Below are 54,504 nucleotides of genomic sequence, written 5' to 3' on the forward strand. Positions count from 1 at the left end.
ATCATTACCTAATGATTCTTCTAAACCTAAAAAGAAAAAATCCATAACTACTAAAAATATAAATATCTACGATATCTATATTTTACAAAAGTTCATAAGTTTAATGAAAGATTAAATCAACAGTCTTAATATTTGTCTAATATTATTAGCTATAGAGTTTCACTACAAAAGGCCTAATTTATCGAAGCCTATATTACTCAATGCTCCATACAAAATTACTGCCACAGAATTTGATAAGTTCAAACTACGACTGTTTTCATGCATTGGAATCTTGAGCTGAGTTTGTTCAAGCATTCTTAAAACTTCGGCTGGTAAACCTCTTGTTTCTGGACCAAAAAGTAAAATATCATCACTATCAAAATCTACTTGATGATAGTACTGCTTCGCTTTTGTTGTGCACGCCCAAATCTTATTTTCTTTATTTTTCTGATAAAACTCATCAAAATTTTTATAAATCTTAAGATCTGCAAATTCATGATAGTCAAGACCAGCTCTTCTAAGTTGCTTATCTTCTAACTTAAACCCTAATGGCTCAATCAGGTGTAATTTAGCACCTACATTTGCACATAATCTAATTATATTGCCAGTGTTGGGTGGAATTTCAGGTTCATATAATGCAATATTTATCATTTTTATATATCTATATCATTGTTTAAAAAATTATTGAATTCTTCTTGCTTAGCTTTTTTTGCTGCTTTTTTATTTAAATGATATTTTTCTGCTCGTGCTATAAAATCCTTGTTCATGATTTTTTTCAGATACTCAGGATCAAGCAAGAATGGTTTATTAGGTGTTTTTTGTCTTTTCATAGCTTCTGGAATTCTAACAGAATATAAGACCAAGATGTCATCATCATTTTCTATAACTACTAAATTAGCTTCAAGGTTATACTGTTGATTAACTAAATGATACTCCTTATGGTTATCAATATCTATCTGCTTCACAGGCCTAACTTCATAGTTTATCTTCACAGCTTTTTTAATAGATTTTTTATTTGTTTCCTTCATATACTTTAAAAGCTTTTGCTTATACTTTAAGATCTTATTCTCAGCGGTTATCATCTTAGGTAGCACATTATCAAGGAAGTATTTTGTTTCATCTTCATCTAATGCAAAGCATGTTCCAGACTCTTCAGATTTGTAGAAACAGCCTTTAGTATCAACAAACATATATAAATTTTGAGTTTTATCATAGTATATATGATATTCACTTAAAGACTTCGGATGACCTAAATAAACGAACTCGTCACTGGACATCGTTGAACACGAGTACAAAGCTAGACCCAGAATTACTATAAAAATCAAACTAATCTTTTTTTTCATTATCAAATAGATCCAGAAAAGACTTATAAATTAAATTTTATAGAATTTTTTAAAATATTTATAGTACTAAAAATAAGTTATTGAATTAAGTGAAGCCTATTAGGAATAGCTACTATTACTTTTTACCCTTATTAGGATTATGTCTATATAACACCAGGATATTCCCTATAATTTGCACAATCTCAGATTTTGTAGCTTTAACAATCTCCGCTGCAATTTCTTGCTTTTCTTCTTTCGGTAAACGTCCTGCCTTTACTTTAATTAACTCATGTGATGCTAGAGCCAAATCTATTTCTAACATTACATTCTCAGTAAGCCCCTTTTCCCCCATTAGGACAACGGGCTTTAATGAGTGTGCTTGAGCTTTTAATTTTTGTTGTTGTTTAACATCCATTTTATTTCACCTATTTTATAATTTCTAATATTAAATTTTCTATAACCAATTCTTTATCAACATTCTTGAAGTTTGCAAAATAACCTTTTGCTTCCAATGATTTATAATAAAGCTTATATATATAATCATCTGTAAACTTAGCTGAGAGGTATTTTATAACTGCCAATTTATCGTAATTAGCAATACTAGCTTGCTCATCGAGATTATAATTATAAGCATCAATTATTACACTCGTTAACCAATATAAAACATCTCTAAAATGTGGATTAACCTCTTTCAAAAACACATTAAGGTTTGTTTGCTTAACCAAAACCTTCATTAGATTATTTCTAAGAGTCCAAAAATGTTGTTCAAGCTTGATTTTAGCTACAATATTCACATCATCACGAGCCATCAACAATGATTTCTCAACTGCTTCTTGAGACATATCAAATGTATACTTTAAATAGTTATATTTATCTTTTTGGCTAAATTTAATGTCATAAACTAAAGATCTACTTTTAACTGTAGGCAAAATATCAGTATAATTTTTGGTAAACATCAAAAAGAATGTGTCTATTGAAGGCTCTTCTAATGTTTTTAATAAAGCATTAGCTGCAGACTCATTTAAGAAATCAAGTTCTTCAATTATAATTATTTTACATAAATTATTATGCGCAGTTAATTCACAGTTTTTGGTTATCTTTTTTATTTCTGAAACTTTAATTTCATCATTCTCTATAGCAGCTATACTTATATAAGGAGATTCTTTATAGTCTACAACCTTCTGACCCAACAATAGCTGGCACAAGGAACTTACAAAACCATCTAGTAACACAGCATCTTTAACTCTAAAAATAAAAGCATGATGAAGCATTTTCTTAGTTTTTTGTTCAAAAAAACTATCAAGAAGTTGTTGATGAATATCTAAAGATAACACTTTCGTCCTATATTATTTTACGTGCATACAAAAAACTTGTAATAGTTTTTTTAATCATAGCAAGCTTAGATTTTATTAGTCCTTTATCCTTTTTCCTAACATAACTGACTTCATAAACAGAATAATGATTGTTTAATAACTCAATCAAATAGTCATCATAAGTTCTAATCTCATCAACTAGTCCTAAACCTAAAGCATCTTTACCAAACCAATACTCTCCAGTAGCTACTTCGTGTATATTCAAACTCGGACGATATGCCAAGATATGCTTTTTAAATAGTTCGTGAATATTTTCCAAATCTTGTTTAAATTTCTTACGCCCTTCCTCTGTATTTTCACCAACAGTTGTAAGCGTACGTTTGAACTCACCTGATGTGTGCATTTCAACATTGATACCATTTTTCTCAAGTAACTCTCTGACATTAGGAACTGTCCCAACAACACCGATTGAGCCCACTATTGCAAAAGGTGCAGCAATAATCTTATTAGCAATAGCTGACATCATATAGCCACCACTAGCAGCAACTTGATCAATACAAACTGTCAAAGTTATTCCTGCTTGTCTAATCCGCTCCAACTGAGCCGCAGCAAAACCATAGCCATTAACAACACCACCAGGGCTGTCAATTCTTACCACAACCTCATCTTCAGGTTTCGCAACTGCTAAAATTGCTGTTACTTCGTTACGTAAATTTTCAACCTGAGATGCGTGAACATCTCCCTTAAAACTGATAACAAACTTTCTTTGTTCTGGCTTTTCTTGCTTATCAACTTTCTTCTGCTCTTTAACAAACTTTTTATATTCTTTTTTATCAAGAATAGTTCCTAAAATCTGCTCTTTAGTAGATCTATACTCATCGCCTATTTTATTTATCTCAAGCTTGCCTTTAGCTAACTTTGCAGCTTCTTGCTTTGCCTTGGCAAGTAAAGAAAAAAAGCTACCTACAACAAAAACAATAGCTATTACAACCAAGATTGTACTCAAAACAAAAAATACAAAATCTATAAAACCTTGATACCACATAATTATTATATCCTATCGATGAGCTCTTAGAGTCTTTAGCAAAGACTCTCCAGCTCCACCTTTTAAATTGGCTTTTTTGACAGAATCTCTTGCAAAAACACGCTTCTTATAATTAAAAATTGACCCATACTCTTCATCAATTACAAAACCTTCTGCTTCTAAACAAATAATTAAAGCAGCTATGTAACAATCAGCAAGTGTAAAACCTGAGGATATGAAATAGTCAGAGTCCGAAAAAGCTTTTTCCATAGCTAATAAACTCTCTTTAAGATCTTTAAAAATTGCTTTCAACTTAGCTTTATTTTCTTTATTTTTTCTAATTTCATCAAGTACTGGATACCACTCATTGTCAATTTTGTCCAAAGAAAGGCGTATCTTAATACGATCATTAACAACACTTGGCAGTAGACTTGGAGCCGGAAATCTTTCATCTATGTATATTAATAATGCTTTTCTATTATTTATACTATAGTCTTTCTCCATTAAAACAGGAAAAATACCATTTGGAGAAATTTTTTTCACAACTTTTGGTTCCAAATCTCCTGCCTCAACAATATCCATTGCCATTTTCTTTTCTGATAGAGCTATTCTTGCTCTCAAAGAATATGGACAATATTTAGTAGTATATAATGTAACTTTCATCAAATATGCCTTTTTATGGATTAAAACAATTACTCTTGTTTGCTATAATTGTCAGATAATAAAAACTAGTATGAAATTTTACCATATTTGTGGATAACTACAACATAGACAAGCAAGGCTTTTTATTAGACTTTGACAGTTGGGATGTCAATTTTTGCGCTAAAATGGCTAATGATGAAAACATATCATTAACAGATGAGCATATGCTAGTCATCAACTTCTTACGTGACTTTTATCAACAAAATAAGAAATCTCCAGCTATAAGAGAACTTGTAAAGGCCCTAAAAGAAAAATATGGAGAAAAAATAGGCAATAGTTTGTACTTACAAATACTATTTCCTGTATCGCCTGCTGTACAAGCTGCAAAACTAGCAGGACTTCCAAAACCTAAAAGATGTATTTAAATATTCAAAGGAGTGAATAATGACAAAAATTTTATGCAAAAAATATAATGAAGAACTAGATGCTATCCCATTTCAACCACTACCTGGTGAACTTGGTAAAAAAATACATGCTGAGATTTCAAATAAAGCATGGCAGGCTTGGTTAGCTCATCAAACAATTTTGATCAACGAATATCGTTTAAACTTAATGGATTCAAAAGCTAAGGAATTTCTCAAAGACGAAATGCAAAAATTCTTATTTGAAAATAAAGAGGATAAACCAGAACAATTTAGCGAAATTTAAAACATTTCTCTTCAAAAGAAAATATTATTAATTGTTATAACTATTTTCTTACTTTCTTATATATATATTTTGGATTGATAGTATCCGCCAAGAGTTTGTTTTCAAAGTCAACCCTTACTAGAATACCAAGTGTAAAGCACATAATAAGTAAACTACTACCGCCGTAGCTTATAAGCGGTAAAGTAAGACCCTTTGTTGGTAACAAGCCGGTATTAACACCAATATTAACAAAAACCTGAAAACCAATCCAAAAACTTATCCCATAAGATAGAAATGCTTGATAATATCTTTTTAGCTCAAAAGCCATTTTTGCAATATTCATAGCCCTAAATACTATAAATAAATATACTATGAGTAAAATCATCAACCCTATAACACCTATCTCTTCAGCTATCACAGATGTTATAAAATCGGTATGTGCTTCAGGTAAGAAAAATTGCTTTTGAACTCCATTACCTAATCCGTCACCAAACCAACCACCTCGACCAAAGCCTATAAGAGCCTGCACAAGCTGATAACCTGAACCATTCGCGTTTTCCCACGGATGAAGAAATCCTGTAATCCTATGCATTCGATATGGCGATATAATCACAAGCATAGTCGCCATGATAAGCATCGCTCCTATAAGTAGACCATACCAACGCACCTTATTACCAGACACAAACAACATTCCCATAACACATATTGAAATAACTACAGTTGATCCAAAATCAGGCTGCATAAGCAACAAAACCGCAATACATCCTAGTAATGTAATAGGCGTAAGAATACCTTCTTTAAAATTAGTCATTTTAGGTAAATTTTCGGCTATATACCCAGAGAAAAAGATAATTGCTAAAAGCTTAGCTAACTCAGCAACTTGGATATTTATAATAATAAGAGGTATCCAACGTCTAGCCCCATTTACACTTTTACCTACACCTGGAACCAAAACAGCTACTAATACTATAAGCATTATAAAGAAAAAAGCATTATAGTTTTTCTCATAATTCTTAGTAGGTACCAACAGTGCCAATAAGAAAAGAAATATTGCAATAACTGCAAAAAATCCTTGTCTAATAGAATAAAAATATGGATTATTGTAATCATCTAACGCAACAACCATAGAAGCAGATGTAACCATTACCCAACCAAAAATTAGCAAACCTAACATTACAAAAACTATTGAAATATCTATTTCTAGCTTTGCTCTAACACGCTCTTTTTTTGTATTTTGACCACTTAATAAAAGCTTTAATCTATATAGCACTACATTTTCCCATTTTTTTATTTTAGCTTAGCAACTAATCTTTCGAATACATCACCACGCTCCGCATATCCACTAAACTCATCAAAGCTTGCACACGCTGGTGATAGAAGAATAGTATCACCATCCCGAGCTTTTTGATTAGCTGAGTCAAATGCATCTTTCATATCATTACAAATCTGATACTGGCATAGATCTTTGATATAATTCTCTATATATTCCTTGTCTTGACCATATACACAAATGTATTTAACATACTTGTCTAAAGATTTTTTCATTAGATTAAAATCACCCCCTTTAGCAACACCGCCTAATAACAATATAATATTCTTCGAATTAGTAATACTATTTAGTGCAGCTATAGTAGCTCCAACATTTGTACCTTTTGAGTCGTTGATATAAGTAATACCGTTTGTTTTTTTGACAACTTCGCAACGATGCTTAAGCCCCTTAAACTTTTTAACTGAATTTACTACCTTAAATGCATCTATACCAAATCTATCAAAAATATTGAGAACAACTATAATATTCTCTAAATTGTGTTCTCCGAAAAGATTTGTCTCATCTATATCTAACAACTTAGTCGCATTTTTATAGATAGAGCCTCTTACTATCTGATATTCACCGGCATACTTAAGACCATTGTTATGCACATCATAAACAAAAAAATCTTTACTAAATTTTGCTAAATTTAGCTTCGACTGTTTATATTCTTCATAGTTGTTATATCTATCTAAGTGATCAGGTGATACATTAATCACACACCCTAAATCGAACTCTACACTATTAAACAAATCTATTTGAAAACTCGAAACCTCAACCACACAGTAATCAAATCTCTCACCAATCTTATTGAGGGGTGGCGTACCAATATTACCAACAAGGATACTTTTATAGCCTAAGTCTCTTAAAACAAAATCAAGCATTGTGACGATAGTACTTTTCCCATTCGATCCTGTAACAGCTATCATTTTTGCCTTAGTGTTTCTAATTGATTGATAAAACAGATCAATATCACTAACTATTTTTTGTTTAAATTTAGATAAAACTCTATACGGCGACTTATTAAGTGGAATACCTGGACTTACAGTTATTAAATCATATTGTTCTAAATCACAATTTATAAAATCATTATCGTTCTGTGAGATATCAACTGAAAGATCAATAAAGTTAGCTAAAAAATCGCAAACAGACCTACCTGTAGAGCCATAACCAACCATAAGTAGTTTAGATATTTTTTTATCATCAAAATAGAAATTGAACATTACCTAACCTTAATAGCTATCAAACCGATTAAGAAAAGTATCAAAGAGAATATCCAAAAACGTATTACAACTTTTGTCTCAGGCCAGCCCATTAGTTCAAAATGGTGGTGGATAGGTGCCATTTTAAAAATTCTTTTACCATTTCTAAGCTTATATGATCCTACTTGCAACATCACAGATAATGCTTCTATAACGAATAACAAACCCATAATAAAAAATATCAATTCTTGGCGAATCATCACAGCAATCACACCCAAAACAGCGCCTAACGTCAATGAGCCTACATCACCCATGAAGACCTCTGCTGGGTGCGAATTAAACCATAAAAATGCTAAGCCCGACCCACATAAAGCCGCACAAAAAACTGCCACCTCAACAAGTCCTTTATTGTCGATGTACGGGAAAAGTAAATAGTTAGCTAATATACTATTTGTTTCAATATAAGCATAAATACCTAATCCTGCAGCAACAAGAACTACAGGAACTATCGCTAAACCATCTAATCCATCAGTTAAATTTACAGCATTACTACTTCCATTAATAATGAAAAAGGTCAATACCACAAACAGAAAGATCCCCATAGGAATATATAGGTTCTTAGAAAAAGGTATTGAAAGACTCATTTGTCCATTTTTAGACAAAAGATAAAACAAAACTATAGCCAATATAACTGAGAAAACAGATTGTAAAGCAAATTTGTGCTTAGCCCTTAGTCCCTTTGGATGCTTAAGAACTAGTTTTAAGTAGTCATCAAAAAAACCAATAGCTCCAAAGAAGATAACTACTAAAATTAAAATCCATAGATATATGCTAGACAAATTCCCCCAAAGTAAAGCCGATATAATAACAGAAGAAAGAATTAAAACTCCACCCATAGTTGGTGTATTTCTCTTAGAAAAATGACTTTGTGGTCCATCATCTCTTACAACTTGGCCAATTTGCATTTTCTGCAACCATCTAATCATTGGCCTACCGAGAAAAAGCGTTATTAACAATGAAGTTATGGAAATCATTATAATTCTTACAGATACATAACTGCTAAAAACTTCTAGACCTTTATAGTAATGACTTAACCAATTAAAAAGATAAATTAACATATAATAAAAAATTTCAGTGTATTGGCGCTATTATAATCGATATATTATGTTTTTTATAGAGAGAAAATTAGTATCTATATACTTGGTTCAAATTTCTTGTATTTAAGAGCGAAATCATCATCTTCAAACTGCTCATAATTTTTGATAAAACTCTTAATTAGAGATTTATATTGTTTCTTGTATGAAGATTGATCTTCCCATATATTTTTTAAATGCATAACTTCATCATTATCATAAATAGAAGTCAAAGCTTTAAAGTTAAAATACTTTTGTCGTTCAAACTTAAAACTGACATTTTCTGGCTCCGTCAAAAGATAGTTTACAATCATTTTTGTTTCTTCGACAGGCACTCGTCTACCAGTTTTATAATCACCATCAATCCAACCAACATTAATCATATATATTTTAGCATCACTATGCTTCAAACGTTGACGTAGGATATTGGCATAACGAGTTGGCTTAAGTAATAAAAATGGTTGCGCATAACAACAAGAAAATTCTGGCTTAGGTTCAGTAACTCCAGCCTCAATGCCTGTAGAGGTACATGTATAACCTGATAAGAAATAATAAATTGCCTGACCTTTACTTAGTTTAGCTACTCGAGGCAGAACTCCTTTGGCATCTTTTACAAGAAAAATTATTTTACTTGGATCATTTGTATTTACTATATTTTCAAAATTTTCTCTCGGGAAAGTTACGTATGTGTTACTTTGTGACTTTGATTTCTCTCCAAAAATAATATTTTGACTGTCATCAAAATTAGGATTTTCAATTAATAAGTTACCTTGAAGAGCTTTCTTTATACGTCCATCATTTTTCTTAAAACTTGCTGATTTGATAGTTAAGCCAGACTCTAAACTATATATTCCTCGCATTTCAGTCCATGCTATAGCTTCATTAGCTACTAGTTTTTTATTATTATCTAGTGCCAAAGTTGTCTTACCACTCCCTGATAATCCAAAAAACATAGAGCTATTAGCTTCGTCATCAACACCAACTGCACAATAAAAAACACCAATATTATTCAAGGACAAATAATAACTCATAACAGATAACAAAACCTTGTTAATCTCTGCCAAATACAACGTCCCAACAAGTATGCTTTCACGTTGTTTCAGATTTGTAGCGATAATTTTAGGTGAGTTTAAACCTATCTCAACATAATCACTAATCTCTGTCTCTGGAGAGTGCATAATTACCCATTGAGTCTCAAACTCATCTAATTGTTGCTGATTAGGAGCTATTGATATTAACTTAAAGAAATATGCTGCAGATGCTTGAGTTGTTATCAAACGAACAGCAATTGTATTTTTTTCATCATGGTTGTAATAACCTTCTACAACAAAAATGTCTTTCGTTGAAACATCCTCGTGAAACTTCTGTTTTATTAACTTCCAACTTTTTCTTTTTAATCTTTTATTATCAGATCCATTCTCGTTCCACCATATATTCTTTTTAGCATACTTGGTCTCAACGATATACTTATCATCAGGAAGTCTGCCCTTAACATCTCCACTGTCAACGACTAGAGTTTTGCCTTCGCAGCCAACAAAACCACTATTCTCTTTGGCATGTTGAGCTAATTCATCTAGTGATAAATTTCTGTGTACTTCCTTGATTGTATATAAGTATTTATTATCGTCTATGGTTGAAGGATCCATAATGAAAGTTCCTATGTTGCGAAGCATTTAGATTTTAACTGCAAATTATATCCAGTATATACTTTTTTTTCAAAAAAATATGTTATTGTTTTTGTAATAAAGTAAACTATTACTTAAATTTACTAAGTAAATAATTTCTTTGACAAAATGAATAATGAAACTAAAGCAAATAAAACTAATTTTATCAAAAATATAATCAAAAAAGATATTGGAACAAAGAGAGTCTCTAGTGTTCTAACACGCTTTCCTCCTGAGCCAAATGGTTATCTTCATATTGGACATGCAAAATCTATATGCTTGAACTTCGGTGTAGCTAAGGAGTTTGAAGGTAAATGTAACCTAAGATTTGATGACACTAATCCTGATAAAGAAGATATTGAATATATTAATGCAATAAGAGATGATGTAGAGTGGCTAGGTTTCAAATGGCAAAATGAGCCTCGTTTCGCTTCAGAATACTTCGATAGAATGTATGAATTAGCTGTGCTACTCATAAAAAAAGGTAAAGCATATATCTGCGACCTATCAGCAGAAGAAGTACGTGAATATCGAGGCACACTAAAAGAAGCTGGTAAAAATAGTCCATATAGAGAACGTAGTGTAGATGAGAATCTCAAGCTTTTTGAAGCAATGAAAAATGGTGAGTTTGCTGAAGGAAGTAAAACACTACGTGCTAAGATAGATATGGCTTCTGGTAATATCAATCTTAGAGACCCTGCTCTATATAGAATAAAATTCTCACACCATCCAAAAACTGGAAATAAATGGTGTATATATCCAATGTATGCGTTTGCTCACCCACTGGAAGATGCCATAGAAGGTATTACTCACTCTCTGTGTACTTTAGAGTTTCAAGATCAAAGACCTTTTTATGACTGGGTTATCGAAGAAACTGAATTTCAACAAAGGCCTCAGCAAATAGAATTTTCAAGGCTAAACTTAAACTACACTATAACAAGTAAGAGAAAACTAAAATATCTTGTAGATAGCAATCTTGTCAATGATTGGGATGATCCACGTATGCCAACAATCAAAGGTTTTAGACGCAGAGGTTATACTCCAGAATCTATCCGTAATTTTTGTGACATGATAGGGATATCTAAGCAAGATTCAATAATAGATATATCTGTTTTAGAAGAATCTATTAGAAATGACCTTAACAAAAATGCTCTAAGAAAAAATGCAGTTTTAGATCCTATAAAAGTGAGCATCCAAGACATGCCTCTTCATGAGTTAAATGTACCAAACCATCCACAAGACCCTGAGTTTGGTCGTCGAGATATAACTATATCTTCTGATATTTATATCGAAAGAGAAGACTTTGTCTTTGAACTAGAAAAAGGTATGAAAAAACTTAGTCCAAACGGTAGGGTACGACTTCTAAATGCTTATGTAATTGAATGTAAGGAAGTTGTAACTAATGATGAAGGTAAAGTTACAGAACTAGTATGTTCTTATTTACCCGAAACTTTAGGCGGTAAAAAACCTGATGATGGTGTAAAACCAAATGGTATTGTTCACTGGGTTGATGCCAACAATTGTATTGATGCTGAAGTCAGAGTATATGACAGACTATTTAATCACGAGAACCCTGCAAGCTTCGATAACGTTGAAGATGTACTAAACCCTGATTCTCTAAAGATCATTAAAAATGCTAAAGTAGAAAAATCTCTAGAAAATATAAGACCTGAGCAACACTTTCAATTTAACAGAATTGGCTACTTCATATCTGACTCAAAAGATTGTAGTCATGAAAATTTAGTATTTAACAGAACTGTTACTCTTAGAAATACTTGGGAAACTAAATAAACTTAAACTATTTCTTCTTAAACCATGCTATGTAGCGTTCCTATTAACATACTTTCTAACCAAAACAATAAACAAAGAAGTTAATACAGCAATTACAACAAAAGTATCTAATGCATCTGAAATATTTGCTTTAGCAAGAACTACATTATTCTCTGGAACATAGAAATAGCTAGATAAGAGTCCACCTAACTTACCTCCAATGCCTAATGTAATAAGCCATATCCCCATATATAAAGCAACAAAACCTTTAGGTGCAATTTTAGTCACCAATGATAAACCTATCGCAGAAATACATAACTCAGATATTCCTATGAAAAAATAGCCAATAATAAATGCAAATGGAGATACTTTATCTACTCCTGGAGTAGCATAGATAAAAATTTCTATTATAAGAAAACTTAAAATCATTATCACAAATGCCATATTAAACTTATCTATATCATTAGTCATAAGGTTTCTACGACCGAGATATATCCAGAGTTTACCCATAACAACCGCAAATAACAAAATTGTTACCGAAACCACACTTAATATCTGACTAGAATTCAATAAGTATTGTTTAACCGTATACTCAGTAAATAGTAGTAAGCTTATAAACATCTGGAAATATAAAGCCCAGTAAATAATAGATAATCCGAAGAATATCATTGCTACAAAGACCTTGGTAAAACTACTCTTACGAACAGATATAAATAAGATAATTAGAGAAACGAATAAAGATCCTAATACAGAAAAGTTTGCAACTTCAGGAAACTGAAATATAAAAAATAACAAAGTTATATATACAAATAAAATTACAGTAACTTTTAAAATAACTGTCAAATTAATTGTGACATCTAGTAAATGTTTATCTATTATTTTATAGCCTACTGATAATAAAATAAGCATTCCAAAACTTACCACTAAACTACTGTAGAATGCTGCATCATAACCAAAATGATCTTTAAGAGACATCGCTAAGACTAATCCTAAAAAACCACCCAGATTAATCCCCATATAAAACACATTAAAACCAAAATCCCTTCTAGTATGATCGTAAGATGAACGATCATAAAATCTTCCAATAAATGCCGCCATATTAGATTTTATTAAGCCGCTACTTATACATACCAAACTTAATCCTAGATATAGTGCAGTCTGACTTACTGTCGATGCTAAAAGAAAGAATCCTACTAACATAAGAAAGGAACCGAGTAACCCTGACCTATAATAACCCAACAAACTTTCTGCAATATAGCCACCAACAATAGCTGAAATATAAATCATAGCCAATGTTGTTCCCACTAGTGAGGCAGAAACCTCTTGAGAGATATTAAATTTTTCAATAAGAAAAAATATTAATAATGATTGAACCACATAATAACCATACCTTTCAGCAAACTCTGCCAAAGCGGTCAATGTTAAAACTTTTTTTTCTTCTGCAGCGTCATGAATATCGCGCTTATAAGTCCTCATGAAGTATTTGTTTTAAAATTAGCTATAATACAATGATAGCATATCGAGTATCATTAAGTTAAAATTAGAAATCAAAATATGAGTAAATTAAGACTATAAAAGCTACTCTAGCTCTAAAAGCTCTTCCCATAAAAGATACTTACCTTCAAGATCAATATTTAAAGTATCAAGTTTTTGCTGAATTTCATTTTGCTGTGTTTGTGACTTTTGATAAAAATCCAACTCTCCCATTTCCTGTTGAATCAAAGCAATATTCGCTTCTAGTTTTTCTATTTGACTTGGTAAATTACGTAACTGTTTTTTTTGCTCATAAGTTAATTTATTTTTTGACTGTAGAGCTTTGTTTGTCTCTTTGACTGGCTGCACAAGTTGCTTTCGTTGTGCTACCCAACTATCATAGCCACCAATATATTCTTGCAAATTACCATTCTCAAAAACTATAGTACTAGTTGCAACATTATTTATAAACTCTCTATCATGACTGACAATAATTACAGTTCCTTGATAGCTTATAAGCATTTCTTCAAGAATCTCTAAAGTTTCAATATCTAAATCATTGGTTGGCTCATCAAGTATAATAACATTACTAGGCTTTGATAAAATCTTAGCTAACAACAATCTATTTTTTTCGCCGCCTGATAAGTGTGTAATAGGAGAGTGTAATCTCTCTGGAGTAAACAAAAACTTTTGTAAATAGGTAATTACGTGAGTTTCCTTACCATCTATATTAATAAAATCAGAACCTTCTTTAACGTTGTCAATTATACTCAAAGACTCATCTAGCTGATCTCTTAACTGATCAAAATATGCAATTTTAATATTATCAGCTAAAGTTACTGTACCTTGCGTAGGTTTATCCAATCCGAGCAGCGAATTTAACAGGGTTGTTTTACCACAACCATTTTGACCAATAATTGCAATCTTATCACCCTTTTGAATTTCAGTGGAGAAATCTTTAAATAAAAAGTCACCTTCATACTCAAAGCCAATATTGTCAGCTTGAATAACCTTTTTGGAAGATTTATTGGCTTGAGCCACTTTGATATCAGCCTTTCCAATACTTTCTCTACGCTGTTGTCTATCACGACGCATTTGTTCTAGTGCTCTAACACGCCCTTCATTTCTGGTACGTCTTGCTTTGATACCTTGACGAATCCAAGCCTCTTCTTGAGCTAACTTTTTATCAAACTCGCTATTTGCTTTTTCTTGTGCATCTAGAATCTGCTCTTTCTTTTCAAGAAACCTCGTATAGTTACCATCAAATGAATATAAATGTCCCCTATCAAGTTCTATAATACTTTTAGCAACATTATTTAGAAACTTCCTGTCATGCGTAATAAAAAGTATCGCACCAGTAAAGCTTGCTAAGAATTCTTCAAGCCAGCTGATTGAGTCAATATCCAAATGGTTTGTTGGCTCATCTAATAAAAGTAAGTCTGGTTTTTTTATCAAAGCTCTTGCTAGAATAACTCTTCTTTTCATCCCCCCAGATAGATCTTTAAAAGAGGCTGCTGAATCAAGATTAAGTTTAGAGGCCAAAACTTCAACATCATTTAAGTATGACCATCCATGCTTTTCATCAATATAGCTATGTAAATTTTCAAGTTTAGTAGATTCAGGATCTAACACTAAAGTCTGCTGATATGCTATCAGATGCTCACCGAGCTCTCCTAAACCTTGTAATATGACTTCTGAAACACTTCCTCTGATATCACTAGGAACTTCTTGTATCATACTAGCAACAATAGCATTATTATGAACTATTATCTCACCACCATCTGGAATAACATTACCTTCAATAATTTTAAGCAGTGATGATTTGCCTGTACCATTTCGTCCAATTAAACAGATTCTTTGTCCTTTTGTAACTTCTAAATTAACCTTATCAAGGACTATTTGAGTGCCGAAGTTTAAACTTACATTTTTAAGAGAGATTAGCTGCATTTAAGAAAAATAATCAAATTTAATTAATGCTGATTATTGTACCCTTTCACGCAAGATTTTGATAGAAAAGACAAAGATAATAGCAGCAATAAAATACATAAAGCCAGCAAATGTAATAGGTGAACTTGGCGATATTGAGGATAAGTGTCCCATCATAATATCATTTAAAAACCATGCAAGACCAAAACCAGCTCCAGCTGCTCCCATTGCTTTACCTTGCTCTTTGTCAGACACAGCTGCTGAGATCATTGAAAGAAGTGCTGTATAGCATATAAGCTGAGATGCAGATAAAACTATTGTTAAAACCCACTGTGCCACTTCATTAAATATAATTGATACTAAAATAAATCCAATACCACAAATAACAGCAGCTCTCACAAAAGCTACTTGATTTGATACTTTTGCAAAAATTTTGGGCTGTATCAAAATACTCGCTAATGCTGTAGCTAACCCCATCACTGCATAAAATGCTCCTGTCATAGAAACATTATAACCATATGTTAGGTTTAAGAATAGAGCTACTCCCTGCGCATAAAACCCCCAAGCACACTGAATAAGAAGATATACAACTCCAACTAATCTCACACGTTTATCTGATAGTAGAAAAGATATAGTTTTATAGATCGTACCCAGCTGAATAACCAAACCTGGATTTTTTGGTAGATCTCTCTTCATGATAATAACTATAAATGTGATATTTACTAATGCTAAGACAGCAGCAAATACAAATGGTATTGTATGGCTTACTTCCATCACTGATACAAAACTAGTAATTACTGGACCAACAACAAAGCCTAAAGATGCCGCCATAGTTATGTAACCCAGATTTCGTGATCTATCTTCCTCCGTGGATACATCAATAACCGCAGCTTGAGCGATTTCAAAAGCTCCACCAGCTAAGCCACAAACAAATCTACTAGCTACAAATAATAAGTAATCATGTGAATATATCGCATACGCTGATAAAAGATAAGAAACACAAGTTGTTGATAAAGCCACAACTAATATTATCTTACGCCCATACTTATCAGATAGCTCACCTATTATTGGGCAACCAATCATCAGTCCTAGTGGCCAACAAGCCAAAGCTATAGAGTAATACCAATTTTGAAAATTACCACCTGGATCACCAAATGTGACACAAGATTGGCCAAAGAATAGCGAAGGCATAATTGGAAAAACAAGTCCTGCTCCCATAATATCTATAATAATTGTCGTGATAAGTATGGGAATTAAAATATTTTTAGAGTGTAAGTTCATAACTTCTATAACCTCGTAACAAGTACAAATAAAAGATTTTTTAATAAGAAAATTTAAGCGTATATACTACCGTAACAAGCTTAGTTTATCAATGTTTAGAGATTTGCAAAATATAGTTATATTCTAAAGAAAGCTTTTTCAACGCATTAAGGAACATCTTTATATAGAATATAAAACTCTCATCCTTATCGTTCAAAACTTTAACATCTTTTAATAAAGGTAAAATATGTCTTTCAAAACGCAATAACTCCTTATAACTTATGCGCTTACGTTTCTTAATATCTTCTGACACATCAGTTAATGATTTCATAATATAACTCTTAAATTCTATAAAAGCTGGCTCCTTATCAAGATCTGCAATTGTTTGAGGATCAAAAGAAAACTCTATGTATTCATACATAACGATCATATATCTGTATAGCCTACGAATATATAAACTCATCTTTTCAAACTCATGCACTTTTTTTGCAGATTTTTCATACTTCAGCTCTTTAATAAGAGTAAGGTGTTTTGCAAATTCATGAAATATACTGACTCTAAGCTTTTTATGAGAATGATTACGCTCAATAAACAGAATATCAAAAAAATCATGAATTTCTGAAATTGTTTTAATATAGCTTTCTTTAAGCCTTGTTTCTGCTCTAATTGGAAATATAAACCTATTCACAAATAATGAGATCGCTATACCCAAAGATATTTCAATAGCTCTATAGATAGCAACTTGAACACCCGGCTGTTTATTTAGAATAATAATTATAAGAGTAATTCCTGCTAATGTACCAGCATAGCTATATTTAGAAGCTCCTGCAAAGTAAACAGCTAAAAATATAAATGGTAGAATTAACACTACTTGTAAAATATGATTTTGGACTGAAGCTATAATAACCAAAGCCACTAAGGCTCCTGCAACTGTCCCCAAAAACCTCATTAGTGCCTTATCTAGAGCTCCTCCTAAGTTAGGCTGAGTAGACATCACAACTACTACTGTAATTGTCATCCATAGATACATTTGCTCTATATTAAAAAAATTTCCTAACAGAAGACCAAGTGTATAAGCAATCGCAACAGCTATTGTAGCTTTAAGAGCGTTTATCGCTGCATACTTATTACTATTTAAAAAAGCAAATTGCATTTAAATACCTTTAGTTTATAAATTAACTATTCAGCACTAGCTCTAAAAGTTAACAAATCTACCTGAAATAAATACTCCTTTGTACTGTTATCACAGGCTTCTTTGCCTTACTGCTTCATATAATGCCACACCTGTAGCAACAGAAACATTTAAGCTAGAAACTTCTCCTAACATTGGTAATTTAGCAAGAAAATCACAACTAGCCTTTGTACGCTGACGCATACCACTACCTTCTGCACCAGCAATTATTGCTACAGAATCTGCCAAATTCATCGAATATAAGCTATCATCTGCCTCGCCTGCTAAACCAATAACCCATACCCCTAATTGTTTGAGTTTTTCGATTGCTCTAGCAAGGTTAGTAACAACTACAATCTTTGTATGCTCTGCAGCACCGCAAGCAACTTTTTTGACCGTTGCATTGACTGGTGCACTATTATCTTTGGGAATAATTATAAAATCAATACCTGCCGAATGTGCACTACGTATACACGCACCAAAATTATGAGGATCTTGGACATTATCTAATATTAAAATAAAAGTATTTTTATGCTGAGGAATTAGATTTTCAATATCATTCTCAGAATATGTTTTAAAATCATTTATCTCTATGGCAAAGATATTTTGATGATTTGCATCTTTTCTGATTCGTCCAGGAAGTTGCTTAAAACTATCAATAAACGTAACTTTCAAGCCTTTTGACTCAGCTTTAGAGATAATACTTTCAATCTTTTGATTAGCATTTGACTTCTTAAATACCAATATTTCTTTTGCTTGATTAGCTTCTACTAAACTATCAACAGCATGAATACCATAAATTAAACAGCTCATTTAGTCTCCAAAAACTTAACTAACTTCTCTCTTAATCCATCAAACGAGCCATTACTCATCATCACAAGCTGGATATTCCTGTCTTGGTACTTAGTTAACAATTCACTTATACGATTAACAAAATCATCAACACTAACTATAAAATCAACATTACTACTATTTTTAAGAACTTCTTTCGCATCCCATTTTAGTAAACTATGATTATACAACAACACTCTATCAGCTTCTATAATTGACATCGGCAAATTATCTTTATTATCACCTTGACGCATTGTGTTTGAGCGAGGATCTATAAGAGCTATTAAATAAGCTTCTTTATCTTTATTACGCACAGCTTCTAAAGTTAGCTTAATAGAAGTTGGGTGATGGGCAAAATCATCATACAAAGTAACATCATTCTGACGAGATAATACTTCCAACCGTCTTTTAACTCCTCTAAAGCTTTCTAAAGCATTTTTTATCACTTCATCGGATATGTTTAGTTGTTTTGCTACAGCATAGGCACTCATAGCATTAAGAGCATTATGCTCGCCTATTAAGCTCCATGATATTTCAATATTATTTCCACTAATATCACATAATTCAAACTTTGAATAATCTGCTGTATGCTTGGTTATACTGATACCATTACTAGAATTCACTCTGACTAGCTCTGACCAGCATCCCATTGATATTATTTTTTGAACATTCTCATCTTTGTCATTATAAATAATCTTTGCTGTTGATGGCATTTTTCTGAGTAATTGATGGAATTGCCAAAATATTGCATCAATATCTTTAAAAATATCAGCGTGATCAAACTCAATATTATTAATCACAAAAATACTTGGATCATAATGAATCAATTTTGAGCGTTTATCAAAAAAAGCCGTATCATATTCATCAGCCTCGATAACAAAATATTCTGAGTCTGTATAACGTGATGAAACTCCAAAATCACTACTAACCCCTCCAACCAAAAAACTAGGATTTAAGCCAGCTTGCTCTAGTATTTTGATAGTCATTGTAGTGGTTGTAGTTTTACCATGTGTACCAGCTATTGCAATTACTTTTTTATATTTAAGAATATTTTGATATAGCCACTCTGGACCTGAGAAATAGTTTAACTTTTCTGCGAGGATTTTTTCTATTATTGGTATACCTCTTTTCATAATATTACCAATAATAATTTCATCAGGATTTGTATCTAGTTGATCACAATCAAATCCTTGTAGTATCTCTATACCTTGAGATTCAAGATAAGTACTCATTGGTGGATATACATTAAGGTCCGAACCTGTTACTTTATACCCCTTTTGTTTGGCTAATACCGCTAAAGAGCCCATAAAAGTACCGCAGATACCTAAAATATGAATATGTTTTGACATTAATTTTTTTTGAAACTAACTAGTAAAGTAGTTAAATTATATCAGCTTATTAAGTTTAAATATATTAATAGATCTTTTATCTTAAACTATAATTACTTGGTATTCCCAAAGTTATTATCTATAATTTATAACAAGTTTGAATATGTTAGGACATAATATATGTTTATAGAGTTTGCCCTTAAGAATCAGGTACTTAAATTTGGTGAATTCACCCTTAAATCAGGACGTATTAGTCCATACTTCTTCAATGCTGGATTATTTAACACAGGTGATCAACTTGCCACACTTGCTGATTATTACGCTCAATTGATTATCAAAAGCGATGTGAAGTACGATATCCTTTTTGGTCCAGCATATAAAGGAATCCCTCTAGTTGCAGCTATTTCTACTGTATTAGCGCTGAAATACAACATAGATATGCCTTACGCTTTTGATCGTAAAGAAGCAAAAGATCATGGTGAAGGTGGAGTATTTGTTGGTGCCGATATGACTAATAAAAAAGTATTACTCATAGATGATGTAATGACTGCTGGCACAGCATTTTATGAATCTTACAACAAGCTAAAAATCATCAATGCTGAAATAGCTGGTGTTGTACTATCTATAGATCGTCAAGAGAAAGCTAAAGATAGCGATATTTCAGCAACTAAGAAAATATCTCAAGATTTCAACATCCCAGTTTTAGCGGTGACAAACTTTGAAAGTATTTTTGAGTATGTCAAAGAAAACCTTGATGAAACAATAATCGAAAAATTTAAACAATACCGTCAAAAATATGGCTCATAACAAAGATATTTATCTAATTTCAGATCTTCATTTAAATGCTAACCATGCTGAGATGGCCGATCTTTTTAAAAGGTTTTTAGATAGTATTACATCTACACAAAACCAGCTTTTTATTCTTGGTGACTTTTTTGATTATTGGATCGGTGATAACCATAGAGATGACTTTTATCATAAAATCACAAATTGGCTAAAAGAAGCTTCAGATCAAGGTTTAGAAATATTTTTCATGTATGGAAATCGTGATTTCTTGATTGGCAGAAAATTTGCTAAACAAAGTGGCGTGACTCTTATTAAAGATCCGTATTATATAGATATATTTAATCAAAAAATACTCTTCTCGCACGGAGATCTATTTTGTACAGACGATAAGAGTTACCAAACTTATAGAAAATGGATTGCATATAATCCTATTCTAAGATTTATTTTTAGAAGATTACCTTTATTCATAAGAGAATATACAGCAAGAAATGTGCGAAAAGCAAGTTATGTAAAAAATCGTAAAAATCCGAATGTTGATGTAACGACCAAAGGTATCGAAAAATATCGTAACAACTGTGATATTATCATTCATGGTCATACGCACAAAATGGCTATACATATGGCGGATAACTATACTAGATATGTACTTGGCGACTGGTTCAAAGATGGTAACTATATAAAAATCTCAAATAATGGTGAAATCATTCAAGTTACTACATTAAATGGATACTAATTTAACTTCAGTGCCGAATTAAAAAAGTTACTTTTATTCAAAAGCTTTTGTGTAAACCTCACAAAGCTCATCCATAGATTTATTTATTACTACTTTATATTGTTCTTTATCTAGTAGCTTCTGTAACGCCGGAGTAGCTGGGACTTGTATGTCTAATACTGGCTCAATTACACTTTCAAACTTAGCAGGGTGAGCTGTTGCTACAATTATATAATCTTTATTTGCATCTAGCTGATTTTTAGCTACAAAGCCTGTTGCAGTATGTGGACAGACTACTTCATTATACTGACGATACACTTGCTTAATTTCTTCTATGATTTCAAAATCAGAAACACATATAGCTTTAACATTTGCTTTGAAATTCTCATAATCACCTAACAGATATAAAAGTCTTTCAAAATTACTAGGATTACCCACATCCATTGCATTTGCCAATGTCTCAACACTTGCTCTTGGGTTAAATTCTCCAGTATTTAAATAATCTATCACTGTATCATTAGCATTTAAGCTCATAGATATCTCACCGATTGGGAAGCCCATTTGTTTAGCCCAAAATGCTGCTGTGATATTACCAATATTACCAGATGGAACTATGTAGTTTGCTTTCTCTCCAGTCTGTAAATAATGCTGCCATGATGTATAAGCATAGTAAGTAGATTGCGGTAATAATCTACCAATATTAATACTATTAGATGTATTTAGTTTTGTTCTTTCTGTCCACCAAGGTGTCTTAAAAGCTTCTTTAACTAAACTTTGACAATCATCAAAAACTCCTTCAACTTCAACAGCTTGGATATTATCGCCCCAGCAAGTTATTTGTTTTTCTTGTCTTTTAGAGATTTTACCCTTAGGGAACATCACTATAACACGAATATTACCCTTACCGTGAAAAGCTGCCGCTACTGCAGAACCTGTATCGCCAGAAGTTGCTACTAAAATTGTAAATGGCTTCTCACTATCGATAGAGCTTAGACAATTTGCTAAAAATCTCGCACCAAAATCCTTAAAAGATAAAGTTGGTCCATGAAAAAGCTCTAAAACAGATGTTGTTTTATCCAAGCGCTTAACTGGCACATCAAAAGTAAAAGCATTATTACAAATCTTATCTAAAGAAGCTGCAAGCTGATCTCCTTTAAAGAACTCTCTCAAAGTATTTGCAGCAAATTCAGCATAGCTGATATCTTTGGTAAAACTCTGCCAATCAACCTTTGGAAATCTCTGAGGTACAAATAATCCTCCATCTGGAGCTAATCCAGACTGCATTGCCTCACTTAATGAAACTTTGATATTTTTATCTCTTGTACTAATAAAATTCATGTCTTACCTTTATTATTTTTTCTCTAATATATATGCACCTTTACCGCTCATAGTACTTATCCAACTATCTGACTTAAGGTTAAATTCTTTAAACTTATCTTGCATTGCTTTAGCAACAACATTCGCATCATCTTGTTTTTTTACAAGTGCAAACATTGTTGGTCCTGATCCTGATATACCACAAGCTATCGCACCTGCATCATAAGCAGCTTTCTGTACATCATAAAATCCTATGATTAATTTAGATCTTCTTGGTTCAATCAATATATCTTTTAGACTTTCACTCAACAATTCAATATCTTGTGTGTATAAAGCACTTATTGTAGCTGCTAAGCATGCACTATGTTCAACTATTGTAGATAAATCATAAGGTTCTTTCAAAAGCTCACGTGCTTTTTTTGTCTCAATTGAAAGATCTGGACAAACTATAACTACATTACAATCAACTATTGGTAAATCTATTTTTTTACATGGTTTTGAACTTTGTAATAATACCAGTCCACCAAACATACACGGAACTGCATTATCGCCGTGAAATGATCCTGATATCAAACTCTCACCATAGATAGCATAGTCAATCAAATCATCATAGCTATACGGTGTTTCAAAAAAAGCATTCATCGCGACTAGAGCAGCAACAGAAGAAGCTGCTGAACCACCCATACCAGAGCCTAGTGTTATACCTTTTTGTATATAAACATCAAAACCTATCTTGATATTTTTATCAGCCAAAAATTTTTTGATTACGGCTGTAGCGACATTTTTATTACTCTCAAAAGGTAGTTTATCTGCACCAGTAGCTCCACTAATTTGTTTGATAACCAACTCGGCATCATCTCTTTTGATAAGTTCTACAGTATCACCTACCCCATCGATAGCAAAACCTAGTAAATCATAACCAACTGTAAAATTTGCACTAGTTGCTGGAGCAAATGCCTTAGCTGATTTAATATTAGCTAATTTCATGACTACTTTTCTCTTATCACAGTTATAACATCAGCATATACACCTGCTGCTGTTACCTCAACACCAGCACCAGCACCTTGGATAACCATAGGTTGAGTATATCTATCTGTATTTATCATCACGATATTATCAGTACCTTTCACATTTGCAAAAGGACTAGATTCATCATAAGCTTGGATACCTACATTTGCAACACCATTAACGATAGATCCAACATAATGCACCCCAGCAAGAGCTTTCTTTTTGTCTGCAATCTGTTGCATTATTTGCTCATTGAATGCTGGAAGTTTTGTGAAGAACTCTTCTACACTACATTCACGCAACTCTTCCGGTACTAAATTTTCGATAACCAAGTCATTCAAGCCTATATTTAGACCTATCTCTCTAGCTAAGATCACCGTCTTTCTCGCGACATCCATACCTGATAAATCTTGTCTTGGATCAGGCTCTGTATATCCAGCATCATAAGCCATTTTAACTGCATCTGAGAAAATTACACCATTATTTAACTGAGTGAACAAATAGCTTAAAGTTCCTGAGAAAATTCCTTTTATAGTGCTAACATGATCACCGCTTTGAACCATGTTTTGTAATGTAACTATAAGAGGAAGACCAGCACAAACGTTTGTTTCATATAGAAAACTAGTGCCATTTTGCTTAGCGACTTTTCTAAGCTCTTGATAAAATTCATAGTTCCCTGAATTTGCATACTTATTAGGAGTAATCACACTGATTCCATTGTTTAAAAAATTAGCATAACTTTTCGAAACATCTTCACTTGCTGTAGCATCAATCACAATTTTTTTGGTAGCCGAAGCATGTGACATAAATTCAGCCAACTTCTCTAGATTAACTTGCTCTGTATTCTCATTAAGTAGATTATCTATATTTTCAAATAATAAATTTTCATAAGAGACACGCATTTGCTTTGAGTTAGTAGCTCCTACCAATACTAAGTTAATACCTCTTGAATACCATTTTTCATAAGTTTGTTTAATTTGCTTAATAAAAGCCTTACCAATATTACCAGCACCAATTACAGCAATTGCAATATCATCACTTACAGAATTATAGTGACGATGCATAGCTTGAACACCTCTAGCTTCATCCTCAGCTTTTACTGCAAATGTAACACTTCTCTCTGAGGATCCTTGAGCAATAGCATGTATATTAATATTTGCTAACTTAAGTGAGTTTACCAACTTTGCTAACGATCCAGTTTTAGACTTCATACCTTCACCAACTGCCGTAATCAAAGCATGATGCTTATGAACAGCAATCTCTTCAATAAGATTATTCTTTATCTCATTAGTAAACTCATGTTTTAAAGTTTCGGTTGCCCTATCAGCATTGACACTATCTATAGCGAAACATATAGAGTATTCAGAGCTCGCTTGAGATATCATCATTACAGATACACCAGCTTTCTCTAGTGCTCCAAAAACTTTGAACGATATACCAGAAACACCTATCATACCAGCACCTTGCACTCGTACTATCGCCACATCTGAGACACTTGTTAGGCCTTTAATAAGACCTTGGTCTTCATCCTTGTCAGCACTAATCTTAGTACCAACCTCATCTGGGGAATAACTACTTTTTATATAAATAGGTGTTCTCTCTAGAGCCATTGGAGCTATAGTTAAAGGATGTACAACAGATGCACCAAAATAAGCAAGCTCAAGAGCTTCTTTATACGTTAATTGTGTTAGAGGTTTTGCCTCTGGAACTACTTGTGGATTAGCACTGTATACACCAGCCACATCTGTCCAAATATATAGCTTATCCGCTTGTAATAGTTTTGCAAAAATAGCTGCTGAATAGTCGCTACAGTTCAAGCCTAATATTGTTCTCTTACCAAGCTTATTTTGAGCAATAAAACCTGTGATAACATATACATCAGCAGGATTTTCAGATTTTATAGCCTTGATTGACTCCAGACTTTGTTGCCAATTAACTGTAACAGGATAATTACTATCATTGACAATCAAACATTCTGAAGCATCTATAAAATACGCATTCTTATCTCTTGATTGCAAATATAACGTAAGAATTTTAGCTGACCATATTTCCCCAAAGCCCAAAATAAAGAATCTCAAACTATCAGCGCAGAACCCTGTAATTACTATAGTACTGAGAATATGCTTAATATCTCTTAAATCTTTAAGAATCGTTTCTCTTAGGGTATTCTCAGCGGGAACTAAATCATGAAGTATAGAACTATGATGCTCAAAAATAAAATTAAGTGTTTCGCTATAATCTTGAGACTCAATTGCTTGATCTATAGCTTTTTGTAAATTACTAGTAGTTTTTGCTGATGCAGAAACTACCACAGCCTCATCGATACAACTAATTATATTCGAAACATTTTTTATCTTCTCTGATGTAGCTAAACTACTGCCTCCAAACTTATGTACTATCATATTCTATACTCTTACTCTTAACAAATATCAAATCGATTACTTTTGTATTATACTTAACCAATAAATTTTATCACTAATAATTATAGGGGTTTTATGCTTAAAGTTGGTTTTATTGGTTGGCGTGGTATGGTTGGCTCAGTTTTGATGTCTCGCATGGTTGAATCAAATGATTTTGATGATATATTACCAACATTTTTTTCAACATCTCAAGCAGGACAACAGCCTTCAGGTTTTATGGAGAAATATGGCATACTGCAAGATGCTTACAATATCGAAGAATTAGCTAAAATGGATATACTTCTAAGCTGTCAAGGTGGTGAATATACCAAAGAAATTCACTCTAAGTTAAGAGCATATGGTTGGCAAGGTTTTTGGATAGATGCCGCATCTACATTACGTCTAGAGAATGAAAGTACCCTAGTGCTAGATCCGTTAAATCATAAGCAAATAATCAACGCTATTGATAGTGGTAAAAAAGACTTTATTGGTAGTAATTGCACTGTTAGTTTAATGTCTCTAGCAATCGCTGGACTACTTAAGGAAGACCTTGTTGAATGGGTTAACTCTAGTACTTACCAAGCGATATCAGGCTCAGGTGCTGCAGCAATGCAAGAACTTCTCCAACAAGCTGACCTTTTGAGTAAAGCTGATGATATAAATGCAGATATCCTAACAAGAGAAAAAACTCTAAGAGAACTATCTAAAGATTCTTCAAAAATCCCTCAACAAAAAACTGTAGAAACTTTGGCTTATAATCTATTGCCTTGGATAGACGTTGGTATGCCAAGTGGACAAACAAAAGAAGAGTATAAAGCCGCTACAGAACTAAACAAGATTCTAGATACCAAGAAAACAATTCCAGTTGATGGCGTATGTGTTAGAGTTCCTAGCCTAAGATCACACTCACAAGCTTTGACAATCAAACTTAGACAGAAATTAACAATTGAAGAAATTAAGCAAAAAATATCTCAAGGTAATGAGTGGGTTAAAGTTGTAGGTAATAACAAAGAAGATACTCTTAAGCATCTAACACCTCAAGCAACTTCAGGAACTCTTGATATCGCTATAGGTCGTATCAAATCATCTCTATTAGCTGATGATATATTTCATTGCTTCACGGTAGGAGATCAGCTACTATGGGGAGCTGCAGAACCACTAAGAAGAGTTTTAAATATTATTAAAAATAAAATCTAAGATAAAATATTAGAAAGTTTAGAAGATAATTATCAATCCTTTTGGACTATTCCCAAACATAACCTTTTGGCAAATCACAAGATACACCTTTTTGACTTAGCATCATAGTTTTCATATTTGTAATAGGACAACTACAATTCGCATACTCTTTTGAACCTTTTTCATATTTGCATGGTTGAGTCATACAACCTGCTACATCAATATTTTGACATTTAACTCCTTCACCTGGTTTTGCGATATCATAGTCCTTATTCATGTCAAAACCATAAGTTGAAATTAAATCAGCACCTGGGATAAAAGAGACATTATCATCTTGAGTATTTTGATTAGCTATATACTTACACACTGGAGCTTCTACTCCTTTACAATCACCACTACCATCCGGTAGACAAGTAGAAAGGTTTTTACACTTTGAACCATCTTTACCACAAACTGCTACTGTCTTATAATAAACACCTAAGTTCATAATTCCATCAATATTGACATAATTAGGACCTGTGAAAACCTTGCATCTACAATTAGCTGTTTTTCCATCTTCGCTTACTTTACATGGCATAGCTTGATTGTTTGGATTTATACCTGTTGCTTTTGGAGAACCTGAGTAGTGACAATTTGCATAAGTAGCTTTTGCACAATATAGTTGTTTAGTTGCACTAGTTGCTCCACCACCAGACCAAGCTGAGCCATATTCAGTAGGCTTACATAAGGTCGGATAAAAAGGCATATTACTACAGTTATCGCCACAAAATGGTCTTACAGAATCACAAAGTGCATTTGACCCCATTAGTGGATACTTTATGATATCTTTACCAAAAGATACACTTACAAGTAATACAAAAACTAATATGACAAAAAATCTTTTCATAATGTCCCTTATAAGTTTTCCTTAACAAATTTGACAACTTCTTCCATCTTAAAGCTTCTAGCTCCTTTGACAGTAAATTTAGTATTTTGAGATTTATACCCATCAAGTACTTTTAATAGATCATTATTTAACTGTTGTTTATCATCATAATATTTAACATTTGAACCTTTATACTCTTCTAAAACAAACTTTATTAAATTTTTTTCGCCAAATAAAAATATATTATCCAAGCCAGCCTTATTGAGCCATTGTCCCATTTTACGATGATAATTCTCGCCCTCATCACCTAATTCTCTCATTGAAGTAATTGCTATAACTTTTTTACCATCAAATTCAGCTAAATCTGCTATAGCAGCTTGGACAGCACCAGCACTAGCATTATATGTATCGTCTACAAGAGTTAACTTATCATTTAGTTTTTCGGTTGAGAATCTGCCTTTATAGTTTTTGATATTTTGCGTATTTTGTAAGAAATCATTAGGTTCTAGTCCTGCAGCAACCACACTAGCTATCGCAAGCATACTATTAGACAAATTATGTTTACCTATGTTTGGTAACTGATAGCTATATTCTTTGTCAAAGATTCTAATCCTAACATCGTATAACTCTGGTGTAACCTGATAATCTAAAATGATGATATCTGCACCTTGATTACTCATTGAGCAAGTAATTTTGTTACAGTCTAATTTATCTGCATAAGCTGGTATTCTTTCATCATCAAGATTTACAATACAAAAGCCGTCTTTGGGTAGAGCTTTAAGAAGCTCACCTTTTTCAATCATTACACCATCTAGAGTTTTAAGATTCTCTAAATGACTAGCGCCAACATTTGTAATCATCGCAACATTAGGCTGGATAATTTCAGCAGCAGCTTTTATCTCACCCGCAACGCTTGTACCAGTTTCAATCACAGCAAAATCGACATCTTGTGGAGTTTCTAAAACTGTCATAGGCACACCAAGATAGTTGTTGAAATTACCTTGTGTAAAATGTACTTTTTTACCACCAAGTAGAGTTACAATCATTTCTTTAACCGTTGTTTTACCACAACTACCTGTTAAGGAGATAATAGGCATTTTTAAACTTTTACGATACTCCTTTGCTAACGCTCGAAGACCCTTAATAGTATTACCACAAACTACTTGTGGAATATTTATATCTTGTTTTTTTGATACTAACAAAGCTTTTGCGCCATTGCTAATAGCACTTGGAATAAAATCATGCCCATCACGATTAGCTACAATCGCGACAAATAAAGCATCTTGTTTAATTTCATTAGAGTTAATGCTAACTGTTTGAATTGATACATCTTTGCCGATATATTCTAAGCCAGCTTGTGTTGCTAATTGTTTTAGTGATTTGATCATTTTTTCTCCATAAGACTCATATCAAATTTCTCTTCCGGTCACTGAGCGAAGTCGAAGTGTGAAGGGGAAATAGCTTTAAATAAACTATCATAGTGAGAGATCATTAATCTGTCACTAGAAATATTTGCTTAAACAAGCCACCCTTTCTCTACAGCTAAATCAATCTGCTCTTTTACATATTGCCATAGCTCTGGAGCAATGTCTTTTAATCCTGAGTTTCTACTGATAACTTTTTCTTTAGGTACTTTGCCATAAGCTACCCAACTACCACCATTATTCTGCATATTTTGTAAAACTGGAACTGCTCGCTCGATAGCTTTTGAATATTTTGCTTCTGCTGTTTGATTATCTTCAAACTCAATCCATAAAGCTTTATACTCATTAGCTTCATCTTCTGGTAACAATGAAAATATTTTCTCTAAAGCTTCTAGTTCTTTGGCGTTCTGTTCCTCAAGTACTGCATGATTATCAAAAGCATAAGTATCACCTGCATATATCTCAACAATATCATGAATCAATAGCATCTTAAGCACTTTTAGCATATCAAACTCTTCACTTGCATATTCTTCCAATATAACGCCCATAAGAGTTACATGCCAACTATGTTCTGCTGTATTCTCTCTACGATTATTATCACATTTTATCAATGCTCTACGATATACGCCTTTTAGCTTATCTATCTCTTGGATAAAACTTATTTTCTTTTCTAAATTTGTCATTTTGCTCCACAAATATCATAAATTTCTCTTCAGAATATTGAAGGGGTGGCAACCTTTAGGTTGACGGAGTAGTGTTTTTATACTTAGCAATAACCTCTCGCTCATCAAAATACTCTTTAATACCATTTTTATCAAGATAGCACTCATGTCCTTTACCTGCTAATAAAATAACATCATTAGCTTTTGAGTTTTCGATAGTATATTTAATAGCTTCTTCTCTACTATCAATAAAAGTATGCTTATCAGGATGACTAAAACCTTTTTTGATATCATCAAAAATACTTTCAATATTTTCAAAACGGTTATTATCTTCTGTAACGACTATTTTATTAGCGTACTCTTCTGCTATTTGAGCCATTAGCGGTCTTTTGGTAGTATCTCTATTGCCACCGCAGCCAAAGATACACCATAAATTGTTTGGATGGTAGTTTACTAGAGTTTGTAGAGCTTTTTCTAAAGCATCTGGAGTATGCGCATAATCAATTATAATCTTTGCACCATTTACTAGTGCAATTACTTCCATACGCCCTTTTACAGGTTTTAATTTAGAAATATTTTCTAGAAGTTGTTCTCTAGTAGAGATATCATCTAATGCCGCTAAGCTCAAACCTAAATTCATTAGATTAAATTCGCCAACTAAAGATGTTTGATAAGTACCCATGTACTTTTGAGAAATATATAAATCAAAGCTTGTTTGCATATTCTCTATACTCTTAGACTCTATATATATATCTGCTTTTTTTGACTTTAGGCTGACTGTTATAATCTCAATACTATACTTTAAGTTAGTATCTATGGATTCCGTGGTCGGAGCCTGACGGAATGACGATTTATTGGTATTTCCCCAAAGTTTCAGACCATATTCATCATCTATATTTATTACCGCTTTTTTAAGGCTTTTAAACTGGAACAATTTTGCTTTAGCCTCAAAATAATTATCCATAGCCTTATGATAATCGAGATGATCATGACTAAGATTACTAAACACTGCAATATCAAAATCTAAACCTTCGGTACGCTTTTGATCCAATGAATGAGAAGATACTTCCATAACAAGATTTTGATAATTCTTATAATATGAAATAGTTTGATATAAAGATAATATATCTAATGTCGTATGGGTACTCTCTTGTAGATCTGGATAAATCCCATTGCCATTTGTACCTAGTAATAATGATTTTTGACCAATTAATTTTTGCAATTGTGCAATATAACTAGAAATCGATGTTTTACCATTTGTGCCCGTTATACCAATTATATTTTGTGGCTTTTTATAATCATAAAACCATTTAGCCAAAGCTGATAACTTATCTTTTAAATTTTCAACATAAAAAATATTAGGTAATTCCCCTTCAGCTATTGAAGAGGTGGCAATCGAAGATTGACGGGGTAGTTTATCACTCAAAATAAGTTTTGTACCCTTAGCTAAAACACTATCAATATATTTATTACCATCATTTGATAGACCTTTGAGAGCTATAAATGCTGATTTTGCGTCACATTTACGACTATCTAAAGATAGCGATTCAATTTCAAAATTATTTTGAGATAAGGTTTGAATATCTAGAAATTTTAATATTTGATTTATACTTTTCATTTTAATTTTCACCACATTAAAGCACTTTATGGCAAGCTTATGTCGAAGTCATTGATCCAGTGACTACAACTGTCTGAGCTTGCGAGTTTTGTAGGCACCAATGACTTACATTAAAGCGCAAACATGTGCTAAGCAGTTTTGCATACTTTTTCTGCTATTGCAAAAAGTATGTCGCTAAAACTTACATCGTAAGTTAGCGAAAGCATTTAATCAATTGTCTTTTTTAAAAGCTGGAAAACCTAATTTTTCTCTAGCACTATAATATTCTTTAGCTACTTCTAGAGCTAATTTTCTAACTCTTAGAATATAGCCTTGTCTTTCTGTCACAGATATTGCATGACGCGCATCTAATAAGTTAAAAGTATGCGAAGCTTTCAATACAAACTCATAAGCTGGAATTGGTAAATTTTTTCCTACTAGTCTATAACCTTCTTTCTCTAATAAATCAAACTGTTTGAAAAGCTCTTCAACATTAGCCTCTTCAAAGTTATAAGTCGACATTTCGATTTCATTCTGCATAAATACATCACGATAATATAAAGGACCATTTTGCGTATTAGCCCATAAGATATCATACATGCTATCAACATTTTGAATATACATAGCTAGTCGCTCAAGACCATAAGTAATCTCACCCATTACAGGCTTACACTCCAGTCCACCTACTTGTTGAAAATATGTAAACTGAGTAATCTCCATACCATTTGACCATACTTCCCAACCAAGACCCCAAGCACCTAATGTTGGTGACTCCCAGTTATCTTCAACGAAGCGAATATCATTCTCTAATGGATCTATACCTAGCTCTCTAAGTGAACCAAGATATAATTCTTGAATATCATCAGGCGATGGCTTCATCACAACTTGGTATTGGTAGTAATGTTGCGTACGGTTAGGATTCTCACCATAACGACCATCTGTAGGTCTTCTTGACGGTTGAACATACGCAGCTGTCCATGGCTCTGGACCTATCGCTCTTAGAGTTGTTGCTGGATGGAATGTTCCAGCGCCGACTTCCATATCTAGTGGTTGGATAATCGCACAACCTTTAGATGCCCAGTAATGATGTAGTTTTAAAATAATTTCTTGAAATGTAAGCATACTAATTAAAATTTTTACATAATTATAATTTTGTAAAAGATTTTATCATATTTAGATATCAATAAATATTATATAAAAGTATCAATTTTATATAATTAAGTAACTATCTTAAGTTTTTAATATACAAGTCTAGTTGATTAATCTCTTGCTTGACAGAACCATCTTCCTGATATGTACTCCAAGGATATACAACATTTTTATCAGTTTTCTCAAACTTGTTAACCTGCCAAATATTTGACTTTTTAAAAGATTCTGGTTTTCTTGGATCATTATCTCGATTAACTATCAAAGCACATATCTTTTCATAATTATTTTCTTTTACATAGCCTATATGTTTCTGATACAGATCAAATGCAATACCTTTTCCCCAATGATCTTTCTTTATCATAATATCAGCAAAATAATACGCCTTGTCCATATTTATATCCATATCAAAAAGTGGTTTTGTTAAACCAAAACTTTTAGATATTGGACATCCTAAAGATGCTCCTAATATTTCTCCATTCTCTTCAACATAAAAAATATCAACATTAGAGCTCATTACTAAATAACTTTCAAAATAATCCTCTTCCTCTTGGATATTATATTTATATAGATAAGGAAAATATTTATATATCCTTCTAAGCTCTTTTATCTGATTAAAATATCTAAAGTCTTTTAAGCCTTTGAAATGTTTAACTTTCATAACTATTTTTCTTATTCAAGTCCTAAACTTCTGTTCTTTAATAAGTCAAAATCAGTCAACTTCCACTGCCAATTTGGTGAACCAACTGTCCCTGGAGTATTTAGTCGAGCATGACTATCTAACTCTAAAACATCTTGTACTGGCAGGATTACATATTCAGCATCACAATTTAGTAAATACTTAATAATCTTTCTAAAAATATTTCTATCATTAGCTTTAAAATATTTCTTTAACAGCTTTCTTTGATATCTATTTAACTCATCAAAATACCATCCTTTGAGAGTATTATTATCGTGAGTTCCTGAGTATGCAATGATATTAGCACCCTCAACAAACTTAGCTGTTTTTAGATCAAAATGAAATGGGAATACTTTCATACCCTTTAAATTATAGTGATCACGCAACTCAAGTACTTCAGGGCGTAAATCACCTAAATCTTCTGCAATAATATTAGCATCTGGAATACGCTTATAGACTGTATCAAAGAAATCATAACCAGGAGCCTCGATCCACTCACCATTTATAGCAGTCTTTTCACCTGCTGGTATCTTCCAATATGTATCAAAAGCTCTAAAATGATCAATCCTAACGATATCAAATAGCTTGAAGTTACCCTTCAGGCGCTCTATCCAAAAATCAAAATTTGTTTCTTTGAGCTTATCCCAATCATATAGAGGATTACCCCATAGCTGGCCAGTTTCTGAGAAAAAGTCAGGTGGAACACCTGCAACAAAACTAGGGTTTTGATTCTCGTCTAATAGAAATATATCTTGATGCTCCCAAACATCAGCAGAGTCAAAACCTAAATAAATAGGTAAATCGCCCATAATTTCAATATTATTTTGATTAGCATATTCTCTTAGCTCAAACCACTGCTTATAAAAGATAAACTGCAAAAATATTTGATAATCTATCTCGTTTTGAAATTGATCAAGTTCTATAGCTTTATCTTTGATCCAGTTTTTATATTCTTGCGGCCAAAAATTCCAAGCTTGGTTATTATTAGCCTTTCTAAAAGCTTTAAAAATAGCATAATTTTTAACCCAAGTGTTTTGAGCTATAAAATTATTATATTCTTGTTCAAACTTATCTTTTGAGCTTTGAAAATTACTAAATGCTTCTTCAAGATAATTATCTTTGAAATTACGAACAAGTTCATATTCAACTTTGTCAGAGTTTACATTCAGACTTTTAAGAGATGATTTTTTAAGCAAACCATAATCTACTAGTTTTTCTAAACTAATATAGATTTCATCACCTGCAAAAGAAGAGCTTGACTGATATGGAGAGTTGCCAAAACCTAGTGGTGTAAGTGGCAGCACCTGCCAAATCTTAGTATTTGCTTGTTTTATAATATCAACAAATTCATAAGCACTTTTACCCAAATCACCAATACCATGTTGGCTTGGTAAACTTGAGATAGCTAATAATAATCCAGATTTTTTCATATACTCTCTCTACATCATAGTAATGCACCTTGCGGCAAGCTGTTGTAAATTAATGTTCTAACAGTTACAACTGTCTGAACTTAAGTGAGTTTTGTAACTGTCATTAGTTTACAACATAGTGAGAGCAGAGTGCTAGGCAGTTTTGCATACTTTTTCTGCCATGAAAAAAGTATGTCGCTATAACTTGCAAAGCAAGTAGCGAAATCACATTTTATACTAAATCTTCCAGATATCTCTGTTATAGTCAGCAATAGTTCTATCTGAACTGAAGAACCCAGCTTTTGCAATATTTACTAAAGCCATAGACATCCACTCTTTACGGTTCTCATAATCTTTGATCATTTGATCCTTAACTTGTGCATACTCTACAAGATCTATCAAAGTCATAAACCAGTCTTTATTAAGTAGCTCGTTATACAACTCTTTTAAGTTAGATTTCTTACCAAGCTTAACAAGTTTTTTAGAAACTATAAAATCTACGATCGGCTTGATCGCAGGCTGCTTGTAATAATCTTTGGAAATATAACCACTAGTCTTGTATAGATCTATGATAGTGTCACTATCCTTACCAAAAGTATAGATATTATCCTGTCCAACTAGCTCAGCAATCTCAACGTTAGCACCATCCATAGTTCCTAATGTGATAGCACCATTTAGCATAAACTTCATGTTACCTGTACCACTAGCTTCTTTTGATGCTAGAGATATTTGCTCAGAGATATCAGCAGCTGGGATTAACTTCTCAGCAACACTTACATTATAGTTTTCAACAAATAATACTCTCATGTACTTATTCACATCAGAATCATTATTAATAAGCTCTTGTAAGCATAGTATTAGATGAATAATATCCTTAGCTATAATATAAGCTGGAGCTGCCTTACCACCAAATATAAAGTTAACAGCTCTTGCAGGCTTAAGCTTACCTGATTTGATCTGCAAATATCTATGGATTATATACAAAGCATTCATTTGCTGACGCTTATATTCATGGATACGCTTGATTTGTACATCAAATATTCCATCTTTGATAAGCTCTACACCATAATGCTCTTTTGCAAATTTAATAAATTGTGCTTTTTTAACCTTTTTGATATCTTCAAGAGCTTTTAAAGTATCATCATTATCAAATTTTAGAAGTTTTTCTAAATCAGTAGCTTTAGTTTTAAAACTATCACCGATAACACTTTCTAAGTATTTTGTTAACTCAGGGTTAGATTGTAATAACCATCTTCTGAATGTTATACCATTAGTCTTATTATTGAATTTGTTTGGATAAATATCATTAAAATGTTTCAACTCATCATTTTTTAGAATTTCTGTATGAAGAGCTGCCACACCATTCACACTAAAACTATAATGAATACTCATATGAGCCATATGTACAATACTTTGATCATCAATGATAGATAATTTCTCATCGATATGCTCTAGCTTAACTTTAGCATCTAAATATCTAATAATATCGATTAACTCTTGAGTTAGTACTTTTTTGAGATATCTTAGAGGCCATTTCTCTAGCGCTTCAGCCAAGATAGTATGGTTAGTATACGCTACTGTTTTCTTAACTATCTCAATAGCTGCATCTATAGATAGCCCTCTAGTCATAAGCTGACGTACAAGCTCAGGAATCACTAAAGTTGGATGTGTATCATTAATTTGGATAGTTGCATGTTCATGAAGCTTCTCAATTGAGTAGCCTTTAGCATCCATATCAGCAAAAACTAAATGCACCGCATTACTTACCATGAAATACTGTTGGAAAATTCTTAATAAATGTCCTGCTTCATCGCTATCATCTGGATATAAAAAAAGCGTTACATTCTTTTCGATAGCTGTTTTATCAAAAGATATACCTTTTTTAACGATACTAGAGTCAACACTCTCAGCATCAAATAAGCATAATTTATTAACAAAGTTATTTTGATAACCAACCATCTCAATATCATACATCTGGGATTGTATACTAAAACCATTGAAATCAATCTTATAAGCAGCTTTTCTCTTATTAAGCCAGCCTTTGTCTTCTATCCATGGATTTGGTGTTTCTTTTTGTAGATTCTTTTTGAATTTTTGCTTAAACAAACCATAATGATAGTTCAAACTAACACCTGTTGCAGGAATAGCTAGCGATGCTATTGAATCTAAAAAGCACGCTGCTAATCTACCTAAACCACCATTACCTAGAGATGGTTCTGGCTCGCACTCTTCGATCAAAGCTATATCTTTACCATTAGCCTCAAATAGCTCTTTAACATCATTATAAATTCCAAAATTTATAAGATTATTTGCTAGCATTCTACCGATCAAAAATTCACTAGATATATAATATATTTTCTTTTTAAAATCAGGCGTTGGTAGTTTTTCTGTTTGCTCTTTAACATAAGATAATAGTGCATAATATAGATCTTGATCACTTGCTTTAGCTATATCACATCCTAAAGCATCTTGTAAAAAAAGCTTGATTTGATTTTTGTTGTCCATTTTTTTAGAAACCTTTGATAATAATTTATTGATAAAAAATAATTACATTAAAAATTATAATATCATTTAAGTATTTTTTTTGGTAAAAAAAATATTGATTTTTTGATTTTTTTGAAAGCTTATTAGACTAATTGAGAATAAATTTGATGTATTTTATCAGCAGCTGCATTCCAATCTACTTTTTGTTGCATTGCAGTTTTTCTAACCCTCTTCCAGTCTGCTTTACGATTATATAATGCGAATGCTCGGCGAATTGCTAAAGTGAGCGACTCCACACTGAACTCATCAAAAACAAACCCCGTAGCCATACCATCTGCCAAATTTTCCAATGAAGAATCTGTAACAGTATCTGCTAGACCACCAACTTTGTGTACTAGAGGCAAAGTTCCATAAGTCAGACCATATAGTTGTGTCAATCCACAAGGCTCAAAACGTGATGGTACCATTATCACATCAGAACCAGCAATTATACGATGCGCTTGATTTTCATCATAACCAATTTGTACAGCTATTGATTTAGGAGATTTCTTAGCCGCAGCTAAAAATGCTTCTTCTAATGCCTTATCACCACTTCCCAATAAAACAACTTGACCACCTCTACTAGTGATTTCACCTATTGCTTCAATTAAAAGGTTTAGGCCTTTTTGCTCAGTTAAGCGTGTTACAATTCCAAAAACTACTGCATCCTCTTTTTTTGCAAGTCCAGTCATTTTTTGTAGAGCTGCCTTACATTTTGCTTTACCAACATTAGCTGTAGTAATCGAGTAGTTAGCCTCTATAAGAGTATCTTTTTTAGGATTCCATACTTGAGGATCCACACCATTAAGTACTCCATATAGATCATTATGACGATCTGCAAGTAGTCCTTCTAATCCACATCCCTGCTCATAAGACTGAATCTCTTTAGCATATGTAGGACTTACTGTGGTGATCTTATCAGCAAAATATAGACCTGCCTTCATAAAAGATACTTGACCATAGAACTCTAAACCATTCATACTCAAGAATATACCTGGTAAATCTAACTCCGCAAAAACACTCATTGGGAAAAGACCTTGATAAGCAAGGTTATGCACAGTAAATACCGTTTTTACAGCTTTTTTGCCAGATGCTAGCTCACTTGCTTTAATATAAGCTGGCACTAATCCAGCATGCCAATCATGACTATGAACAACTTCTGGCTTCCACTTAGTATCCAAGCCTTCAGAAATTCTTGCTGCTACCCAACCTAATAAAGCAAATCTAAGATAATTATCTGCATAAGCTTGATTACTACTATCTGCGTATGGATTACCCGGACGAGCAAATAAACTAGGAGCATCTATTACATATATGTCGATTTTAGTGTTTGGAATCTTGGCTAAAAATATGTTTATCTCTTCTGCACCAAAACGAGAAGGGATATTCATCAAAAGCTGCTTATCCTTAATAGCATTCATAAATGCCGGAAACCCTGGAACCAAAACCCTACTATCAACCCCAAAACTAGCTAATGCAGGAGGCAAAGCAGCTGTAACATCTGCAAGACCCCCTGTTTTTAGAATTGGATATAATTCACTACATACATGTAAAACGCGCATAAACTTCTCTTATTTTTCTTTTAGTTCATCTATCATCTTTTTAGTTACTAGTACCACACCCTTGTCGGTTCTAAAAAAGTTTTTAGCATCCTCTTTAGGATTTTCTCCAATCACCATACCAGCTGGGATATCACAACCTTTATCAATCACAACTTTTTTCAGACGGCAATTTTCACCTACTACTACCTCAGGCATTATCACGCACTGATCAATCTCACAACCTGCTGAGACTCTAACTTTCGAGAACATCAAAGATTTAGAGATTTGCGAACCAAGCACTATACAACCACCTGAAGCAAGAGTATTTGTAATCACACCATGATTACCCTTTCTATCTGGGACAAACTTAGCCGGAGGAAGTTGCTCTTGAGCTGTCCACACAGGCCAGTCTTTATCGTAGATATTCAACTCAGGCATATTAGCTGCTAAATCAAGGTTAGCTTCCCAGAATGCATCTATAGTACCAACATCTCTCCAATATGGTTCAACACCCTCTCCTCTTGGCACACATGACATACTAAATGGGTGTGCTAAAGCTTGTTTTTCACTAACCACTCTTGGAATTATATCTTTACCAAAGTCATGGCTTGATTCTTTATTTGCAATATCTTCCTCAAGTAAATCATACAAATAATCAGAATTGAATATATATATACCCATACTTGCATAACATCTGTCAGTTGTGCCAGGAATTGTTGGTGCATTATCTTTAGGCTTTTCGACGAAGCTTGTAATTTTACGATCTTCATCAATACCCATAATACCAAATGCAAATGCTTCTTCTTCAGCAATTTCAACACACCCTACAGTACACTTATAACCGCTTTGGGCATGATCTCTTAGCATTACTGAGTAGTCCATCTTATATATATGATCGCCAGCTAGAACTATGACATACTCAGGTCCATAAGAACGTAAAATATCAATATTTTGGTACACAGCATCAGCAGTACCGCGATACCAACTCTCTTCATCAACCCTTTGCTGTGCTGGTAGCAAATCTATAAACTCATTTAGCTCACCACGTAAGAAGCCCCAACCACGTTGGATATGACGAAGTAAAGAGTGTGACTTATATTGTGTAACTACACCTATTCTTCTGATACCAGAATTTAAGCAGTTTGATAAGGCAAAATCTACAATTCTAAACTTACCACCAAAATAAACAGCCGGCTTCGCTCTAGTGTCTGTTAGATTATATAAACGAGAACCACGCCCGCCTGCTAGCACTAATGCCATAGCCTTTTTATACAACTGATGCGATGAATTAGGATTATTCATAATAATTAACTCCTTGTGTTTATAATAGCAATTAAATCAAGTAACTACTGTTGGCTTAACCATGCCTGTTAAAGATTTAATATTGGTTAAATCTCCAGCAATATTTATCAAAGTAGCCAAAGCCTGTTGTGTTGGTGTATCAAATTTTGAAGAGTTAGATTCATACTTTTCTAAATATACACGTAAAGTAGCTCCCTGTGTTCCTGTACCTGATAACCTAAACACAATTCGAGAACCATCTTCAAAAATAATTCTTATTCCCTGATGGTTGGAAATTGAACCATCTATAGGATCCGTATAGCTAAAATCATCTGCTTTAGCCACTTTCTCACCATTTAATTGAGTCCCTGTAAGACTAGATAATTTATCTCTTAAAGAACTCATGATAGAGTTAGCAATCACAGTATCTATAGCTTCATAATCATGTCTTGAATAGAAGTTACGACCAAATTTTTGCCAATGTTCCTCAACCAACTGATCAACATGTTTGCCTGTTGCAGCAACTAAATTCAACCAGAACAATACTGCCCAAACTCCATCTTTCTCACGAATGTGATCTGAACCTGTTCCATAACTCTCTTCACCACATAGTGTGATTTTCTGAGCATCTAATAAATTCCCAAAGAATTTCCATCCTGTTGGAGTCTCAAAACAAGGTAGACCTAATGACTCTGCTACCCTGTCTACTGCAGTTGATGTAGGCATTGATCTAGCAACACCTTTAATTCCTTTTGAATACGCTGGTATAAGATGCGCATTTGCAGCCATAATTGCTAGACTATCTGAAGGTGATACATCTATTTGTTTACCAACAATCATATTTCTATCCGCATCACCATCTGAAGCTGCACCGAAATCATACTTGCCACTACGCATATGCTTAACTAAGTCTTCAGCATTTACAGGATTTGGATCCGGATGAAAACCTCCAAAATCCTCAAGTGGTTCAGCATTGACAACTGTACCAGCTGGAGCTTGCAAAAGAGTCTCAAAAATATACTTTGCATAAGGACCAGATACTGCACTCATAGAGTCAAAACGCACCTTAAAACCATTTGCAAATAGTTCACGAATTTTATCGAAATCAAATATTTGTTGCATTAATTCAGCATAATCAGTTACTGAGTTAATAACCTCGACGGTTGTATTTTCAATTTTGTATGTGCCTATCTTGTTTAAATTAACACTATCTTTAGGTGCGTCACTTATCAAGTATTGGCCAATCTTTTTAGTTTCTGAAAAAATTCTATCTGTAATTTTCTCAGGTGCTGGACCACCATTAGAAACATTATATTTGATACCAAAGTCTCCTTTTGGACCACCCGGGTTATGACTAGCCGATAACACAATACCACCAAAAGCTTGATACTTTCTAATAACACAACTAACAGCTGGAGTAGAAAAGATACCATTTTGTCCAACTATAATTTTACTAAAACCATTAGCTGCAGCCATTCTAACAATAATTTGTACAGCTACATCATTATAGTACCTACCATCACCACCAACAACTAGAGTCTTACCTCCTATATCATCCAAAGAATTAAATATAGATTGTACAAAATTTTCTAAATATCCTGCTTGCTGAAAAGCAGTGACTTTGTTACGCAGACCTGATGTTCCTGGTTTTTGATTTTCAAAAGGTTTGGTTAATACTCTTTGAATTGCCATTTTTCTACCCTAGTATTATGTTAACAGAATAAACACACTAATTTGGCGAACTACCTAGTCACCTTAATAGAGCATAGGTGAAAGCCCATACATTTCATCTTATCACTATCTCTATGAATTTAAAATAACCAATATCTGTATTGCTGGTAAAATTATTTTTTAAATTAATTATTCAGTTTACTAAGCTTATATAAACGATTAAGATTGTAATTATAGAGATTTTTAGTACTTATTAGCGTCTACGCTGAAAAACACACTGATTCTATACTTTTGACTAGGAGCTTTTATGAAAAACGTAAATTCAAAACAAAATAAACATTCCACTATTGGCGAGCAAGATATACATTACTTCCATGAAGGCAAGCACATATATGCATATGAATTTATGGGTGCTCATGCAGCCTGCGAAGGTGGTATTGATGGTATTAGATTTACAACCTGGGCTCCAAATGCAAAAAGTATTTGTGTCATAGGTGACTTTAGTCACTGGGAGATTCAAAGCAAAAATCAAATGAAACCTATTAGTAATTCAGGATTATGGAGTGTATTCATAGCTGGTGCCAAAAATGGACAAAAATATAAACTTGTTGTAACAAATAAAGATACTAATCATTACGTTTATAAAAGTGACCCTTATGCTTTTTTCTCAGAATTAAGACCGAATACAGCATCCATAATAAATACTCAGATGGAATATAAATGGCATGATGACAAATGGCTAAAAAAACGTGCTACTGCTGACTATTACAATAGTCCAATGAATATATATGAACTACATCTTGCCTCTTGGAAAACCAAAGATGGCGAATTTATGAGTTATGAAGAGATAGCTCAGATACTACCTGAGTATATCAAAAATATGGGATACACACATGTAGAGTTTATGCCGTTACATGAACACCCACTAGATGCTTCGTGGGGTTATCAACCAACAGGTTTTTACTCAATTAATAGTCGTCATGGTGATTTAGTCGGTTTAAAACATCTAGTTGATAAGCTTCATACACATGATATAGGTGTAATTTTAGATTGGGTACCAGGACACTTCTGCAAAGACCAACATGGATTAATCAACTTTGATGGTAGTGCATGTTACGAATATCAAGAACCTACCAAAGCTGTTAACGAAGGTTGGGGAACGCATAATTTTGATCTAGGTAGAAATGAGGTCAAATGTTTCTTAATATCGAATGCCATGTACTGGATCAATGAATTTCATATCGATGGACTTCGTGTAGATGCAGTATCAAATATCTTATATCTTAACTATGATAGAGAGGATGGACAGTGGATACCCAACATTCATGGTGGACATGAGAATTTGGAAGGTATTGCTTTCTTAAGAGAACTCAATGGTGTCCTAAAGCATACCTGTAAAGGAGTCATCACAATTGCTGAAGAATCATCATCTTGGCCAAATATCTCCACACCTGTTGAGCAAGGTGGTTTAGGGTTCGACTTCAAATGGAATATGGGTTGGATGAACGATACATTACGCTATATCTCTTTAGATCCAGTTTATCGTAAGTATCATCACAACTTAATCACTTTCTCTATGGTATACCACTATTCAGAGAAATTTATCTTATCTATTTCACATGACGAGGTAGTTCACGGCAAAAAATCTCTCATAAACAAAATGTGGGGAGACTTATGGAATAAATATGCTGGTCTACGACTATATATGTCATATATGATTGGTCATCCTGGTAAGAAACTTATTTTCATGGGAAGTGAATTTGGACAGTTTGTTGAATGGCGAGAATATGAGCAATTACAGTGGCAGGTTGTTGATGAATATCACACACATAAAGAAACACTACATTTCTTCAAAAAATTAAATGACTTCTATAAAGCTGAGACTGCATTGTGGGAGTGTGATTACGATCACCAAGGCTTCCAATGGATAGATGCCAACAACTCTGAACAGAGTATCTTATCTTTTGTCCGAGCTAGTAAAGATAACCAAGAAAAGCTAATATTTGTTTGTAACTTTACTCCTGTAACTTATTACGACTACAACATAGGTGTTCCTGATGCAGGATCATATATTGAGACTTTTAATTCTGACAGCCTTGAGTTTGGAGGTTCAGGCCAAGTTATTTCAGATGAAATACTATCAGTTCCAGAAGCACAGCATGGCTTTGACCAAAAGATTGCCATAAAAATCCCGCCTATGGCCACCCTTGTTCTCAAACTCAAAAAATAAGGCTATAATAGCTTAACTAAATTTTTTAAAAAATATATAAATTATTAAGCAAAAGTTGTAAATATGCAGTCATTAAATAATATATGGATAGAAAAAGACAGCATCTTCGAAAAGTTCGATGCTGAATACTCTCTAGACCAAGACCCAGATACAAACAGTATTAGATTTAGAATAAATGCGCATGGCTTCTCATACGGTTATGTTACAGGGCAATTTAATCAATGGAAAAAAGAAGATAGATATAGGCTAATATGGGAAGCTGACCCTGATGATGGTAGCTTATGGCTGACAAAAAATATTCTTAAGATCTCTGGGCTTATCAATGGCTCAAATCAATATACTTTTATTTTGATAGATCTAGAGGGCAATGAAAGAAGACTTTCTGCAAGCAATAGAGTTTTTGAACCACTGACTTTCAACTGGCTTGTAAATCCTCAGATACTTTCAATAAAAGCATCAGAAGATTACATAGTTCCTGGATATAAAGTTGACCTGATAGCGATAACAGAGTCTTTAACAAAAAAAAGAAGTATTGTTGATGTTACATGGCGAGTAGAGCCAAAATCAAAGCTTATTGAAGTCAAAGATAATAAATTAAGTGTTGACCCTTCTGTAACAGATATAAGTGAAGTCAAAGTATATTGTAGTAGCAAAAACAATCCTAACCATAAAGCAGAAAGAATTTTTAGAGTAGCTAGGGAACCTCGTAAAGGTCAACTTATTCACTTTATAAAAAAAGATGAACAATATCTAGGACAAGACTTTAGCTGGGATTTATGGACGTATGATGAAAAAGGAAAAACACGCCCAAAATCACTTTCTAAAAAGAGCGACTTTGGACTATATGCTGATTGTGTAAATAAAAACATAATAGCACGCAAAAGAACATGGAGCACGTACTGGCAGAACGATTGGGCTGAACAAACAAGCTCATTCAAAATAGATGAAGATCATGATAACTATTATATAGTTTATGGAGATCATGATATTTATACTTCTCTAAGTGATGTTGTCAACAGAACTAATGCCAGAATAAATTATGCTGTACTTGATGAGCCAAATAAAATAGAGGCTTATTTATCAGATACTCCTCTGATAGGTACTATATTTGAACTATGGATAAATTCGAAAAAAGTTACAAACGCTGTAAATATCGTTAAGTATAAGTCTAAAAAAGTTATATTTACCAATTTGCCTTCTGAGCTTAAGCCAAGCGATTTAATAGAAATTCGTGCAAATAATACCTTTATGCCAACGAAAGTATTATTCGGTAACTTTTTGGATAAATACTACTATCCAAATGATGATATGGGTGTTGTCTTCTCTAATGACACAGTATCATTTAGGATATGGGCTCCAACAGCGAAACACGTCGAGCTTTTGATATATCATGAAGATGATAATGACAAACACGAGATGCCTGATGATGCATTTAATTTAATTCCAGAATTAGAATATGGTACACATAGTGCCTGTATACCTAGAGATCTCTGTGAAAACAAATTCTATATATATCGACTTTACTTTGATGATATAGACTATCGTGGTAATAAGTATACAAAAATAACTTATGCTATAGATCCTTATGCAGTTGGACTTGGTGCCAATGGTAGAAAAGGATTCATACTAGACCTTAACTCAGGTGAGCTATCTCCTGAAAGCTGGAAAAACAGCTACTTCCATACACCTCAAAACCCTCAGGATGCCGTTATCTATGAATTACATGTTAGAGATTTCTCTATCGGCTCCGATAATGGAATACCAGAGAACATTAAAGGCAAGTTTTTAGGTACAGTATATGAAGGATCTGAAATAACTACTCCAAATGGTGAACTATCTGTTTCAACGGGTATAGATAGTCTTCATGAACTTGGTGTCACTCATGTACATCTATTACCAATATTTGATTTTTCATCAGTTGATGAGTCAAATGCCAATATCAAAGATAATAGAAACTGGGGATATGATCCACAAAACTACAATGCGCCAGATGGAAGCTACTCTATTAATCCTTTTGATCCAACTCAAAGAATCAAAGGTGCTAGAGAAATGATTGCCGGATTCCATAACAAAGGTATTGGTGTCGTTATGGATATGGTATATAACCATATGACTGATACATCGAACTTTGACAATATTGTGCCAAAATATTATTTCAGGACTGATAGCCAAGGCCACTTTACCAATGGTTCTGGGTGTGGTAATGAACTTGATACCGAAAAACCAATGGTGCGCAAGTTTATCAAAGACTCTGTTCTGCACTGGGTCAAAAACTATAAAGTCAATGGTCTAAGATTTGACTTAATGGAACTAATTGATCTTGATACTATCAAAGAAATTACTGAAGAAGTAAAACAAATAGATCCAGGTATTATAGTCTATGGAGAACCATGGAAAGCTGGTGACTCACCTCTAAGAAATGGTACATATAGGGGCACTCAAAGAAACCAAGACTTCTGTGTATTTAATGATACATTTAGGGATGCGATTAGAGGCAATAATAGCCCAGGTAATGGTTACATCAATGGAGATGCTCATAATCCAGCTAATATCGGCAAGGTTATGGAAGGTCTTAGAGGCTCTATACATGATCTAACTGCTAACCCTAAAGAGACTATCAACTATGTAGATGCTCACGATAACTATACACTTTGGGATCAAATTGAAAAAAGCCTGCAAAGGAACATTCAAACTGGAGATTATCGAAAAAATATTCCCGAAAATATCTTTGAAAGTCGTAGAGTTCGCCAAAACGGTTTAGCCCTTGGTATTTTATTAACATCTCAAGGGGTGCCATTCTTGCATGGTGGTTGTGAGTTTTTGAGAACAAAGCAAGGTGATCATAACAGTTATAAGAGTGGTGATGATATTAATGCTTTTCACTGGCAAGATAAATTACAATACAAGCCTTTTTTTGATTATGTAAAAGGACTTATAAAGATAAGAAAAGAACACCCTGCTTTTAGAATGACTAGTCCTGAGGATATCAGTAAACACCTAATTGTTTCAGCAGCATACCATGATCTTCATTCTGGAGTTATCGTATCTCATCTCAAGGATAATGCCAATGGAGATATGTGGAAAAATATTGTTATAGTTTATAATGCAACAGCAATTGATAACTATGACATCAACGATATTGTTCCAACTACCGAAACTAATGTGTGGCATGTGATTGCAAATCATGAAAGAGCTGGTACGGAGACTATAGAAAAAACAACTAAAGGCAAGCTCCCTCCTCTTAGAGCATACTCAATGTTAATTATTCATAGCTAAGGAGATAAGATGTCGGATAATTTTAAAGCTCCTCTTAATACTGAGACTAAGTTTTTATTTTCTACTTCTGGGAGTAACTCATCTATATCAAGACATAACACTGCTATACAGAAGCTAGGCTTAAACCTTTGTTATTTTACATTTTCTGGTGATATAACTGCTAAGACTTATACTGATGCTATTAGAGCACCCTTTGTCAATGGTGGTACAGTAACGGCTCACAATGGCCTAAAATCAAAAGTAATACCATTTTTAGATTACATAGAGCCTCTAGCTAAAGAGACTTTAGCAGTCAATACAATCATCAATAAAGATGGCAAGCTTTATGGTTATAATACAGACTGTCATGGCTTACAAACAGCTCTTAAAAAAGGTATCAAAGCATCAAACAAAATTATAAAAACCGCAGTAATATACGGTAATGGTGGCGTATCTGGAGTTGCTTTTAAAGTATTACAAGACTTAGGTATCAAAGTAACTATAGTTGGTAGAAGTGCCGAAAAAGTAGCTCAAAAAAGAAAAGAACTAGGTATAGAAAACATCCCTCATTTTGAAGGTCCGTATGATCTAGTAGTTGATGCCACACCAATATCATCATCACCAGAGCTAGAGCAAAATACCCAATTTATAGACTTAGTTAAAGATGCAAAAATTGTATTTTGTCACGCTATGCCTGAAAAAGATAATAAGAAAAACTATCTAATTGAGTATTGTAATAAAAACGATATTTTCTATATCTCTGGTGAGGATATGTATATTAACCAGCTAATTAAACAATATATGATCTACTTTGAAAGTCTCAATCAAAAGAAAATCACTGAAGATAATATAATCGCTGCTTGGGGATTGTAATGACTATATTTAGTCTACCGCTAAATACTTAATTTAAATATTTTATGTAACTTCAAAGAGTTATTCTTCAGCGTGATATTATTAATATACGGACTAATAAATAAAACATAAATATAAATGACTAGTAACTATAAAAATGCTAAAGCACTCTTAGAAAAGTCTACTTCATTAAGCCTATTAGATTATGAAGCAAAAACAAATATAAAAAAAATGATAAAAGGCTGCGATAACCTCGGGATATTCTTTTATGATATTAAAAATATCTATGAAGAAATGTTTAACGATAAAAAAGAATATATTAAGAATATTTCTCTCCTACACTGTATATCTAAATCCTCTAAAACTCATATGACAAGCGTAGACATCAGACATCTTGAAGATTATTTATTATCCTTTAAAAATGAATATATTAGAACCTATAATGAATATTATCAACCTGATGGATTAAAGCATCTAAGCGGTTCTCTAATCGAAAGATACTTTGTTGACATAAATAAAAAATTTAATACTAATATTAAACTTATAGACTAAAAATAAAATGATTCAACAACTCTTATTAGTAATACATATAAAAAATTTAAATGTCAGGGAAGGTCGTAAATAATAAAATCATTTACATAAAGAAGTTTTGATAAATGGAAATTTAAGATTTACTTTCTTTAATAATGTCTAACCAATTAGAATAAAAAGTCTTTCTATCATTTTGCCATGAATAATTAATATTATTTTGGCTGTTATAGTAGTTATATGGCTTATCTATATTATTGGTAGTTGCTTTATCCCTTAAATACTCTGCTTCTAAGGTATCTTGAGTATATTCCAGATGATTAAACATATAGGTAATATCATACTTTTTATCAGCTAAACAATCTAAGCCATCTATTGCAGATGCTAGGATAACATCTGTATGCTCCAATACTTTCTGATCTGTAATTTTGGTTTGTCGAGATATACAAGCTTTAAGCTCACCATCTATACCTTTTAATAGTGGATGATCATGTTTAATAGGCTTATGCCCATATACACCAAATAACTTATTTTCTAGACATTGTTTATTTATATCATATAAATAATTTAGACCAGCCTGAGCAGCCCAGCAAACTAACATCACAGATAATTCATACTCAAGGCTTTTTGAAATTATCTCACAAACTTCTGGATAGAAATCAACGCTCTCAAACTCTAATAACTCAACTGGAGCCCCTGTGATAATAATCCCATCTAAATCAGCAAAATCATAATCCTGCCAATTAGCATAATTTTCTTGTAAGTAACTCTCGCTAACTCTTGTACTAGGACGTACTAATGAATGAAAAAACACTAACTCAACAATTGTAGAGTTATTATGAGAAAGTACATCTGCCCAGTGCTTTTCTGTTTCTTTGACAGTTGGCATCAAATTTACAATAGCAATTTTTAATCTTTTGATACTAGAGCTATTCTTGATACTAATTTCAGTTTGATAATTAAGCTGTAAGTCTCTAAAAAACTCAAATGACTTTTTTGCATTGATCGTCATACTGCACCTCCGAATAATCCAAAGCCTGCTTTAAATCCTCTATTAGATCATTAGCATCTTCTAAGCCTATTGATAATCTTACCAAACCATCAGATACTCCTGATTGTATACGCTCTTGCTCTGTTAATTGCGAATGTGTGGTTGAAGCTGGATGTATAATCAAGCTTCTAGCATCGCCGATATTAGCACAGTGTGTGAATAGCTTTGTTTGCTCGACCAAATTTTTACCAGCCTCAAATCCTTCATTTAACTCTATGGTTAGCAATCCAGCGACACCTTTTGGAAAATATTTATTAGCCAAAAGATTATATGGAGAATTAACAAGACCAGCATAATTAACTTTTCTAATTTTTGGATGAGCATTTAAAAATTTTGCTACTTTTTCAGCATTTTTGATATGCCTGTCTAACCTTGCTCCTAATGTTTCAAGACCTTGTATGGCCAAAAAAGCAGTATGTGGACTAAGAGTAGCACCTATATCTCGCAAACCAACTGCAAGCCCCCTAACGGTAAAAGCCAACTTGCCAAAAGTTTCATGAAATGAAATATTATTATAGGATCTATCAGGTTTTGCCAATAAAGGAAATTTATCATTAGCTGACCAATCAAAAGTTCCTCCATCAACAACTGCACCACCTACTATAGAGCCATTGCCACTTAAATATTTTGTCAAAGAATAAGAGACAATATCTGCACCATGTTCTAATGGATTTAATAAATAAGGTGTTGCAACAGTATTATCAACTATCAAAGGAATACCGGCTTCATGAGCAATTTTTGCAAGTGCTTTGATATCGGCAATAACTCCGGAAGGATTAGATTGAGACTCTATAAATAGTGCTTTGGTGTTCTCTTGAATAGCATTTTTGACCTCATCTAATTTATTTATATCAACTAGAGTTGACTGCCACCCAAATTGCCTTGGAAATGTATGTGTCAGTTGTGTTACTGAACCACCATACAAATATTTAGAAGCAACTATATGATCACCACTTTGAAGTAGATTTAAGAAAATCAAAAGTTGTGCTGCATGTCCTGATGAGCATGCAAATCCTCCAGCAGCTCCATGAAGATTAGCTAGCCTAGAAGCATACTCATCTACTGTTGGGTTAGTTAATCGTGAATATATACTACCGAACTCTTTTAATGCAAAAAGATTTGCAGCATGCTCTGTACTTTCAAATACAAAACTAGAAGTTTGATGTATAGGTGTTTGTACCGACCCACTCTTTTCTGGTATAGAGCGATGTACGGCTAATGTTTCTAAAGAATATTTACTCATAGTTTTCTCCTACTTATAAAACTCTTTAGCTTGGGAGAAATCTGAGAGGGAAAGATGGAATAATCCAAAACACCTTTTAGCAGATTATTTTTCGTGTCCGCAAGCTGAGTTATCAAATCAACACGTTTATAAGGCTATGCTTATAATTCATCTGGAATTAAATCCATACCTTTCAGCATATTACTTAGAATTATCTTTGTCAAATGATTATTTAACAAAATTTTGCAAAATTACTATCACTTATCTCTTGTGACAGGCCTAACTCCTAATTCTGACAATATATAGTTATATAATGCCCTATGTACTTGATAGGTTGGATGAACATGATCCCAAAACGCATAATCTTGAGGATTATCACACATACTACCAGCATATCCTGCATCTATAACACTTTGCATTGATGGCTGATCTAATAGATCATTCATTTTGACTTTAGAGTCTATTTTAGCGTTAGCCTCTAGGCTATTATATGCACTATCAATACTAGACTTCTCAGATAAAAAATACCCTCCCAACCAACAAGAATCTTTAATATGATCCAAGCTTATTGTTGCATTATATTTTTTATTAAAGTTCTTAGTATTATTTACTATTTCATCAAATACTGTAGCAATATCTATAAACTTCATTTTATGCTTATCTGCATATTCTCTTAACATTTTGTTATGCTGTTTGTATATTTTTTTGAGAACTTTCTCATTACTTAGTGATTTAGATTCTCCTGTGATACTTAGATCCGGTAGTCCAACAATAACTGTCTGTTTTGCTGATACTTTTTCAATAGCATTGATAATACCATCAGTCACTTGTTTGACTGCTCCATCAATATCAGTCATCTCTGGATTAGTAGTTAGATAGTCATTACCTCCGACAAAGAATATTGCTAAATTGTCTTTTATATCATCATTAGCTTCTAAGTCTAGGTACAAGTTGACCTGATTATCTAAAACGTATGGGGTACTATTCTCAGCCCATTCAGGAAACACTATAACCGAACTACCGCCTACCGCATAATTACTCACAGGGATATTATTTAAATAAAGTCTATTTGCAAACTGTTCTGACCATACTTCACCATTAGAAAACATTCCTCTATAGTATGGCGTTGATTTTGGTAAGAACTGTAATGAGTACTTATATAGGTTGCCTTTATCACTTAAGCTATCACCAAATATCATTATTCTTTTGACACCAAATAATAAACTATCAAATATATCTAGCTCTTGATGACATGCAGAAACTGTAAAAGTTGGTGTTATTAAACTACCGTTTATCAATGTTTTAAGATTCACTGAATAATTAGTCCAATAGTACTCATAATCATCATTGCGGAACTGATGATTTACTTCTATATTGCCTTTTGAATCTTTAAATAAAGCTCTATTTGCACCCTTTTTACCAAAATAAAAAAAGCCATTTGATAACTCGTATTCTACAGAACCTGATGAATCTTTAGATTTGAAACCAATATCATAATACGATGTTGTTGAATCCATGAAGTTGTCATTTGCTAGCTCTTTCGTTATATAGTATTGGTGTGGTTTTAGTGTCTTTGTAAAAGTTGATTTGTTATTTTTATCTTTGATGGTAAATACAGCATCTGTACTACAGTTATTCTCGAGCATTAGTTTGGTATGAGCATATCCAAAAGTATAATTTATAGATAAAGAGACCAATAAAAGAATACTAGATATTTTTAAGAAAATGTTACGCATCTAATAGTTGGAAAGGATTAGCATATAACGAAAATTATACACTAATGAGCATAAAAACTTTAGCTCTAAAAATACACCCACAAAAATATTAAAATTGTCATATCTGCAAAAGTATGAGTAATGATAGGAGCAAGTAGCCCCTTGACTTTGTATCTCATCATACCCAAAGCACAAGCATAGACAAAAGTCATCGCAAAACCTATTAACCCATTAGGGAACCCTCCCGCGTAATGAAATCCGGCAAATAAAAATGCTTGTAAGAATATTGCTACGGAAACACTAAAAGCTCTACTCAATTCAGTTTGGATAATTCCTCTAAAAATAACCTCTTCAACAATTGCATTTAATAATGCTCCAACAGGTATTAGCATTAAAATTACAATAGTACTAAGCTTCGCAAGCTCTTGAGAAGTTGCCTCTCCAACTCCAGTTAGCTCACTTGTTGACATCCCCCAAACTATCAAGCTGATTGAGGCTACTACAGATACAAGCGCTACTGCTAACCAGATTTTAATATTTTTTATTTCCCCAAAATTAAATAGCCCAAAAACCTGCTTTTTGTATACTAGTGCAGATATTAATAATGTAACTAATAATGTTGCAAGCATTGGATTTTGATAAAGAGGTATTATCAAATAAATTGGCAAGGTTGATAAAAATAAAAATAGATTTGAATTGAAAATCCTCTTATCAAAAATCACACTTGTCATAAGTGATATAGCTGCACATAGTACTGCAAGATTACTAGATAATTCACTCTGAAAATAAAAAGATAAAGTTATAAAAACTATATTTATTACAAATATAGTTTTGATTAGATTAAGATTTGTAGGCATGTATATGTTTTTTTGATAAATCTACAAGGATTATAAAGAAATTTGTACTAATTCCAATGCGAGTTAATGCAAACAACTAGTGATTTAGTATATAGCTAGAATCAGATACCACGTAGATAAGTATCTGCACATTAGCGATTAGCATTTGCTAAAGACAATGAATTAAAAATAGAATTGTCGGAGCTCAATACAATTAGACGAGTTTTCTATTTTTTCATTGGCTTAAAATGCGGTAGCGCAGTGCTAGGTAATTTTGCATACAGCTCCCCTTCTTGAGAAGGGTGGCATTTCTATTTCGGGGTGTGGTTTCCATGCAAAAAGTATGTCGTTATAGCTCACGAAGTAAACAACGAAACCCCTATAATTAAGAAGAAAACAAAGTTTAATACTTAACGTTTAAGATATAGCTAATTCTAATAACTTTTGAAACCATTTTTGTCATCAACTATGTTGTAAATTATTTACGAAATTTGCATTTTCAGTCTTAAATCTCTAATTTTAGCATTAGCAATGACTATAATTTTTCTCATAACAGCTATAATAGCGACCATCTTCTTTTTACCA

General features: G+C 32.9%; 44 protein-coding genes and 1 riboswitch. Of the genes, 10 read left to right on the forward strand and 34 right to left on the reverse strand.

The features are described 5' to 3' along the window. Window positions 1-162 precede the first annotated feature (162 nt). The 6 genes from trmL to F3D57_RS04735 form a co-directional block, all read right to left on the reverse strand. Complete coding sequence (trmL, locus tag F3D57_RS04710; RefSeq protein ID WP_013923538.1) at window positions 163-630, reverse strand: tRNA (uridine(34)/cytosine(34)/5-carboxymethylaminomethyluridine(34)-2'-O)-methyltransferase TrmL; 468 nt, start codon at window positions 628-630, stop codon at window positions 163-165. Window positions 631-632: 2 nt separating this feature from the next. Then, window positions 633-1,322 (reverse strand): hypothetical protein, encoded by a 690-nt coding sequence (locus F3D57_RS04715; RefSeq protein WP_146421044.1) that lies wholly within the window; start codon window positions 1,320-1,322, stop codon window positions 633-635. A gap of 115 nt (window positions 1,323-1,437) precedes the next feature. Beyond that, window positions 1,438-1,716, reverse strand: coding sequence for a ribosome assembly RNA-binding protein YhbY (gene yhbY, locus F3D57_RS04720; protein WP_150463748.1), 279 nt, complete (start codon window positions 1,714-1,716; stop codon window positions 1,438-1,440). A gap of 10 nt (window positions 1,717-1,726) precedes the next feature. Continuing rightward, a complete protein-coding gene (locus tag F3D57_RS04725; RefSeq protein ID WP_150465381.1) occupies window positions 1,727-2,635 on the reverse strand; it encodes a DNA polymerase III subunit delta' C-terminal domain-containing protein in 909 nt (302 codons plus the stop codon). Window positions 2,636-2,642: 7 nt separating this feature from the next. Next, entirely contained in the window at window positions 2,643-3,659 is a 1,017-nt protein-coding gene (gene sohB / locus F3D57_RS04730; protein WP_150465382.1) for a protease SohB, read from the reverse strand. A gap of 12 nt (window positions 3,660-3,671) precedes the next feature. Further along, window positions 3,672-4,301 carry a glutathione S-transferase N-terminal domain-containing protein gene (locus F3D57_RS04735; RefSeq protein ID WP_149367967.1) on the reverse strand — a complete coding sequence of 210 codons (630 nt, stop codon included), beginning with the start codon at window positions 4,299-4,301 and terminating at the stop codon, window positions 3,672-3,674. Between the two features lie 89 nt (window positions 4,302-4,390). Between F3D57_RS04735 and F3D57_RS04740 the strand changes: the two genes are divergently transcribed. Both F3D57_RS04740 and F3D57_RS04745 read left to right on the forward strand, forming a co-directional pair. Then, window positions 4,391-4,705, forward strand: a complete 315-nt coding sequence (locus tag F3D57_RS04740; RefSeq protein ID WP_041263830.1) for a TusE/DsrC/DsvC family sulfur relay protein — start codon at window positions 4,391-4,393, stop codon at window positions 4,703-4,705. A gap of 19 nt (window positions 4,706-4,724) precedes the next feature. After that, window positions 4,725-4,988, forward strand: coding sequence for an oxidative damage protection protein (locus F3D57_RS04745; RefSeq protein WP_013923545.1), 264 nt, complete (start codon window positions 4,725-4,727; stop codon window positions 4,986-4,988). A gap of 40 nt (window positions 4,989-5,028) precedes the next feature. Here the strand turns inward: F3D57_RS04745 and ftsW are convergent, their stop codons facing one another. The 4 genes from ftsW to F3D57_RS04765 all read right to left on the reverse strand — a co-directional run bounded on the left by ftsW (window position 5,029) and on the right by F3D57_RS04765 (window position 10,257). Then, complete coding sequence (gene ftsW, locus F3D57_RS04750) at window positions 5,029-6,237, reverse strand: putative lipid II flippase FtsW (RefSeq protein WP_150465383.1); 1,209 nt, start codon at window positions 6,235-6,237, stop codon at window positions 5,029-5,031. A gap of 17 nt (window positions 6,238-6,254) precedes the next feature. Further along, complete coding sequence (gene murD / locus F3D57_RS04755) at window positions 6,255-7,499, reverse strand: UDP-N-acetylmuramoyl-L-alanine--D-glutamate ligase (protein WP_150465384.1); 1,245 nt, start codon at window positions 7,497-7,499, stop codon at window positions 6,255-6,257. Further along, a complete protein-coding gene (mraY, locus tag F3D57_RS04760) occupies window positions 7,499-8,596 on the reverse strand; it encodes a phospho-N-acetylmuramoyl-pentapeptide-transferase (RefSeq protein ID WP_149367963.1) in 1,098 nt (365 codons plus the stop codon). The genes murD and mraY overlap by 1 nt, the downstream gene beginning before the upstream one ends. A 74-nt stretch (window positions 8,597-8,670) precedes the next feature. Further along, the gene (locus F3D57_RS04765; protein ID WP_150465385.1) at window positions 8,671-10,257 is read right to left on the reverse strand and encodes a phosphoenolpyruvate carboxykinase (ATP); all 1,587 of its coding nucleotides are present in this window, start codon (window positions 10,255-10,257) and stop codon (window positions 8,671-8,673) included. A gap of 147 nt (window positions 10,258-10,404) precedes the next feature. On the opposite strand from F3D57_RS04765, the gene F3D57_RS04770 reads away from it, so the two are divergent. Beyond that, complete coding sequence (locus F3D57_RS04770) at window positions 10,405-12,066, forward strand: glutamine--tRNA ligase/YqeY domain fusion protein (RefSeq protein WP_150465386.1); 1,662 nt, start codon at window positions 10,405-10,407, stop codon at window positions 12,064-12,066. A gap of 27 nt (window positions 12,067-12,093) precedes the next feature. Here the strand turns inward: F3D57_RS04770 and F3D57_RS04775 are convergent, their stop codons facing one another. The 6 genes from F3D57_RS04775 to mpl form a co-directional block, all read right to left on the reverse strand. Then, a complete protein-coding gene (locus F3D57_RS04775; RefSeq protein ID WP_150465387.1) occupies window positions 12,094-13,521 on the reverse strand; it encodes a peptide MFS transporter in 1,428 nt (475 codons plus the stop codon). A 102-nt stretch (window positions 13,522-13,623) separates the two neighbouring features. After that, the gene (locus F3D57_RS04780) at window positions 13,624-15,465 is read right to left on the reverse strand and encodes an ATP-binding cassette domain-containing protein (RefSeq protein ID WP_150465388.1); all 1,842 of its coding nucleotides are present in this window, start codon (window positions 15,463-15,465) and stop codon (window positions 13,624-13,626) included. 33 nt (window positions 15,466-15,498) lie between these two features. After that, window positions 15,499-16,725, reverse strand: coding sequence for an MFS transporter (locus tag F3D57_RS04785; protein ID WP_150465389.1), 1,227 nt, complete (start codon window positions 16,723-16,725; stop codon window positions 15,499-15,501). An 88-nt stretch (window positions 16,726-16,813) separates the two neighbouring features. Further along, a complete protein-coding gene (locus F3D57_RS04790) occupies window positions 16,814-17,857 on the reverse strand; it encodes an FUSC family protein (RefSeq protein WP_013923554.1) in 1,044 nt (347 codons plus the stop codon). 90 nt (window positions 17,858-17,947) lie between these two features. Continuing rightward, window positions 17,948-18,688, reverse strand: a complete 741-nt coding sequence (gene rlmB / locus F3D57_RS04795) for a 23S rRNA (guanosine(2251)-2'-O)-methyltransferase RlmB (protein WP_150465390.1) — start codon at window positions 18,686-18,688, stop codon at window positions 17,948-17,950. After that, entirely contained in the window at window positions 18,685-20,055 is a 1,371-nt protein-coding gene (gene mpl, locus F3D57_RS04800; protein ID WP_150465391.1) for a UDP-N-acetylmuramate:L-alanyl-gamma-D-glutamyl-meso-diaminopimelate ligase, read from the reverse strand. Before mpl ends, rlmB begins: the two co-directional genes overlap by 4 nt. A 159-nt stretch (window positions 20,056-20,214) precedes the next feature. Here mpl and pyrE point away from each other — a divergent pair, with 159 nt between their 5' ends. Together pyrE and F3D57_RS04810 are read left to right on the forward strand one after the other, a co-directional pair. Further along, window positions 20,215-20,841, forward strand: coding sequence for an orotate phosphoribosyltransferase (gene pyrE / locus F3D57_RS04805; RefSeq protein WP_150465392.1), 627 nt, complete (start codon window positions 20,215-20,217; stop codon window positions 20,839-20,841). Beyond that, window positions 20,831-21,553: a UDP-2,3-diacylglucosamine diphosphatase gene (locus F3D57_RS04810; protein ID WP_150465393.1), complete on the forward strand. Its 723-nt coding sequence runs from the start codon at window positions 20,831-20,833 to the stop codon at window positions 21,551-21,553. The genes pyrE and F3D57_RS04810 overlap by 11 nt, the downstream gene beginning before the upstream one ends. Before the next feature lie 33 nt (window positions 21,554-21,586). On the opposite strand, the gene thrC is transcribed toward F3D57_RS04810, so the two are convergent. From thrC to thrA, 3 genes are read right to left on the reverse strand one after another with little or no spacing between them, the layout of a single operon-like run. Continuing rightward, a complete protein-coding gene (thrC, locus tag F3D57_RS04815) occupies window positions 21,587-22,870 on the reverse strand; it encodes a threonine synthase (protein ID WP_150465394.1) in 1,284 nt (427 codons plus the stop codon). Window positions 22,871-22,882: 12 nt separating this feature from the next. Then, window positions 22,883-23,836 carry a homoserine kinase gene (locus F3D57_RS04820; RefSeq protein WP_150465395.1) on the reverse strand — a complete coding sequence of 318 codons (954 nt, stop codon included), beginning with the start codon at window positions 23,834-23,836 and terminating at the stop codon, window positions 22,883-22,885. A gap of 2 nt (window positions 23,837-23,838) precedes the next feature. Beyond that, window positions 23,839-26,259 (reverse strand): bifunctional aspartate kinase/homoserine dehydrogenase I, encoded by a 2,421-nt coding sequence (gene thrA / locus F3D57_RS04825; RefSeq protein WP_150465396.1) that lies wholly within the window; start codon window positions 26,257-26,259, stop codon window positions 23,839-23,841. Window positions 26,260-26,352: 93 nt separating this feature from the next. On the opposite strand from thrA, the gene asd reads away from it, so the two are divergent. Then, window positions 26,353-27,453, forward strand: coding sequence for an aspartate-semialdehyde dehydrogenase (asd, locus tag F3D57_RS04830; RefSeq protein WP_150465397.1), 1,101 nt, complete (start codon window positions 26,353-26,355; stop codon window positions 27,451-27,453). Window positions 27,454-27,499: 46 nt separating this feature from the next. Here the strand turns inward: asd and F3D57_RS04835 are convergent, their stop codons facing one another. The 11 genes from F3D57_RS04835 to F3D57_RS04885 form a co-directional block, all read right to left on the reverse strand. Continuing rightward, window positions 27,500-28,318: a hypothetical protein gene (locus tag F3D57_RS04835; RefSeq protein WP_150465398.1), complete on the reverse strand. Its 819-nt coding sequence runs from the start codon at window positions 28,316-28,318 to the stop codon at window positions 27,500-27,502. Window positions 28,319-28,326: 8 nt separating this feature from the next. Further along, complete coding sequence (locus tag F3D57_RS04840) at window positions 28,327-29,685, reverse strand: UDP-N-acetylmuramoyl-tripeptide--D-alanyl-D-alanine ligase (protein WP_150465399.1); 1,359 nt, start codon at window positions 29,683-29,685, stop codon at window positions 28,327-28,329. 128 nt (window positions 29,686-29,813) lie between these two features. Continuing rightward, window positions 29,814-30,404 (reverse strand): HD domain-containing protein, encoded by a 591-nt coding sequence (locus F3D57_RS04845; RefSeq protein ID WP_150465400.1) that lies wholly within the window; start codon window positions 30,402-30,404, stop codon window positions 29,814-29,816. Between the two features lie 55 nt (window positions 30,405-30,459). Next, window positions 30,460-32,001: a UDP-N-acetylmuramoyl-L-alanyl-D-glutamate--2,6-diaminopimelate ligase gene (locus tag F3D57_RS04850; protein WP_150465401.1), complete on the reverse strand. Its 1,542-nt coding sequence runs from the start codon at window positions 31,999-32,001 to the stop codon at window positions 30,460-30,462. Between the two features lie 210 nt (window positions 32,002-32,211). Further along, complete coding sequence (glyQ, locus tag F3D57_RS04855; protein WP_013923567.1) at window positions 32,212-33,102, reverse strand: glycine--tRNA ligase subunit alpha; 891 nt, start codon at window positions 33,100-33,102, stop codon at window positions 32,212-32,214. Between the two features lie 103 nt (window positions 33,103-33,205). Then, window positions 33,206-33,787, reverse strand: coding sequence for a GNAT family N-acetyltransferase (locus tag F3D57_RS04860; protein ID WP_150465402.1), 582 nt, complete (start codon window positions 33,785-33,787; stop codon window positions 33,206-33,208). A gap of 11 nt (window positions 33,788-33,798) precedes the next feature. Continuing rightward, a complete protein-coding gene (malQ, locus tag F3D57_RS04865; RefSeq protein WP_150465403.1) occupies window positions 33,799-35,235 on the reverse strand; it encodes a 4-alpha-glucanotransferase in 1,437 nt (478 codons plus the stop codon). A gap of 216 nt (window positions 35,236-35,451) precedes the next feature. Then, window positions 35,452-37,719 carry a glycogen/starch/alpha-glucan family phosphorylase gene (glgP, locus tag F3D57_RS04870; protein ID WP_150465404.1) on the reverse strand — a complete coding sequence of 756 codons (2,268 nt, stop codon included), beginning with the start codon at window positions 37,717-37,719 and terminating at the stop codon, window positions 35,452-35,454. Between the two features lie 122 nt (window positions 37,720-37,841). Then, entirely contained in the window at window positions 37,842-39,299 is a 1,458-nt protein-coding gene (gene glgA / locus F3D57_RS04875; RefSeq protein ID WP_150465405.1) for a glycogen synthase GlgA, read from the reverse strand. Window positions 39,300-39,308: 9 nt separating this feature from the next. Further along, window positions 39,309-40,580, reverse strand: a complete 1,272-nt coding sequence (glgC, locus tag F3D57_RS04880; RefSeq protein ID WP_149367943.1) for a glucose-1-phosphate adenylyltransferase — start codon at window positions 40,578-40,580, stop codon at window positions 39,309-39,311. A 36-nt stretch (window positions 40,581-40,616) separates the two neighbouring features. After that, window positions 40,617-42,251: an alpha-D-glucose phosphate-specific phosphoglucomutase gene (locus F3D57_RS04885; protein WP_146421016.1), complete on the reverse strand. Its 1,635-nt coding sequence runs from the start codon at window positions 42,249-42,251 to the stop codon at window positions 40,617-40,619. A 286-nt stretch (window positions 42,252-42,537) separates the two neighbouring features. Here F3D57_RS04885 and glgB point away from each other — a divergent pair, with 286 nt between their 5' ends. From glgB to F3D57_RS04905, 4 genes are all read left to right on the forward strand, one after another. After that, window positions 42,538-44,460, forward strand: coding sequence for a 1,4-alpha-glucan branching protein GlgB (gene glgB / locus F3D57_RS04890; protein ID WP_150465406.1), 1,923 nt, complete (start codon window positions 42,538-42,540; stop codon window positions 44,458-44,460). Window positions 44,461-44,523: 63 nt separating this feature from the next. Then, the gene (gene pulA / locus F3D57_RS04895) at window positions 44,524-47,736 is read left to right on the forward strand and encodes a type I pullulanase (protein ID WP_150465407.1); all 3,213 of its coding nucleotides are present in this window, start codon (window positions 44,524-44,526) and stop codon (window positions 47,734-47,736) included. A 9-nt stretch (window positions 47,737-47,745) separates the two neighbouring features. Next, window positions 47,746-48,588: a shikimate dehydrogenase family protein gene (locus F3D57_RS04900; RefSeq protein ID WP_150465408.1), complete on the forward strand. Its 843-nt coding sequence runs from the start codon at window positions 47,746-47,748 to the stop codon at window positions 48,586-48,588. A 117-nt stretch (window positions 48,589-48,705) separates the two neighbouring features. Continuing rightward, window positions 48,706-49,119, forward strand: a complete 414-nt coding sequence (locus F3D57_RS04905) for a hypothetical protein (protein ID WP_150465409.1) — start codon at window positions 48,706-48,708, stop codon at window positions 49,117-49,119. Window positions 49,120-49,231: 112 nt separating this feature from the next. On the opposite strand, the gene F3D57_RS04910 is transcribed toward F3D57_RS04905, so the two are convergent. From F3D57_RS04910 to F3D57_RS04925, 4 genes are all read right to left on the reverse strand, one after another. Beyond that, window positions 49,232-50,107, reverse strand: coding sequence for a homoserine O-acetyltransferase/O-succinyltransferase family protein (locus F3D57_RS04910; protein ID WP_150465410.1), 876 nt, complete (start codon window positions 50,105-50,107; stop codon window positions 49,232-49,234). Then, a complete protein-coding gene (locus F3D57_RS04915; RefSeq protein ID WP_150465411.1) occupies window positions 50,079-51,389 on the reverse strand; it encodes an O-acetylhomoserine aminocarboxypropyltransferase/cysteine synthase family protein in 1,311 nt (436 codons plus the stop codon). Before F3D57_RS04915 ends, F3D57_RS04910 begins: the two co-directional genes overlap by 29 nt. A 56-nt stretch (window positions 51,390-51,445) precedes the next feature. Next, window positions 51,446-51,523, reverse strand: a riboswitch (SAM riboswitch). Between the two features lie 102 nt (window positions 51,524-51,625). Continuing rightward, the gene (locus F3D57_RS04920) at window positions 51,626-53,104 is read right to left on the reverse strand and encodes an SGNH/GDSL hydrolase family protein (RefSeq protein WP_150465412.1); all 1,479 of its coding nucleotides are present in this window, start codon (window positions 53,102-53,104) and stop codon (window positions 51,626-51,628) included. A 65-nt stretch (window positions 53,105-53,169) separates the two neighbouring features. Then, window positions 53,170-53,940, reverse strand: coding sequence for a CPBP family intramembrane glutamic endopeptidase (locus tag F3D57_RS04925; protein WP_150465413.1), 771 nt, complete (start codon window positions 53,938-53,940; stop codon window positions 53,170-53,172). Window positions 53,941-54,504: the final 564 nt, after the last annotated feature.

The sequence above is a fragment of the Francisella sp. SYW-2 genome, assembly GCF_008711475.1.
In the GTDB taxonomy this organism is placed as follows: domain Bacteria; phylum Pseudomonadota; class Gammaproteobacteria; order Francisellales; family Francisellaceae; genus Francisella; species Francisella salimarina.

Bases quoted from the DNA above. Each gene is read 5' to 3' on its own strand.
- F3D57_RS04735 (WP_149367967.1), bottom strand. From the start codon at position 4,301: ATGAAAGTTACATTATATACTACTAAATATTGTCCATATTCTTTGAGA.
- F3D57_RS04790 (WP_013923554.1), bottom strand. From the start codon at position 17,857: ATGCAATTTGCTTTTTTAAATAGTAATAAGTATGCAGCGATAAACGCT.
- F3D57_RS04835 (WP_150465398.1), bottom strand. From the start codon at position 28,318: ATGAAAAGATTTTTTGTCATATTAGTTTTTGTATTACTTGTAAGTGTA.
- F3D57_RS04775 (WP_150465387.1), bottom strand. From the start codon at position 13,521: ATGAGGACTTATAAGCGCGATATTCATGACGCTGCAGAAGAAAAAAAA.
- F3D57_RS04915 (WP_150465411.1), bottom strand. From the start codon at position 51,389: ATGAGTAAATATTCTTTAGAAACATTAGCCGTACATCGCTCTATACCA.
- F3D57_RS04765 (WP_150465385.1), bottom strand. From the start codon at position 10,257: ATGGATCCTTCAACCATAGACGATAATAAATACTTATATACAATCAAG.
- glgC (WP_149367943.1), bottom strand. From the start codon at position 40,580: ATGAATAATCCTAATTCATCGCATCAGTTGTATAAAAAGGCTATGGCA.
- F3D57_RS04910 (WP_150465410.1), bottom strand. From the start codon at position 50,107: ATGACGATCAATGCAAAAAAGTCATTTGAGTTTTTTAGAGACTTACAG.
- F3D57_RS04925 (WP_150465413.1), bottom strand. From the start codon at position 53,940: ATGCCTACAAATCTTAATCTAATCAAAACTATATTTGTAATAAATATA.
- sohB (WP_150465382.1), bottom strand. From the start codon at position 3,659: ATGTGGTATCAAGGTTTTATAGATTTTGTATTTTTTGTTTTGAGTACA.
- F3D57_RS04810 (WP_150465393.1), top strand. From the start codon at position 20,831: ATGGCTCATAACAAAGATATTTATCTAATTTCAGATCTTCATTTAAAT.
- malQ (WP_150465403.1), bottom strand. From the start codon at position 35,235: ATGAAAAAATCTGGATTATTATTAGCTATCTCAAGTTTACCAAGCCAA.
- glyQ (WP_013923567.1), bottom strand. From the start codon at position 33,102: ATGCTTACATTTCAAGAAATTATTTTAAAACTACATCATTACTGGGCA.
- pulA (WP_150465407.1), top strand. From the start codon at position 44,524: ATGCAGTCATTAAATAATATATGGATAGAAAAAGACAGCATCTTCGAA.
- rlmB (WP_150465390.1), bottom strand. From the start codon at position 18,688: ATGAGCTGTTTAATTTATGGTATTCATGCTGTTGATAGTTTAGTAGAA.
- F3D57_RS04850 (WP_150465401.1), bottom strand. From the start codon at position 32,001: ATGAAAAGTATAAATCAAATATTAAAATTTCTAGATATTCAAACCTTA.
- F3D57_RS04780 (WP_150465388.1), bottom strand. From the start codon at position 15,465: ATGCAGCTAATCTCTCTTAAAAATGTAAGTTTAAACTTCGGCACTCAA.
- thrA (WP_150465396.1), bottom strand. From the start codon at position 26,259: ATGATAGTACATAAGTTTGGAGGCAGTAGTTTAGCTACATCAGAGAAG.
- pyrE (WP_150465392.1), top strand. From the start codon at position 20,215: ATGTTTATAGAGTTTGCCCTTAAGAATCAGGTACTTAAATTTGGTGAA.
- murD (WP_150465384.1), bottom strand. From the start codon at position 7,499: ATGTTCAATTTCTATTTTGATGATAAAAAAATATCTAAACTACTTATG.
- F3D57_RS04820 (WP_150465395.1), bottom strand. From the start codon at position 23,836: ATGAAATTAGCTAATATTAAATCAGCTAAGGCATTTGCTCCAGCAACT.
- yhbY (WP_150463748.1), bottom strand. From the start codon at position 1,716: ATGGATGTTAAACAACAACAAAAATTAAAAGCTCAAGCACACTCATTA.
- F3D57_RS04715 (WP_146421044.1), bottom strand. From the start codon at position 1,322: ATGAAAAAAAAGATTAGTTTGATTTTTATAGTAATTCTGGGTCTAGCT.
- F3D57_RS04785 (WP_150465389.1), bottom strand. From the start codon at position 16,725: ATGAACTTACACTCTAAAAATATTTTAATTCCCATACTTATCACGACA.
- asd (WP_150465397.1), top strand. From the start codon at position 26,353: ATGCTTAAAGTTGGTTTTATTGGTTGGCGTGGTATGGTTGGCTCAGTT.
- F3D57_RS04905 (WP_150465409.1), top strand. From the start codon at position 48,706: ATGACTAGTAACTATAAAAATGCTAAAGCACTCTTAGAAAAGTCTACT.
- F3D57_RS04845 (WP_150465400.1), bottom strand. From the start codon at position 30,404: ATGACAAATTTAGAAAAGAAAATAAGTTTTATCCAAGAGATAGATAAG.
- F3D57_RS04920 (WP_150465412.1), bottom strand. From the start codon at position 53,104: ATGCGTAACATTTTCTTAAAAATATCTAGTATTCTTTTATTGGTCTCT.
- glgB (WP_150465406.1), top strand. From the start codon at position 42,538: ATGAAAAACGTAAATTCAAAACAAAATAAACATTCCACTATTGGCGAG.
- mpl (WP_150465391.1), bottom strand. From the start codon at position 20,055: ATGTCAAAACATATTCATATTTTAGGTATCTGCGGTACTTTTATGGGC.
- thrC (WP_150465394.1), bottom strand. From the start codon at position 22,870: ATGAATTTTATTAGTACAAGAGATAAAAATATCAAAGTTTCATTAAGT.
- glgA (WP_150465405.1), bottom strand. From the start codon at position 39,299: ATGCGCGTTTTACATGTATGTAGTGAATTATATCCAATTCTAAAAACA.
- F3D57_RS04900 (WP_150465408.1), top strand. From the start codon at position 47,746: ATGTCGGATAATTTTAAAGCTCCTCTTAATACTGAGACTAAGTTTTTA.
- F3D57_RS04840 (WP_150465399.1), bottom strand. From the start codon at position 29,685: ATGATCAAATCACTAAAACAATTAGCAACACAAGCTGGCTTAGAATAT.
- F3D57_RS04745 (WP_013923545.1), top strand. From the start codon at position 4,725: ATGACAAAAATTTTATGCAAAAAATATAATGAAGAACTAGATGCTATC.
- F3D57_RS04770 (WP_150465386.1), top strand. From the start codon at position 10,405: ATGAATAATGAAACTAAAGCAAATAAAACTAATTTTATCAAAAATATA.
- F3D57_RS04860 (WP_150465402.1), bottom strand. From the start codon at position 33,787: ATGAAAGTTAAACATTTCAAAGGCTTAAAAGACTTTAGATATTTTAAT.
- trmL (WP_013923538.1), bottom strand. From the start codon at position 630: ATGATAAATATTGCATTATATGAACCTGAAATTCCACCCAACACTGGC.
- mraY (WP_149367963.1), bottom strand. From the start codon at position 8,596: ATGTTAATTTATCTTTTTAATTGGTTAAGTCATTACTATAAAGGTCTA.
- F3D57_RS04885 (WP_146421016.1), bottom strand. From the start codon at position 42,251: ATGGCAATTCAAAGAGTATTAACCAAACCTTTTGAAAATCAAAAACCA.
- glgP (WP_150465404.1), bottom strand. From the start codon at position 37,719: ATGGACAACAAAAATCAAATCAAGCTTTTTTTACAAGATGCTTTAGGA.